The organism is Streptomyces montanus (assembly GCF_005786655.1).
Lineage (GTDB): Bacteria > Actinomycetota > Actinomycetes > Streptomycetales > Streptomycetaceae > Streptomyces > Streptomyces sporangiiformans.
On sequence record NZ_VBZC01000043.1, the window covers coordinates 12,592 to 68,556 of the forward strand.

The window sequence follows — 55,965 nt, forward strand, 5'->3', positions numbered from 1 at the left end:
GCACGAGCCGCCGCAGCCACCGCCGCGGTAACCGCCGGAGCAACCCGCTCATCGAACGGCGACGGAATCACATAGTCCGCCGCCAGATCGTCACCCACGACCGCAGCCAACGCATCCGCCGCCGCGATCTTCATCCCCTCGGTGATCCGAGACGCCCGCACCTGCAGCGCCCCGGCGAAGATCCCGGGGAACGCCAGCACGTTGTTGATCTGGTTCGGGTAGTCGGACCGCCCGGTGGCGACAACAGCCGCGTACTTGTGGGCGACATCGGGATGCACCTCGGGGTTCGGGTTGGCCATGGCGAACACGAACGCCCCTTCGGCCATGGAAGCCACGGCCGGCTCCGGGACCGTACCGCCGGAGACCCCGATGAACACGTCGGCGCCCGCCAGCGCGGCCTCCAACGACCCCGACAGCCCCGCCTTGTTGGTCAGTTCGGCGAGCTCCCGCTTCACCGGCGTCAGATCGTCGCGGTCCTCGGACACGACACCCTTGCGGTCCGCGACCGCGACATCCCCGATACCCGCCTCGAGCAGGAACTTGGCGATGGCGACCCCGGCCGCCCCCGCACCCGAGATCACGGCGCGCAGGTCACCCAGCGTCCGCCCGGTCAGCCGCGCGGCGTTGCGCAGCGCGGCCAGCGTGACGACAGCCGTACCGTGCTGGTCGTCGTGGAAGACGGGAATGTCCAGCCGCTCCTGCAAGCGCCGCTCGATCTCGAAGCACCGGGGCGCCGAGATGTCCTCGAGGTTGACTCCGCCGAAGGAGGGCGCGAGCCGCACCACGGTCTCGACGATCTCGTCGACGTCCGTGCAGCTCAAGGCGATCGGCACGGCGTCGACTCCGCCGAACTGCTTGAACAGGATCGCCTTGCCCTCCATCACCGGGAGGGAGGCCTCGGGACCGATGTCCCCGAGCCCCAGAACGGCCGTTCCGTCCGTCACGACCGCGACGACCGACGACTTCCACGTGTAGTCGTGGACCAGCTCCGGCTGCTCGGCGATGGCGCTGCACACCTTCGCGACGCCGGGCGTGTACGCGAGGGACAGATCGTCCTTGTCACGGACGGGCACGGTGGCCTGCACGGCCATCTTCCCGCCGCGGTGCAGCGCGAACGCGGGATCGAAGGAGAGCGAGTCGACCGACTCGGCCGAACCGCCTGAACTGGCCGGCTCCGCGTCACCTTCAGGGCCCGTACTGCTGTCGCTGCGAGGATTGAAGATCTCCGCTGCCACTTTGATTAACCCCTTAAGTCTTAAATGGTTGAGGGTGTCCACTCCTGGTGAGGGGTGGGCGGGCACCGCATATGTCCCTGATGGCTGTTACGTACGGGTACGCACGGGCGCATATGCGACAGGCGCGCCGCACACGCGCCCTGGGCCCCGGATGAGGGGTGTTAAGGACCTTCTTACCGGACGGACGGCATCGCCGACGAGTCCGTACCACGAAGGTCACATGCCGGTGTCGTGATTCACCACCGAATGTCCGGACGTGTCCCGAAAACCAGCAAGGCGACGCAAGCGCGAAGTTGCAGCTGCTCGCATCCCAAGATGAACCGAAGATCCTCCGGCTGGATGTAAAAAATACCGCACAAGATCCGGCCAAGTTGACCGAGTCGGAACGGTTCGAGGGTCGCCCGTTATCCGATTTTGACACAGTCGACCCCCTGGGGGACTGAGTCCGAATGGCAAGATGCCGTCATCACACAAGGTCGCGACACCCGATGGCGTGTGCTCGTCGACCCATCGGCAACGCCACCCATCCGCCGGAGGAACCCATAATGACCGCACGCTCCACCCGTCGTACGACCGCCGCGCACACCCGGATAGCCGCGGTCGGTGCGATCGCGGTCGCAGGCTCCCTGCTGCTCACCGGCTGTGGTGACCAGACCAAGGACAAGGACTCGGAGAGCGCGAAGACCAGCTCGGCCCCGCTGGCCGACCAGCTCCCCAAGGAGGTCCGCGACAAGGGCGTCATCAAGGTCGGCTCGGACATCGCCTACGCGCCGGTCGAGTTCAAGGACGGCTCGGGCAAGACGGTCGGCATCGACCCGGACCTCGCGGACGCCATGGGCAAGCAGCTGGGCGTGAAGTTCGAGTTCGAGAACGGCACGTTCGAGGCGCTCCTCACCGGTCTGCGCTCCAAGCGCTACGACATCGCGATGTCGGCCATGACGGACACGAAGGACCGTCAGGAGGGTGTCGACTCCGAGACCGGCAAGAAGGTCGGCGAGGGCGTCGACTTCGTCGACTACTTCACCGCGGGTGTCTCGCTCTACACCCCGAAGGGCAAGACCCAGGGCATCAAGACCTGGGACGACCTGTGCGGCAAGAAGATCGTCGTCCAGCGCGCCACCATCTCCGAGGACCTGGCCAAGGCTCAGGCCAAGAAGTGCGGCAGCAAGAAGCTGTCCGTCGAGGCCTTCGACAACGACCAGCAGGCGCAGACCCGCCTGCGCGCGGGCGGCGCTGACGTCGGCTCGTCCGACTTCCCGGTCGCCGCGTACGCGGTGAAGACCTCGGGCGGCGGCAAGGACTTCGAGATCGTGGGCGAGCAGGTCGAGGCCGCTCCGTACGGCATCGCGGTCGCCAAGTCCAACACCGAGCTGCGGGACGCGCTCAAGGCCGCCATGGACGCGATCATCAAGAACGGCGAGTACGACAAGATCATCGCGAAGTGGGGCGTCGACGCCGGCGCCGTCAAGGAAGCCACCGTCAACGGTGGCAAGTGACCGCGGACGCCGGCGGCCACTGAAAGGCAACACCCGTGACTGTTGACATCGACAAGACGGCCGGCCCGGAGGACACTCCCGCGGCCGGACCGGAGGCCATCAGGGCCATCCCGGTCCGGCACTACGGGCGGTACTTCTCCGCGGTCGTCGCGATCGCGATCCTCGTCGCGATCATCTACGCGTTCGCCCAGGGCAAGATCAACTGGGGCGCCATCCCGGACTACTTCTTCGACGACCGCATCGTCAAGGGCGTCGGCCAGACCCTGCTGCTGACCGTTCTGTCCATGCTGATCGGCATCGTCGGCGGCATCCTGCTCGCCGTGATGCGGCTGTCGAAGAACCCGGTGACCTCGTCCATCGCCTGGTTCTACATCTGGTTCTTCCGCGGCACCCCGGTCCTGGTGCAACTCGTGGTCTGGTTCAACCTGGGCCTGGTCTTCGAGTACATCAACCTCGGCCCGATCTACAAGGACTACTGGTCCAGCTTCATGACGCCGCTGCTGACGGCGCTGCTGGGGCTGGGCCTGAACGAGGCCGCGTACATGGCGGAGATCTGCCGCGCCGGTCTGCTCTCGGTCGACGAGGGCCAGACCGAGGCCTCGCACGCGCTGGGCATGAGCCACGGCAAGACGCTGCGCCGCATCGTCATCCCGCAGGCCATGCGCGTGATCGTGCCCCCCACGGGCAACGAGGTCATCAACATGCTGAAGACGACCTCGCTGGTGTCGGTGGTGCAGTTCTACGAACTCTTCCGGTACGCCCAGGACATCGGCCAGACCTCCGGCGCTCCGGTCGAGATGTACTTCCTCGCCGCCGCCTGGTACCTGATCCTCACCTCGATACTGAGCGTCGGGCAGTACTACATCGAGCGGTATTACTCGCGCGGGTCCAGCCGCACGCTCCCGGACACGCCGTTCCAGAAGATCAAGGCGAACATGCTCTCCCTCTCGGGCTGGAGGCGCTGACCCATGAGCACGGCAATGGTGAAGGCCGAAGGCGTCCACAAGTCCTTCGGTCCCGTACAGGTCCTCCAGGGCATCGACCTGGAGGTGAAGTCCGGCGAGGTCTTCTGCCTGATCGGCCCGTCCGGCTCCGGCAAGTCGACGTTCCTGAGGTGCATCAACCACCTCGAGAAGATCAACGCGGGGCGCCTGTACGTCGACGGGGAGCTGGTCGGCTATCGCCAGAAGGGCGACAAGCTGTACGAGCTGAAGGACAGCGAGGTCGCGGTGAAGCGCCGCGACATCGGCATGGTCTTCCAGCGTTTCAACCTGTTCCCGCACATGACGGCCCTCGAGAACGTCATCGAGGCCCCGGTCCAGGTCAAGGGCGTCAGCAAGGCCCAGGCACGGGAGCGCGCCGGGCAGTTGCTCGAGCGCGTGGGCCTGGCCGACAAGGCCAGGAGCTACCCGTCGCAGCTCTCCGGCGGCCAGCAGCAGCGCGTGGCGATCGCCCGCGCGCTGGCCATGGACCCGAAGCTGATGCTCTTCGACGAGCCGACCTCGGCCCTAGACCCCGAGCTGGTCGGCGACGTCCTCGACGTCATGCGCGACCTCGCCGAGTCCGGGATGACGATGATCGTCGTCACCCACGAGATGGGCTTCGCCCGTGAGGTCGGCGACAGCCTCGTCTTCATGGACGGCGGCGTGGTGGTCGAATCGGGCCACCCCCGCGACGTACTGACGAACCCTCAGCACGAGCGGACCAGGTCGTTCCTGTCCAAGGTGCTCTGACGGCACGTACGAGAAGGGGCGGTACGGGATCTCCGTACCGCCCCTTCTGCCGTGACCGGCGGGATGTCGGTGGGCTGTCGGTGGGCTACTTGAGCGCGAGGACCACCGCGTCCGAAGGCGACCGCCACACCGCCCTGGCCTCGGCGAAGCCCTTGTCGCGCAGCACGCGCGCGTGCCACTCGGCGGACGGGGTGTCGCCGTCGGCGTGCTCTCCGTAGATCTCGAAGCGGCGGGCGGTCGGCTCGGCGAGCACCGGGTCCTGGGCGGCGAGCTGCCACCACTCGGTCCAGCCGAGGACACCGGCCGCCTTGTCCCGGTTCATGCGCTCGTGCCGCTGTGCGCGCTCCGCCGCGTTGATCTGCGGAGTGAACTCGTCGATCATGTGGTCCGCGTTCATGAACACACCGCCGTCGCGGACGAGTTCCGCGATCTGACCGTAGAGGACCGCGAGGGGTTCGCTGTGCAGCCAGTGAAGGGCGGTCGCGGTGAGGACGGCGTCGTACGAGTCGTACGGCAGCTTCGCCGGCCAGTCGGGGTCCTTGAGGTCGGCCGTGACGAAGGTGACCCGGTCGTCGTCCGCGAACGTGCCCTCGGCGATGGCCAGGAGCGCCGGGTCGAGGTCGACGCCGGTACTGACGGCTTCCGGGAACCGTTCGAAGAGGCGGGCCGTGATACTTCCCGTACCGCACGCGAGATCGAGTACGCGCGGTGCGGGGCCCACCAGGGCCTCGACCATGTCGAGCATGATCCGGAAGCGCTCCTCACGATCCGGGAGGTACCACTCCTGCTGCCGATCCCAGCTCTCCTGCCAGGCCCGCCAGTCGGCTCCGGTCGCGGTGGTCATGAAAGCCCCTCTCCCCTCCAGGACGTAATACCCTGGAAGCAAAGTCATCCATTACTCGCCCTCCCCACGACCATAGAGCGCGCCCGTAAGGACTACAAGTGGAACTGGCCTATTACTCGGACTACGCCGTACGTCTCGTCAACAGCGAGGAACCGGCCCGGGACAAGGACGCGCTCACCTCGGTCGAGGCCGTACGCGACCTCTTCGGGATCAATGCGACGGTGGCCCGGCGCGCCACGGACGCCGATGTGACGCGCTTCCGCTCCGTACGAGCCCGCCTGCGCGCGGTCTTCGAGGCGGCGGACACGGGCGACGAGAGGCTCGCCGTGGACCTGCTGAACTCACTCCTCCTGGAGTTCCCGGTGAGCCCGCAGATCTCCGGACACGACAAACGGGACGACGACGGCAGCCCGCTGTGGCACATGCACCTGGCGGACCATCCCTCGAACGCGACCGCCGGCTACGCCGCGATCGCCGCGATGGGCCTGGCCTTCCATCTCACCGAGTACGGCGTGGACCGTCTGGGCCTGTGCGAGGCAGCACCGTGCCGCAACGCCTACCTCGACACCTCGACGAACCGTTCCCGGCGCTACTGCTCGGACCGCTGCGCGACCCGTGCCAACGTCGCCGCCTACCGCGCCCGCAAGCGCTTGGAGGCCGACCGGTCGGCGAACACCGGCCGTGCGGCCGAGAGCGCCCAGCGCGCGAGCGCGAACGGCGAACGCTGACCGTCCCGGCGCGGCCGGTACCGGAACCAGGCCTTCCCGAGCACGAGTTCCTCGGGCACGGTCCCGTAGTCCGTACTGTCCCCGCCTGCGTACGCGTTGTCCCCGAGGACCCACCAGCCGCCCTCGCGCAACTCCACGGCGCGCTTGACGACCAGCAGGTCCTGCTGGAACGGATGACGCAGAACGACCACGTCACCGGGCTTGACACGCGCCCCGTACCGCACGACCAGCCAGTCCCCGTGATACAGCGTGGGCACCATGGAAGGCCCGGTCACTTCGGCCACCCCGAACGACAAGACGGCCCTCCCCTGCTCGGTCTCCTGCGACAGCTCCGGCATCACCGGCACCTCCCCGGTCCAATCCTCCACCAGTCCCAGTCTCACCCCGGACTTTTGTCCTAAGCCCATGGGGGCACTCGCGAAAACCCCTCCCTCACGGAGTAATGTCCCACCTGAGAAGACGATCACGAGGAAGGACAGCTCAATGCTCTCCCGCCTGTTTGCCCCCAAGGTCAAGGTCAGCGCCCACTGCGACCTGCCCTGCGGCGTGTACGACCCTGCCCAGGCCCGCATCGAGGCGGAGTCGGTGAAGGCCGTGCAGGAGAAGATGGCCGCCAACGACGACCCGCACTTCCAGGCCCGCGCCACCGTCATCAAGGAGCAGCGCGCCGAGCTCGCCAAGCACCACGTCTCGGTCCTGTGGAGCGACTACTTCAAGCCCCCGCACTTCGAGAAGTACCCGGAGCTGCACCAGCTGGTCAACGACGCCCTCAAGGCCCTCTCCGCCGCGAAGGGTTCCACGGACCCGGCGACCGGCCAGAAGGCGCTCGACTACATCGCCCAGATCGACAAGATCTTCTGGGAGACCAAGAAGGCCTGATTTTGAATCAAGCCTCTGACCTGCAATTTCCTGATTTGCAGCGTCTCCCTGGCCGCACCCGGACCGCAGGCCGCCGAGCATGGCGTCCTTGACGGTCCGGGTGCGGCCTTCTGCGGAGGCGCTGTCCTCAGCCGCGGTCCGTCACGAGGCGGCGTGCGGCAGCACCCGGGTGCGGGCTATTCCGCCGAGCCAGGCGGCGGACGGCTTGGGTGTGCGGGCGAAGGTGCGGGGGTCCACGGAGATGAGGCCGAAGGTGGGCTTGTAGGAGCCCCATTCGTAGTTGTCGAGGGCGCTCCAGTGCAGGTAGCCGCGTACGTCGAGACCGTCCTCCAGGGCGGCGGCGACCTCCTCGAGCGCTCCGGTGGTGTAGTCGATGCGGCGGGCGTCGTCGTCGGTGGCTATGCCGTTCTCGGTGACGATCAGGGGGACGTCGCCGACGAGGCTTGCCGTGTGGCGCAGCGCGTGTCCCAGCGCCTGCGGGTAGTACTCCCAGCCGGTGAGGGTGCGTTCGGCGTCGGCGGGGGCCAGGACGGGGCCGTCGGGGGCGATCCTCGTGCGGGTGTAGGACTGGACGCCGATCCAGTCGTCGTCACGTGCGGCTTCGATGAAGACGTCTTCGCGGGGGTGGCGGTAGGCGTCGGTTGCGGCTTCGGCGCCGGGCAGGGCCTGGTAGACCTGGTTGGCGACGGACCAGCCGACCTGGATGTCGGAGGAGATCGCCCCGACGGCGTCGACCGCACGGTGGTGGGCCTGGATCAGGGCGTCGGTGGTCGCCTTGTCGGGAAGCGGGAGGCCGGCGGCCGGGGGTGCCTCGGTGCCCAGTTCACGGATGGCGCCGGCGACCGCGATCATGTTGGGCTCGTTGATGGTGCACACATGTCGTACGCCGGTGCCGATGACCGGCGCGGTCGCCCGCACGTAGCGCTCGAACAGGTAGGCCGCGCCCTCCGCCGTCCAGCCGCCCCGCTCGGCGAACCAGCGCGGCACGGTGAAGTGGTGCAGGGTGACCATGGGCCGCAGCCCACGTTCGAGGGCGCCCTCGACCATGCGCCGGTAGTGGGCGAGCTCGGCCCGGGAGTAGTGGCCGGGGGCGGGCTCGATGCGGGCCCATTCGATGCTGAAGCGGTAGTCGGTGAAGCCGAGTTCGGCGAGCAGGTCCATGTCCTCGCGCCACCGGTGGTAGCTGTCGGCGGCGTCGAGGCTCGGCTCGGCGACGGAGCCGCCCTCGTGTTCCATCTGCCACCAGTCGCTGTTGACGTTGTTGCCCTCGATCTGGTGGGCGGCGGTGGACGCTCCCCACAGGAAGCCGTCGGGGAGGCGAAGACCGTCGGCGGTGCCGTTCATGGCTGGGCCTTTCCGGAGTGGTGCGTGGGTCGGTGTCGGTCGGCGAGGTGGTGTGAGCTCCCGCTCGTCACCGAGGTGACGGGCCGGGCCAGATGGCTGAGGCATCGTCACGGTCGGGATCGGGCAGCCGGATCGGGCGGACCGGGATGGCGCGTTCGCGTCCGATGGCGCGTTCGTGTCCGATGGCGCGTTCACCGCCTTCCGTGACGGCCGTCCAGGGTGCGGGGTGGCCGGAGTAGCTCAGCGTGGAGAGGACGAAGACGCCGTCGGCGTAGACCTCGACGTACTCCCCGATGGTAAGAATGCGCAGGGTGGCGGCGGGTTCGGTCAGGACCGTCTCGCCGAGCCGGGTTCCGTCAGGACCGGTGGCCCAGAGGTTCTTGCCGTCACAGCCGACGGCGAGGGCGGGGCGGCCACCGCCGGGGGAGTCGGTGCGCAGGGTGATCTCGACACGGCCGGTGATGCCGATGTCGCCGACCGCGTGCGGTGTGGCGTGGTCGGTCTCCTCGCCGAGCCAGGTGTTCAGGCCGGGCCACCACTCCAGGCGGGGCGCCGCATCCGCGGGGGTGACGAGGAGTTTCGGCTGGGCGAGCATGCCGCGGCAGCGGTCGCCGGTGTCGGTGAGTCCGACGCGGCGGGGGGTGGTGTGCAGAACGACGCGCGCGCCGTCGGGGGCGGCGATGACGCGCGGGGCGTAGGCGCCGGTCGGCCCGAGGGGGCCCCGGCGGGTCCAGGGCCCGCGCAGGCGGGGCGCGGTCCATGCCTCGAAGCCGCGGGTCTGGCCGATGGACCCGAGCAGCAACCAGCCGCCGTCGTCGAGGCGTTCCAGGACCGGGCACTCCAACTCGTCCACGTCGCCCGGCGAGATCAGCGGCGGATGGACGGTCCAGTTCTCCAGGTCGTCGGAGGTGGCCAGCGCGACACAGCCGCTGACCTCGACCGGGAGGGAGGCGTCGCTGGCGCAGACGACCATGGCCCAGCCGTCCGACGCGTCGTCGCGCACGACGAACGGGTCGCGCCAGCCCATGCGTTCACCGGTGCGGTACCAGCGCGGGTCCGCCTCGGCCACCGGCCGGGTGCCGTGGCGACGCCAGCCGGTGCCGTCCGTGCGGTCCGAGTACGCCAGTCCGACCGACTGGACCGGCCAGCCGCCCGGCGTGAGACCGGAGACGCCCGTGTAGAACATCGCCATTCCGCGGCGGCCGCGGACGTCGCCGTGCCGGAACGGGTGCATGGTCCACACCGCCTGCTCGTCGAAGCGGCCGGGCAGGCCGTTGCCGAAGGCGGTGCCCTGAGGCTGCCACCGCACCAGGTCGGTGGAGGTCGCCCGGCCGTACGAGGTCTCCATCCGCAGGTGGTCGAACTCGGCCGTCCACGGGCCCTGGAGATGCAACACCACGTACGTGCCGTCCTCCTCACGCAGGAGGGCGAAGTCGTTCAGACACAAGCCGGGCGGGGCGTATCGCATGCACAGTTCCTGTCGGCTCACAGCGCCCAAGCGCGTGCGCTGACGCTTGATAACAAAAGGATCTCCTGAGAATCCGCCCCAGTAAATATGAACGCAAACGCTTGCGCAACAAGGAGGGCGGGTTTACGGTCGCGTCACTCACGGATCACACCGACGTGAAAATCGAGGGGGATTTGAGCTGTGACGGTCAGCATCACCGATGTCGCCCGCGCCGCCGGAGTCTCGGCGTCCACCGTGTCCCGCGCGCTGCGCGGCCGGCCGGGCGTATCCGAGGAGGTGCGGGCTCAGATCACGGCCGTCGCCGCGCAGTTGGGCTACATCGCGTCGCAGTCCGCCTCGAGCCTGGCCAGCGGGCGCACCTTCACCATCGGGGTGGTCGTCCCGTACGTGGGCCGCTGGTTCTTCGGCACCGTGCTGGACGCGGCCGAGCAGGTGTTCAGCGCCGCCGGGTACGACGTGCTGCTGTACAACCTGGGTTCGCCGGAAGCGCGCAAGCGTTTCTTCACCAAGCTGCCGGTCCGCAAGCGGGTGGACGCGGTGCTCTCCTTGCTGATACCGGAAGCGGAGGAGGCCGCCGCGCTGCGTTCCCTCGGCGTGCCGCTGGCCACCACGGTCGGCGGGCCGCTGCCCGGCTTCACGGTCGTCGGCATCGACGACCGGGCCGGAGCGGAGAGCGCCGTACGGCACCTGGTGAACCTCGGCCACCGCCGGATCGGCATGATCTCCGGGACCAGCGGCCCGCTGCACTGGACCACCCCGATCGACCGGAGGCAGGCGTACCTGGACGTCCTGGCCGACGCCGGGATCGAGCACGACCCGGCCCTGGAGGCGGACGGCGACTACACCGTCCAGGGCGGTGAGCGCGCCATGATCGAACTACTGGCCGCTTCCCGCCCGCCGACCGCCGTGTTCGCGCAGTCCGACGAAATGGCGATGGGCGCGCTGCGCGCACTGCGGCGGCACCGGCTGAAGGTGCCGGAGGACGTGTCCGTCGTCGGCTTCGACGACCACGAACTGGCCGATGTGATGGGGCTGACCACCATCGCCCAGCCAGTCGCGGGCGAGGGCGCCGAGGCCGCCCGGCTGCTACTGCGACAGCTCGACGAGCCGGACGCCGAACCGTCGCGGCATGTGCAGATGCCCCTCCGCTTCGTCCTGCGCGAGACGACCGCACCACCGAACCCGCGCGGCCCCCAGTAGACCCACGTCCGGAAACCCAAGTCAGGGCTCTGGAGCCCTCACACCCACATACCTGACGCACCTCACACACTCACACCCTCAAACCCCCCAAACGCCGGAAATTACCCAGCAGTTCAAACCCTCATCCCTGCACCGACGCACGGAGGCACCACCATGTTCGCCCGAAACAGAAGGCACCGTCACGCGGCCTGTACGGGCCTGGCCCTCGTCCTGCCCCTGGCCTCGCTGGCCGCCTGCGGCGGAGGCGGCACCACCGACACCTCCGCCGAGGCCGGCAGCGGCAAGGGCACGATCAGTGTCTGGGCCCATCAGGGGCAGAAGAGCGAGAGCACCGCGCTGCAGAACGCGGTGAAGTCCTTCAACTCCTCGCAGAGCAAGGTCAAGGCCAAGCTGAAGCTGATACCCGAGAACGACTACACCAAGACCATCACGGCCACCGACGCCTCCCAGCTGCCGGACGTCATGGAGTTCGACGGCCCGACGATGGCGAACTTCGTCTGGAACAAGAAGCTCGCGCCGATCGACGAATTCGTCGCTCCCAAGACCGTGGACAACGCCACGGAGGCCAGCAAGGCGCAGGGCGAGATCGACGGCAAGCACTACGGCCTGGGCATGTTCGACTCCGGGCTCGGCATCTACGGCAACAAGAAGCTGCTCGACGCGGCCGGGGTGAAGTACCCGAAGGGCCTGTCCGACGCCTGGACGGACAAGGAGTTCACCGCCGCGCTCAAGGCGCTGAAGGCCAAGGACTCCGACGGCAAGGTCCTCGACCTTCAGGAGAGCGGCGGCTACGCCAACGAGTGGGGCACCTACGGCTTCGCCCCGATCGTCTGGTCGGCCGGCGGCTCGCTGCTGAAGGACGGCAAGTCCGAAGGCGCCCTCGACTCGCCCGCCGTGGTCTCGGCCATGAAGACCTTCCAGTCCTGGAAGACCTCCGTCGATCCCAACACCGACGGCAACGCCTTCGCCAAGGGCCGCGTCGGCCTGAGCTGGGTCGGCCACTGGATGTACCCCGCCTACAGCGAGGCTCTCGGCGACGACCTCGTCGTGCTGCCGCTGCCCGACTTCGGCAACGGCCCCAAGACGGGCCAGGGTTCCTGGGCGTGGGGCATCGGTGCCGACTCCAAGAACGCCAAGGCATCCGGGACGTTCCTCGACTACCTGCTGAACGACACCAACATCACCGCCATGACGAAGGCCAACGGGGCGGTGCCCGCCTCCAAGACGGCGCTCGCCAAGAGCGAGCTCTACCAGCAGGGCGGCCCGCTGCAGCTCTTCGCCGACCAGCTCGCGAAGCCGTGCGGCGACACCGACATCAGCAAGTCCTGCGTCGCCGTCACCCGCCCGGTGACCGCCGGGTACCCCGTGATCACGTCGAAGTTCAGCGAGGCCCTGAACTCCATCTACGGCGGCGCCGACCCGAAGAGCGCCCTCTCGAAGGCCGCCCGCGCCATCGACCAGGACTTCTCCGACAACGCCGGCTACAAGATCCCGTAGGACCCATCGGCCGGGGCGGGCCCGCGGAAGGCGCGCCCGCCCCCGCCGGGAACAGGACCCTCCCGTGAAATCCGTGGAACCCGCGCACTCAGCGCCGCCCGGCCCGGAACAGACCCCGTCCGTGACATCCGTGAAGCCCGCGCCGTCGACGCGACCGGCACGGCCGGGCCGCAGGAACCGCGACTGGGTGCACGGACTGCTGATGTCCGCTCCCGCAGTCGTCGGACTCATCGCCTTCGTCGGAGTGCCGTTCGGCTACGCCGTGGTGCTCTCCTTCTACAACGTGCGGCTCGGCTCTCCGCTGGCGCCGTCGTTCTTCGGCCTGGAGCAGTACCGGCGGCTGTTCACCGACCCCGACCTGTCCGGCCCGTTCCTGCGGGCCCTGCTCAACAACCTGACTTTCGCCGTGGTCGTCGTACCGCTGCAGACCACCCTCGCGCTGGCGCTGGCGATCCTGCTGAACCGCAAGCTCAAGGCCATCGGCCTGTTCCGGTCCTTCTTCTTCATGCCGGTCGTCTTCCCCATCGCGCTGGTCGCCGTGATCTGGCGGCTGATCCTCGCGCGCAGCGACCAGGGCATGCTCAACTCCGCGCTGGACGCCGTGAGTTTCGGCAACTGGGGTGCCTTCGACTGGCTCGGCGACGGCGCCACCGCCATGGCCTCGATCATCGTGCTCTCGGTCTGGCAGGGCGTGGGCTTCCAGATGGTCATCCTGCTCGCCGGACTCCAGCAGATCCCCACCGAGCTCTACGAGGCGGCCCAGCTCGACCGGGCCTCACGCTGGCACCAGTTCCGTCATGTGACCCTGCCCGGCATCCGGGGCACCCTCGTGTTCGTCGCCATGCTGACCTCGGTGCTGTCCTTCCGGGTCTTCGACCAGGTGTACGTGCTGATCCGCGGCGGCGGCCTCGACGAGGACGCGGCCCGCACCGTGATGTACCAGGCCGTCACCACCGCCTTCGACCAGAACAACATCGGCCAGGCGTCCGCGATCACCGTCGTCTTCTTCCTGATCGTCGTCGTCCTGACGCTCATCCAGCGCCGCGTCGTCCGGCCCGAAAACGAGGACTGATCCATGGGCACGACCCGTACGCCCCTGCGCCGCTTCATGGACTACGCCGTACTCAGCGTGCTGGCGTTCGTCTTCGTGCTGCCCGTGATCTACCTGTTCCTGGGCAGCCTCAAGCCGTCCGACGAGGTCCTCGACGGCCTGTCCGGCTTCCTCCCCACCCACCTGTCCTTCCACAACTATTCCGCCGTCCTCGACAGCCTCAACTCCGACAGCACCGGTTACTTCTGGCGCTTCATGGGCATCTCGCTGCTGCTGGCCTTCGTGGTGGTGACGGGCGGCCTGTTCGTCAACTCGATGGCCGCGTACGGGCTCTCCCGGCTGAAGTGGCGCGGGCGGGAAGCCGTCTTCACGCTCGTCCTGCTGCTGATGCTGGTCCCGTTCGAGTCGGTGGCGGTGCCGCTGTTCTACATGTTCAACGACCAGCGCAACACCATCTACATCCAGGCGATCCCCTTCATAGCCAACGCCTTCTCGGTCTACCAGTTCCACACGTTCTTCCGCTCGATCCCGCCGAGCATCGAGGAAGCGGCCCGGATCGACGGCGCGGGCCCCTGGCGGACCTTCTTCGCGATCATCGTCCCGATGTCGAAGCCGGCCTTCGCCTCCGTGGCGATCCTCACCTTCCTCATCCAGTGGGGCTCCTTCCTGTGGCCGGTCCTGATGGTCTCCGACCCGTCGGTCCGCCCCCTCCCCCTGGAAATGAGCGTCTTCCAGGGCCAACAGCCCCCGGACTGGGGCCAGATCCTCGCCTTCGGCGTCCTGCTGGTCCTGCCCGTCCTGGTGGTCTTCGCCTTCTTCCAGCGCTGGTTCGTCCAGGGAGTCGCCAGCTCCGCCGTGAAGGGCTGACCACGGGAAGGGCTGGCCGCCCATTGGATCAAGCCGGGCCGGGGAACGCCCTGCGCGGCCTCGGTCCGGCCGAGGGGACCGTCCTGTCAGTGGGCCATGGGACGCTGATGACGTGACCCCGGAAGACCTGGTCCGGCTGCGCAGGGCGCGAGACCGGATGGACCGTGAGTACGCCGAGCCGCTGGACGTGTCCGCGCTCGCGCGTACGGCGCTGATGTCGCCGGGGCACTTCCAGCGCAGCTTTCGTGCCGCCTTCGGCGAGACGCCGTACGGCTATCTCATGACGCGCCGGATCGAGCGGGCGAAGGCGCTGCTGCGCCGGGGCGATCTCACGGTCACGGAGGTCTGCCTCGCGGTGGGGTGTACGTCACTGGGATCGTTCAGCTCCCGCTTCACCGAACTGGTCGGCGAGACGCCGAGCGCGTACCGGGCGCGGACGCACGAGCAGGGGGCGGCGATCCCGGCGTGCGTGGCGAAGAGGTACACGCGACCGGTGCGCGGCCGGGAGGCCAAGCCCTTAGCCTGAGGCCATGGACCTCAAGCTCTCCCAGTGCTTCATCTCGGTGGACGACCACGACAGGGCGCTCACCTTCTACTGTGACGTCCTGGGCCTGGAAGTACGGGGCGATGTCGGTTTCGAGGGTATGCGCTGGGTCACCGTCGGCTCGCCGCTGCAGCCTGACGTGGAGATCGTCCTGGAGCCGCCCCTGGCCGACCCGAACGCCTCGGAGGCCGACCGGCGCGCCATCACCGAGCTGATGGCCAAGGGCATGCTCCGGGGGGTCATCTTCGCCACCCAGGACTGCGACGCGACGTATGAGCGCCTGCGCGACTCGGGCGCCGAGATCGTCCAGGAGCCGATGGACCAGCCGTACGGAGTCCGCGACTGCGCCGTGCGCGATCCCTCGGGCAACCTGCTGCGCATCACGGAACGCAAGGGCTCCTGACCGGACGAATCGGACTGACCAGGGTGACCAGGGTGACCAGGAGTGATCGGACCGACCGGGCCGACCGGTGCGGGCGGGCACGTGCGGCACGTCATCGCGTGTCGGGCCTGAGGCGGGCCGCGCGGGCCTGGAGGTAGCGCTGTTCGGGCAGGCTGAGGGTCTTGGCGGCCGCCGACTCGTAGGCGGCACGGGCCGCGTGGAGGTCGCCGGCCCGTTCCAGGAGGTGGCCGCGCACCGCGTCAAGCCGGTGCCCCGTGGTCAACTCCGTCTCCAGGGCGGCCAGTTCGTCCAGGCCCGCCCGGGGGCCTTGGACCATCGCGACGGCCACGGCCCGGTTGAGGCGTTCGACGGGGCCGGGGACGAGGCGCACGAGGATGTCGTAGAGGCCGAGGATCTCGTGCCAGTCGGTGGTCTCGGGCGAGTCCGCCTCGTCGTGCACGGCGGCGATGGCGGCACGCAACTGATAGGGGCCCGGGCGGTGGTGGGACAGGGCCCGGGTCACCAGCGCCACGCCCTCCTCGATCGCCGCCTTGTCCCACCGCTCGCGGTCCTGCTCGTCGAGCGGGACCAGTTCGCCGTGCGGCCCCGTGCGTGCGGCGCGGCGGGCGTCGGTGAGGAGCATGAGGGCCAGCAGGCCGGTCACCTCGCAGTCGCCGGGCAGCAGGCGGTGCACCGTACGGGTCAACCGGATGGCCTCGCCCGCCAGTTCCGCCCGTTGCAGGGCCGCTCCTGAGGTGGCCGTGTAGCCCTCGTTGAAGATGAGGTAGAGCGTGTGGAGGACGGCGGGCAGCCGCTCCTCCCAGTTGTCGGGGCGGCCGAAGCGCGTGCCCTTCACGCGCTGCTTGGCCCGGCTGATGCGCTGCGCCATCGTCGCCTCGGGCACCAGATACGCACGGGCGATCTCGGCCGTCGTCAGACCGCCGACGGCCCGGAGCGTGAGCGCGATCTGGGCGGTCGGGGTCAGGTCCGGGTGACAGCAGAGGAAGAGGAGGGTGAGGGTGTCGTCCTCGGACGGGGCGCGGTCGAGGCCGGGCGGCGGTGCCGTGAAGGCGTCGCGCGGCGTGAGCGCCGCCTCCTGCTCCTCGCGCCGCCGCCGCGCCTCCTCACTGCGCAGCACATCTGTGAGCCGCCGGGATGCGACCTTGATCAGCCAGCCGCGCGGGTTGTCCGGAACCCCAGACTCGGGCCACTGCCCGGCCGCGGCCAGCAGCGCCTCCTGTACGGCGTCCTCGGCGGCGTCGAAGTGCCCGTAACGCCGGACGAGCGCGCCGAGGACCTGCGGCGCGTGCTGACGCAGCAGGTCCTCGACCGCGGTCGTCCGTCTCACCCGTCTCCCTCGCTCACACGTCGCCCGCGCCGTCGAGGATCGGCCGGATGACGACCGGGTAGTTCTTCAGCCCCTCGGGGCCGGGGCACTGGGCGACGCGTGCGGCGATCTCCGTGACCCGCTCCAGGCTCTCGCACTCCAGGAGCCAGTAGCCGGCGAGCACTTCCTTGGTCTCGCCGTACGGACCGTCGGTGATCACGGCCTTGCCGTCCGGGCCCAGGGAGACCAGGCGGCTCTGCGCGGGTTCCGCCAGACCGTTGCCGTCGAGCATCTCCCCGGACTCGGAGAGGTCGTTGTTGATCGCGCCCATGTGCTCGTACATGGCCCGCAGCTCCTGCTCGCTCCAGGCCGGGGCGTCCGGGGAAGCCTTGCCCCGCATGCCCTCGTAGTCCGCCTGCGTGCCCTGAATCATCACGAGGTACTTCATGATCCGCTCCTTCAGCTCGGGCCGCCCTCGCTGGGCGGTTCTCACAGGGAACGTCGGATCCGGCCCACGATTCTCTACACGCCCGCACGGGGAACTTCAGGATCGCCCAGAAAAATTTTGGGCTCGCGAAGCATTCGGGCTCATGGAAAACGCTCGGGCGCGCGAAAGCTCAGCTAATCCCGCTCCGCGGCCGCATCGGTGTCGGTGTCGGCCGCGCCGGGCGGCCGGGAGTCGGCGGTGACAACGGGCGCGGGCTCGGTCTCCTCCGCTTTGTACGCCTCGCACTCGGGGTTCTTGCAGGGGCCGGGTCCCCACAGGGGGACGACCACGCCCAGGGTCTTGTGCCGGTGCACGACCGTGTCGACGGGCTGCCCGCAAACGGGGCAGACGTACTCATCACTGGCCATGTCTCCAGGGTATTGCGATACAGGACGCCCCGACAGGGGAGCGACGCACCCGGGTCAGTACCGGCGGCGATACGGTCAGTGCTGGGGCTTGCGCCACATGGGCCACATCGGCGGGCCGTCCGGCAGGTCGACGGCGCGGCCGGTGAAGGCGAAGCCGAGTCGTTCGTAGAGGGCTCGGCTGCGGGCGTTGCTCGCCTCCAGGTACGCGGGCAGACGCTCACGGTCACAGCGCTCGAGTACGTGCTGGATCAGTGCCGTACCAAGGCCCTCGCCCTGCCGGGCGGGGCTCACGGCGATCATCCACAGGTACTCGTGAGCCTCGCCCGCCGGGTGCGCCTCGCCCGTCAGCCGGGCGATCTGCTCGATCCGTTCGTTTCCGGGATCGACGGCTTCGCGCAACCGCGCGGGTCCGTCCTCGTCGTCCTCCTCGTGCGCCTCCGCGGGCACCGGCAGCCAGAGCGCACAGCCGGAACCGTCCTCGGTGACGTCCACGTACCCCTCGGCGAGCACGATGTCGAGGAAGGCTCCCATCAGCAAGGGGTGTCCCCGGCGACGGTGTTCCGGGTCGGGAAAGACCCATCTGCTCGCCGGGTCGTCCTGAAAGGCCTCGTCGAGAAGGCGCGTGACAGCCTCTCGATCCTCGCCACCGGCCCGCCGGATCACCACGCCCATGCCCTACCCCTTCACGTCAACTACCTGTCCACGCTTGGCCGTTGCAGCCTAAGCGATCGCTCTGGCGCACATGGACGAGGGGCTTGAGGCCCGCCGCGTCACCGCCGGCCGATCTCGACGTTCTCCAGGACCCCCAGCGCGTCGGGCACCAGAACCGCGGCCGAGTAGTAGGTCGTCACCAGGTACGAGATGATCGCCTGCTCGCTGATGCCCATGAAGCGCACGGACAGGCTCGGCTCGATCTCGTCCGGGATGCCGACCTGCTGGAGTCCGATGACGCCCTGCTCGGCCTCGCCGGTACGCATGCAGATGATGGAGGTCGTACGGGCCTCGGTGACCGGAATCTTGTTGCACGGGAAGATCGGCACGCCGCGCCAGGTGGGGATGCGGTTACCGCCCATGTCGATGGTCTCCGGGACGAGCCCGCGCTTGTTGAGCTCGCGGCCGAACGCGGAGATCGCACGCGGATGGGCCAGGAACAGCTTGGACCCGCGCCGCCTGCTCAGCAGTTCGTCCAGGTCGTCGGGGCTGGGCACGCCCTCGTACGGCTGAAGCCGCTGCTCGTACTCGCAGTTGTTGAGCAGCCCGAACTCCCGGTTGTTGATGAGCTCGTGCTCCTGGCGCTCCTTCAGCGCCTCCACCGTGAGCCGCAGCTGCTGCTCGGTCTGGTTCATCGGCTGGTTGTAGAGGTCCGCCACGCGCGTGTGGATGCGCAACACGGTCTGGGCGACGCTCAGTTCGTACTCCCGCGGCGCCGCCTCGTAGTCGACGTACGTCCCGGGGATGGCCGGCTCTCCGGTGTGGCCGGCGGCGAGGTCGATCTCCTTCTCGCCGTACTTGTTGGTGCGCTGCTCGGGAATCGAACGCAGCAGCCGGAGATGGTCGCGCAGGGACTCGGAGCGCTCCGCCACCTGTTCGAGGTCCTGGCGGGGCAGTGCGAGCACCGTGCACGCGGTGACCGCGCGGGCCGTGTACTCCCAGATGGCGTCCGGGTCGGTGATCGCCTGCTCGCCGAAGTACGCCCCGTCGGCGAGGACTCCGAGCACGGCGTCGTCCCCGTAGGGGCCCGCGCCGACCTTCTCGACCTTGCCGTGCGCGAGCAGGAAGACCTCGTCGGCCCGGCTCCCGAAGGAGGCGAGCACGGTGCCGGGCGCGAACTCCCGCTGCCGGCAGCGCCGAGCGAGCTCGCCGAGCACCTCCTGATCCTCGAACCCGCGCAGCGCCGGAAGCTCGCCGAGCTCCGCGGGGATGACCTGAACGCGGTCACCGGTTTTCACGAACGTGACGCGGCCGTCGCCCACGGAGAAACTGAGCCTTCGGTTCACGCGGTACGTGCCGCCCTGCACGTTCACCCACGGCAGCATGCGCAGCAGCCACCGTGAGCTGATCTCCTGCATCTGCGGTGCGGACTTCGTGGTGGTCGACAAGTTCCGCGCGGCGGATGTGCCGAGACTCTTCTGCGGCTGCTCCTGGTGCGCGTGGAGCTCTTCGCCTACCGACATGAAACGCCCTCCCCGGTCATGCGCTGATCTGCACGATCAAGCCTCCCATCACGGACCGTGCTGATTCCATTACACGAATGGGCGGGAATGGATCTTCGAGGACGGGGCACAACCTAGAACTCGCCCACGGGGAACTACAAGATCGAGCCACCCGTTGAACCGGGCGACGGACGAGCGACGAGGAGACGGCAATGGCAGGCTTCCTGGACCGCGCCAAGGAACAAGCGCAGCGCGGCCTCACGCAGGGCAAGCAGAAGCTCGACGAAGTCCAGGCGCAGCGGGCGGGCAGCGATCTGCTCAAGAGCCTCGGCGCCGCGTACTACGCCGAACGGCGCGGCACCGGCTCCCCCGACGCCACACAGCGGGCCCTCCAGGCCCTGGAGAGCCACATCGCGACACACGGCGACGGGTTCCTGCGCGCCTGACGAGGCCCACCCGCACCGCCGCACCAGGCCGATCCGCTGACCGAATCGGTTCGCCCCGCTGTGCGAACAGGTGGTCCATACCGCCGGGTTCCGGTACAAGCAGCGGTACGAGGCGGCCGCGACCGGTGGCTGTCGCTCTTCCTGCGTGAGGAGGCGGTCATGGCCTCACCCATGTCCGCGGGCAGTTTCCTGGAGCGGCTCAAGGACGAAGGCCTCACCGTGGTCGAGGTCGGCGACTGGGAGCACCACAACCGCAATCACAAGGGCCCCTGGGGCCCTGTCCACGGCGTGATGATCCACCACACGGTGACGTCGGGCAGCGCACGGACGGTCGAGATCTGCCGCGACGGCTACAGCGGCCTGCCCGGACCGCTGTGCCACGGCGTCATCACGAAGGACGGCCGCGTGCACCTCGTCGGCTACGGCCGCGCCAACCACGCGGGGCTCGGCGACGACGACGTACTGCGCGCGGTCATCGCCGAGAGCGCGCTCCCGCAGGACAACGAGGCGAACACCGACGGCAACCGCCACTTCTACGGCTTCGAGTGCGAGAACCTCGGTGACGGCGAGGACCCCTGGCCCGAGGCCCAGCTGGACGCCATCGAGCGGGCCTCGGCGGCGATCTGCCGCCATCACGGCTGGACGGAGCGCTCGGTCATCGGCCACCTCGAATGGCAGCCGGGGAAGGTCGACCCGCGCGGCTTCACGATGGCCTCCATGCGGGAACGCATCCGCGACCGTCTGAACTGATCACGGCCCGGCGCAGGGCCCGGACACATGTCCGACAATGGTCGTGTGACCAGGTCCGACGTCCCCGAAGATCCCGATTTTTCCGCCGTCCTGCGGCCGCGGCTGCCGTCGCCGCTGCAGGACGTCGTCGACGAGCGCTTCGCGCGTCACGGCGTACGGCTGGCGCTCAAGCGGGACGACCTGATCCACCCGGACCTGGTGGGCAACAAGTGGCGCAAGCTGGCCCCGAACCTTCGTGCCGCGGCCGGTCGTACGGTCCTCACCTTCGGTGGCGCGTACTCGAACCATCTGCGCGCCACCGCCGCCGCGGGCCGCCTCCTGGGCCTGGCCACCATCGGCGTGGTCCGCGGCCAGGAGCTGGCCGGCCGCCCTCTCAACCCGTCGCTCGCCCGGTGCGTGTCCGACGGCATGCGGCTCCATTTCATCGACAGGTCGACTTACCGTCACAAGAGCGAGCCGGAGACACTGAGCGCCGTTCTCCGGGAGGCGGGTGCCGAGGACGCCTACGTCGTTCCCGAGGGCGGCAGCAACTCCGCCGCCGTACGCGGTTGCATGGCCCTCGGCGAGGAGTTGCGCGGCAGCGCCGACGTCGTCGCGCTCGCCTGCGGCACGGGCGGCACGCTGGCGGGCCTGGCCGCCGGCCTCGGCCCCGGACAGCGCGCCCTGGGCATACCGGTCCTCAAGGGCGGCTTCCTCGACGCGGAGATACGCGCGCTCCAGGGCCAGGCCTTCGGCGGCCTCCGTGGCGACTGGTCCCTCGACGACCGGTTCCACTTCGGCGGCTACGCCCGTACCACCTCCGAACTCGACGCCTTCGCCGCCGACTTCGAGCAGCGTCATGGTCTGTCCGTCGAGCGCCTCTATGTCGCCAAGGCGCTGTACGGACTCCTCGCCCTCACGGAAGAGGGCGCCTTCCCCCGTGGGACGAGACTGGCGGCCGTGATCACGGGAGCGCCGCCCGCCCCGTAGATCCGCTCACCTCACAGGCCGGTTCGTCACGCAGGCGGTTCGTCACACAGCCGGTACGCCACGCAGCCGGGTCGCCACCAGGTCACCACCGGGGCAGCTTCCGCACGTACTCCGGATGGAACCGCCGCATGTACCCCGTGTCGTCGCGGCTCTTCTTCCCTGAGTCGACGTACACGCGATGGGCCCGTTCCAGGGCGTCCGGGTCGAGCTCGACGCCGAGGCCCGGGCCCGTCGGGACCTTGACGCAGCCGTCGCGGAGTTCCAGGGCGCCCGGGACGATGATGTCGTCGGGCGAGTTCCAGGGGTAGTGGGTGTCGCAGGAGTGGTCGAGACGGGGGATGGCCGCGGCGACATGGGTCATGGCGGCGAGGCTGATGCCCAGGTGCGAGTTGGAGTGCATGGACAGCCCGAGTCCGAAGGCCTCGCACACGGCGGCGAGTTCGCGGGTACGGCGCAGCCCGCCCCAGTAGTGGTGGTCGGTGAGCAGCACCTGGATCGCGCCGGCTTCGACGCCCGGACGCAGGTGTTCCCAGGCGACGACGCACATGTTGGTCGCCAGGGGCATGGGGGCTGTCCGCGCGACCTCCGCCATTCCGGGGATGGTCGCGGTGGGGTCCTCCAGGTATTCGAGGACGTCCTCCAGTTCCCGCGCCACGTACCGCGAAGTCTCCACGGTCCACGCCGCGTTGGGGTCGAGACGCAGCGGCCGGCCGGGAAAGGCCGCGGCGAGGGCACGGATCGCGGCGATCTCCTCGTCGGGCGGGAAGACACCGCCCTTGAGCTTGAAGGACCGGAAACCGTGGCGCTCCTGCATCAGCCGGGCCTGTTCGACGATGCCGGCCGGATCGAGGGCCTCGCCCCAGGAGTCGGGTACGGCGGGGCGGCCGTCGAGAGCGGGGTGTTCGGCCCACTTGTAGAAGAGGTACGCGGCGAAGGGGACGGAGTCGCGGACGGCGCCCCCGAGCAGGTCGGAGACGGGGCGGCCGGTCAGCTTGCCCTGTGCGTCGAGGCAGGCGACCTCGACGGCGGAGGTGGTCCAGCCGCGTTCATGGGAGCTCGGGACGGTCGGCAGCAGCGCGGCGTCGATGGCGGCGGCGATGGCCGTGGTGTCGAAGACGTCCATTCCGGGGACGACCCGGGCGGCGACCTGGAGGCGTTCGAGGCGTACGGTGCCGCCCGTCGACTCGCCGAGGCCTACGGTCGTGCCGTCCTCCAGCGCGAGCTGCAGGACACAGCGCAGGGCCAGCGGCTCGTGCACTCCGTCGGCGTTGAGGAGCGGTGGGTCGCGGAACGCGATGGGGGTGATGGTCAGTTCACGGATGCGTGTAGCGCCGAGGGCACTCATGCTCGTACCGCCTCCAGGCCATGGCCGTCGTTCACATACGCGAACGTGATTCATGAATCTAAAGATCGCTGAAAAGTAGGATCCTTTCGGCCACGTGTCAAGGCGCTCAGGTGGTCGTCTCCCGGTAGGCCGCCGCCTCCTCCAGGTCCAGCCGCCTGAGCAGCGTCCGCAGCATCTCGTCGTCGATGTAGCGGCCGTCCCGCAGCTTCACGAACACCGCGCGCTCGGCGCCGATCATGGCGCCCGACAGCCGCCGGTACGTGTCGTCCGCGGTCTCCCCGGTCACGGGATTCACCGCGCCGAGCCGCTCCCACACGGCGTTGCGGCGCCGCTCCAGGACCATACGGAGACGGTCGGCGAGCGGGGGCGGCAGCGCGTTGCGCTCGTCGCCGAGGAGCTCGTCCAGGCGCTGCTCGGCGGCCCGGGACGCCTGCGCCTGGGCGTTCGCCTCCGCGAGCGTCTCGGCCTGCGGGTCACGCCCGGGCAACTTCAGCAGGCGGATCAGCGGGGGCAGCGTCAGCCCCTGCACGACCAGGGTCCCGATGACCGTCGTGAAGGTCAGGAAGAGGATGAGGTTGCGGCCGGGAAAGTCCTCACCCCCGTGCACCGTCTCCGGGATCGAGAAGGCGATCGCCAGCGAGACCACACCCCGCATCCCGGCCCAGCCGACGACGAACGGCCCCTTCCAGGTGGGATCCGCCTCCCGCTCCCGGATCCGCGCGGACAGCAGGCGCGGCAGATACGTCCCGGGATACACCCAGACGAAGCGGGTCACGACCACGACCAGGAAGAGGGCCACCGCGTACCAGGCGGCGCTCAGCCCCTCGTACTCCCCAAGCCCCTTCAGGACGACGGGCAGTTGCAGACCGATCAGCGCGAAGACCGCCGACTCCAGGATGAACGCGACCATCTTCCACACCGCCGCCTCCTGGAGCCGGGTCGCGAAATCGACCTGCCAGGAGCGGTGCCCGAGGTAGAGGGCGACGACGACCACGGCGAGCACTCCGGAGGCGTGCACCTGCTCGGCGACCGCGTACGCGAAGAAGGGGATCAGCAACGAGAGGGAGTTCTGCAGCAGCGGCTCCTTCAGGTGGGTCCGCAGCCAGTGGATCGGCACCATCAGGACGAGCCCGATCCCGACGCCGCCGAGCGCCGCCAGCAGGAACTCGCCGATTCCGCCCGCCCAGGTCGCGCCCTCACCGACGGCGGCGGCGAGCGCGACCTTGTAGGCGGTGATCGCGGTCGCGTCGTTCACCAGGGATTCGCCCTGCAGGATCGTGGTGATCCGCGAGGGCAGCCCGACCCGCCGCGCTACCGCGGTCGCCGCCACCGCGTCCGGCGGCGCCACGACCGCGCCGAGCACCAGCGCGGCGGCGAGCGGCAGGTCCGGCACGATCAGATACGCGGCCCAGCCGACGGCGAGCGTCGCGAACAGCACATATCCCACCGACAGCAGCGCGACGGGCCGGATCTGCGCCCGCAGATCGAGGTACGAGCTGTCCGTGGCCGCCGTGTACAGCAACGGAGGCAGCAGCAGCGGCAGCACCACATCGGGGTCGAGGGTGTACCCGGGCACCCCGGGGACGTACGAGACGGCCAGGCCCACCGCGACGAGCAACAGCGGTGCCGGGACAGCGGTACGGCGGGCCGCACCGGCGATGGCGGCGCTGCCCGCGACCAGCAGGAGCAGAGGCATCACATGCATCGGTTTCGGCCCGCCTTCTTTTTCGCGCTGCTTTCCGCGCGCCCGTCGTAACCTGGCCATCATGAAACAGTGCACGCATGCCGACGCGCTGCCGCTTGCCGAGCCCGCACCACTCAGCGACACCTGTCTCGAGTGCCGTGCGGCCGGCACCCATCCGGTGCAGCTGCGGCTGTGCCTGACCTGCGGCCATGTGGGCTGCTGCGACTCATCGCCGATGCGGCACGCGACAGAGCACTACAAGGAGACGGGACACCCGATCATGCGCACCCTTGAGCCCGGAGCGAGCTGGCGCTGGTGCTTCGTCGACCACGTACTCGTGTGACGAACGGCCCGGACGGTTCGACCGTCTGACGTCTGGGTACGTCAACCCGGCGCGCGCTCTTCCCAATTGGGCCCGCAGACCCCCTAGCCACTGTGTGTATTCATAGGTTTACTATGAGTGACAGAAAGGGCCTTGGGGTCCCGAGGACAGGACACTTGAGAGCGCGATAGCGTCACCGCTGAACCACGTAGCGCGTTATCGCGTTACCCGAGGGGCGACCCTCGGCCCCGATAGAGCTTGTACCACCTTGGAGGTGAGGGTGTCCCAGATCGCAGGCGAGCCCGCGACCCAGGACTTCGTGGAAGTCCGGCTGCCCGCTGCGGGTGCCTACCTGTCGGTGCTGCGCACGGCCACGGCCGGCCTCGCGGCGCGTTTGGACTTCACCCTCGACGAGATCGAGGACCTGCGCATCGCTGTCGACGAGGGCTGCGCGATCCTGCTGCAACAGGCCGTGCCCGGTTCGGTTCTCAGCTGTGTCTTCCGGCTGATCGACGACTCGCTGGAGGTGACGGTCTCAGCTCCGACCACTGACGGCCACGCCCCTTCGCGGGACACCTTCGCCTGGACCGTGCTGTCGGCCCTCGCGGGCAAGGTGTCCTCCTCGGTCGCCGACGACAAGACCGTTTCGATCAGCCTCTACAAACAGCGCGGCGCGGGACCCGGGCCGGCGTGAGGAACGGGGACGGGCCGGTGCGGGACGAAGAGCGCGGCACACGGGAACTTCCCGCCGAGGGTGGAGGTCACCCCTGCTCCTGGGAGTCCTCCCGCTCGAGCGAAGTCGAGCGCGGCGGAGGAGCCGATAGCTTGGGGAAGGACCTCCCGAGCGGGCCACGGCACACGGCGGAAGGTGTCGACGGCATTCCCGAGCAGCAGGCCAGGCCGCACCCGGAGGACGACTCCTCGGCAGCCGAAGCGTCTCGGCCCGGGGGTCCCCCCGGTTCGGGCGCGACCGAGAACTCGGGGGGCGAGCCGATCGACGAGGACGAGCGCGAGGCGCTCTCCGGCCGTGACGGGCAACGGGATTCAGAAGGTGCCGCGCAAAGCGCCTCCTTGGAAGGGCGGCGGCGGGTGACGGGCGGGACTATGAGCGAGCAGCACGAGCGACACGCCGACAACGGCGCGGGTGCCGCGTCAGGTGCACAGCACGACCCCCAGGACCGCAGCGGGGCTCGGGCCAAGTTCATCGAGCTGCGCAAGTTGCGGGACGGCAGCCCGGAGTACGCGGAGCTGCGCAATCAGCTGGTCCGGATGCACCTGCCGCTTGTCGAGCACCTCGCGCGCCGCTTCCGCAACCGCGGCGAGCCGCTGGACGACCTCACCCAGGTCGCCACCATCGGCCTGATCAAGTCGGTCGACCGCTTCGACCCGGAGCGCGGCGTCGAGTTCTCCACGTACGCGACCCCGACGGTGGTCGGCGAGATCAAGCGGCACTTCCGTGACAAGGGCTGGGCGGTGCGCGTACCGCGCCGGCTGCAGGAGCTGCGCCTCGCGCTCACCACGGCGACCGCGGAGCTCTCGCAGCAGCACGGCCGCTCCCCCACCGTGCACGAGCTGGCCGAGAAGCTGGCCATCTCGGAGGAGGAGGTCCTGGAGGGTCTGGAGTCGGCCAACGCGTACTCCACGCTTTCCCTGGACGTCCCCGACACGGACGACGAGTCCCCGGCCGTCGCGGACACGCTGGGCGCCGAGGACGAGGCCCTGGAGGGGGTCGAGTACCGGGAATCCCTCAAGCCACTGCTCGAGGATCTGCCGCCCCGCGAGAAGCGCATCCTGCTGCTGCGCTTCTTCGCCAACATGACCCAGTCCCAGATCGCCCAGGAGGTCGGCATCTCCCAGATGCACGTCTCGCGCCTCCTGGCACGGACACTGGCCCAGCTCCGGGAGAAGCTCCTCGTCGAGGAGTGACCGTCGACCGTCGTGTACGGGCAGCGCCCCTTACTTCTGATCCTGCACGTCGCCGGGGCCCCGGATCCCGAGGGCCCGGGTCGTCTCCGGGTTCAGCAGGAGGAACAGCGCGGCGACCGCGACGACGGCCAGGGCGATGCCGCCGGGAATGGCGAGGCTGTCGGCCTGGAGCAGCGTCCAGGCCACCGGCAGCGCCATGATCTGCGTGATGATCGCGGGGCCCCGGCTCCAGCTGCGCCGCTTGAGCAGCCCGCGCGCGGCCAGCAGCGGCAGCAGCGCGAGCACGATCAGCGTGACCCCGCCCGTGACGGCCTGCTGACGGTCGTCCGGGTGACCGGTCAGCCCCCTCACCGCCATGTAGGCGCCCGCGACTACCAGGGCGATGCCCTCCAGGGCGGCCAGCGCCGCCGCGGCGGTCAGCCGCCTGGGGCGGGGGCCTGCTTCGGGGGCGTCCGGGGCGGGGGTCTGCGCAGAACTCACCCCTGAAGGGTAGCCCTCGGCCCGCGCCGCCCGGCGGCCGCCCGGCCACCGCCCGGGGTCTCCGACCGGGGCCCCGAGCCCGCCCGACGCGGCCGAGCCGATGCCGCGCGGTCCTACTGGATCCTCACCTCGGTGTGGGCCGAGTACCACTCGGTAGGTACGCTGCATCGCATGCGTGCACTTCTCGTGGTCAATCCGGCAGCAACTACCACCAGCGCACGCACGCGTGACGTCTTGATCCACGCCCTGGCGAGCGAGATGAAGATCGAAGCGGTCACCACCGAGTACCGCGGACACGCCAGAGACCTCGCCCGGCAGGCGGCGGAGAGCAAGGACATAGACCTGGTCGTGGCCCTCGGCGGCGACGGCACGGTCAACGAGGTCGTGAACGGTCTGCTGCACCAGGGGCCCGACCCCGACCGTCTGCCCGGCCTCGCCGTCGTCCCCGGCGGCTCCACCAACGTCTTCGCCCGCGCCCTGGGCCTGCCCAACGAGCCCGTGGAGGCCACCGGCGCCCTGCTCGACGCGCTGCGCGACGGCGGGCAGCGGACGGTCGGCCTGGGCCTCGCGGCAGGCACCCCGGGTACGGAGGACGAGGCCGTGCCGTCCCGCTGGTTCACTTTCTGCGCGGGATTCGGCTTCGACGCCGGCGTGATCGGGCGGGTCGAGCAGCAGCGCGAGCGCGGCAAACGCTCCACGCACGCCCTTTATATGCGCCAGGCGGTACGCCAGTTCCTGGGCGAGCCCCATCGCAAGGGCGGCACGATAGTGCTGGAGCGGGACGGCGAGGACCCGGTGTCCGATTTGGTGCTGTCGATAGTCTGCAATACGTCTCCCTGGACGTATCTGGGCAATCGCCCGGTGTATGCGTCCCCTAAGGCCTCGTTCGAAACTGGCCTGGACGTACTGGGTCTCAGCCGGATGTCCACGGCCGCGGTCGCCCGATATGCCACGCAGTTGCTCACTTCGTCCCCCGAGCGGGGGCCCCATGGCAAGCACGCCCTGTCCCTGCATGACCTGACGGACTTCACCTTGCATTCGAAGGTGCCACTCCCCCTTCAGATGGACGGCGACCATCTAGGACTGCGTACGAGCGTGACGTTCACAGGCGTACGCCGTGCACTGCGTGTGATTGTGTGAGCAGAACGGGCTAAAGTCCTTTCACTCGAACGTTTAGGCCAGGATCCACCCCATAGAAGTACGGCTGTGACCTAGTCGACACCGAGGAATCAAAAAAAACTTTTCGGAAGGGGTTGTATCCGCCGCTGAGGTTTGCGAGTCTCTACGTGGCGCTCGGGGCGGCCCGCAGAATCGGCCCCACAGAGAGCCAGAACCCCTCCTCACATCAAGGACCACACCAGTCCGCCTGGTAGTCGGCCCTTCACTTGTTGAGGGATTCGTGAAAGCGTTCACATTCACAAGCAACCCGCATGTAAGACCAAGGAGAGGTAGCAGCCATGGACTGGCGTCACAACGCCGTTTGCCGCGAGGAAGACCCCGAGCTGTTCTTCCCCATCGGCAACACCGGTCCTGCGCTGCTGCAGATCGAGGAAGCCAAGGCCGTCTGCCGCCGCTGCCCCGTCATGGAGCAGTGCCTGCAGTGGGCGCTCGAGTCCGGCCAGGACTCCGGCGTCTGGGGTGGTCTCAGCGAGGACGAGCGCCGCGCCATGAAGCGCCGCGCCGCCCGCAACCGGGCCCGTCAGGCCTCCGCCTGACAACCCGCCCCGCAACAGCCTGAGCTTGGCGGCGCGTACAGCGAGTACGCATCTCCCGCCCCCGAGCCGCAGCGCGCAGTACCCCCGATGCGCATAGTGCACGAGCTATCAGCCCCGGACCGTTTCACAGGTCCGGGGCTCATTGCTGTTCCGGGCTCGTTGCCGTTCGGGGGGGGGCGTTGCTGTTCGGGGGCTCGTTGCCACGCCTGACTGTGTGGACAAGTTGTGAGGATTGCTTGTGCGCATCCTTCGCACGGGCGGAGCGACTCGTGCCGGCTACTTGTGGCCCTCCACCGGGATGTCCAGGATCACCCGCGTTCCGCGCTCCGGGGCCGGGACCATGTCGAACGTGCCACCCAACTCGCCCTCCACCAGCGTTCGTACGATCTGCAGGCCCAGGTTGCCCGAGCGGTGCGGGTCGAAATCCTGCGGGAGGCCGACGCCGTCGTCCTGGACGGTGACGAGGAGACGGGACTCCTTGGTGGTGCCGCCGCGGACCGCCGAGACCTCGACCGTGCCGGTGTCGCCCTGCCGGAAGCCGTGCTCCAGCGCGTTCTGCAGAATCTCGGTGAGGACCATGGACAGCGGCGTGGCGACCTCGGCGTCGAGTATGCCGAAGCGGCCGGAGCGCCGGCCCGTGACCTTGCCCGGGGAGATCTCGGCCACCATGGCGAGCACCCGGTCGGCGATCTCGTCGAACTCCACGCGCTCGTCCAGGTTCTGGGACAGCGTCTCGTGCACGATCGCAATCGACCCGACGCGGCGTACGGCCTCTTCGAGGGCTTCGCGGCCCTTCTCGGAGTCGATACGACGGGCCTGGAGCCGCAACAGTGCCGCGACCGTCTGGAGGTTGTTCTTCACCCGGTGGTGGATCTCCCGGATGGTCGCGTCCTTGGTGATCAACTCGCGCTCGCGGCGCCGCAGTTCGGTGACGTCCCGCAGGAGGACGAGCGAACCGACACGGGTGCCCTTGGGCTTGAGCGGAATCGCGCGGAGCTGGATCACACCGTCGTTGCTCTCGATCTCGAACTCGCGGGGTGCCCAGCCGCTGGCGACCTTGGCCAGCGCCTCGTCCACCGGGCCCCGCGAGGGGGCGAGTTCCGCCGTAGTCTTGCCGAGGTGGTGGCCGACCAGGTCGGCGGCCAGGCCCAGACGGTGGTACGCGGAGAGCGCGTTCGGCGACGCGTACTGGACGACACCGTCGGCGTCGAGCCGGATCAGACCGTCGCCCACCCGTGGCGAGGCGTCCATGTCGACCTGCTGGTCGGGGAACGGGAAGGAGCCCGCCGCGATCATCTGGGCGAGGTCGGACGCGCTCTGGAGATAGGTGAGTTCGAGCCGTGAGGGGGTGCGCACGGTGAGCAGGTTCGTGTTGCGGGCGATGACGCCCAGGACGCGCCCTTCTCTGCTGACGGGGATGGACTCGACCCGTACGGGGACCTCCTCGCGCCACTCCGGGTCGCCCTCCCGCACGATCCGGCCCTCGTCCAGGGCGGCGTCCAGCATGGGGCGGCGGCCGCGGGGGACGAGGTGGCCGACCATGTCGTCCTGGTACGAGGTGGGGCCGGTGTTCGGCCGCATCTGGGCCACCGAGACATAGCGGGTGCCGTCGCGCGTGGGAACCCACAGGACGAGGTCGGCGAAGGAGAGGTCGGAGAGGAGCTGCCACTCCGAGACCAGCAGATGGAGCCACTCGAGGTCGGAGTCTCCGAGGGCGGTGTGCTGGCGGACGAGTTCGTTCATGGAGGGCACGTCAGCGAGCGTACCTGGGAGTTCGGACATGACCCGAAATCGGCGATCCCGGCCCCCTTCGTCGGACGCTCCTCGCGAGCCCCTGAAACACCCACGGGCCCCGGAAACACCCGCGGGCCGCGGCGCCTGAGAGGGACCCTCAACCCTCCCGGCACCGCAGCCCGGAGCAGCATCGGCCGCGGGGTGTGCGGTCCCGGTCGGCCGAAGGATGAGGAGCCGGTGCCGTCAGGGCAGAGAGCGCCGGTTCCTCGATCCGTCTTCCTGTGCGGGGAAGACGGAGGCTTGATCATTCAATTGCGTTCTCAAGCTTCGCCTACGATTGTGGACTAGACCACTCTCGCCTGTCCATGCGTTGGCGGATGTTTGTTGTTGTGTCTTTATCCAACAAGCTCGCGCTCACTGTCCACCACGCAGCCTAGCGCCGGTCGGTTCACGAGCGGGGCCAGATTGCCATCGCGAGTTCGGCGAGTGCCTCCAGCTCCCCCTTGGTGGCTCCGTCGCGGGACTGCTGGGACATGCCCTGGATCATGGCTCCGGTGTGCCGGGCGAGGGCCGCGGCGTCGACGTCCGCGGACAGCTCGCCCGCGGCGATGTCGGCTTTTATGCGGCTCTCGATGGCGGCGATGTCCGCGTTGCGCCGCTCCCGCAGGGACTCCTCCACCTCGGGGGTGGTGCAGTTGGTGGCCGCGTGGATGACCAGGCACCCGTGCGGATGCCCCGGCTCGGTGTACTCGGCCGCCGCCTCGCGCAGCATCCGCTCCACGGCGGCACGGGCCGTCGGCTCCTCGGCGAGCGCACGGTCGCCGAACGAGCCGTATCGCGCGCCGTACGCGCGGACGACCTCCTCGAAGAGCGAGCGCTTGTCGCCGAAGGCCGCGTACAGGCTGGGCGCGCCGATCCCCATGACCCGGGTGAGGTCGGAGACCGAGGTCGCCTCATAGCCGTGCTCCCAGAACGCGTGGATCGCCCGCTCCAGCGCGGTCTCGCGGTCGAAGGAGCGGGGGCGGCCGCGCGGCTTGCCCTGACGGCGGCCCGCGTGCTGCGCGTCCTGCGGTTTCGTCTCGTCGCCGGTCTCCGGTCTCATCGCCATGCCGCGCATTTTATAGCGGGCACTAGAGAAACGTCGGTGGTCTGCTGTGGCGGGACGTTCACCACCTGGACACTGTCACGCGGGGCCGATTCTGCTAGATTGGTCTATACCACATACACAGTCGAGTCCCCCTTTCAGAACGGCAGGCCCCAGCGTGGAAGTTGTCATCGTTCCCGACGCCGAGGCGGGTGGCGAGCTCATAGCCGAGGCCATGGCGCAGTTGCTCCGGCACAAGCCCGACGCCCTGCTCGGTGTGGCGACCGGCTCGACCCCGTTGCCCATTTACGAGGCCTTGGCGGCGAAGGTGAGCGCCGGGGCCGTGGACGTCTCGCGGGCGCGGATCGCGCAGCTCGACGAGTACGTGGGACTGCCGACCGACCATCCCGAGTCGTACCGCTCCGTGCTGCGGCGTGAGGTGCTGGAGCCGCTGGGGCTGGACATGGCCGCGTTCATGGGGCCCGACGGGGCCGCGGCGGACGTGCAGGCGGCGTGCGCGGCGTACGACAAGGCGCTCGCCGAGGCCGGCGGGGTCGACCTCCAGCTGCTCGGCATAGGGACCGACGGGCATATCGGGTTCAACGAGCCGTGCTCGTCGCTTGCCTCGCGTACGCGGATCAAGACGCTGACCGAGCAGACCCGGGTCGACAACGCGCGGTTCTTCGAGGGCGACATCGAGCAGGTGCCGCATCACGTCATCACTCAGGGGATCGGGACGATTCTGGAGGCACGGCATCTGGTGCTGCTCGCCACCGGTGAGGGCAAGGCGGACGCGGTGGCGGCGACCGTCGAGGGGCCCGTCGCCGCGGTGTGCCCCGCCTCAGCGCTCCAACTGCACCCGCACGCCACGGTCGTCGTGGACGAGGCGGCCGCCTCCAAGCTGAAGCTCGCGGACTACTTCCGGCACACCTACGCCAACAAGCCCGACTGGCAGGGCATTTAGGACGCCGTACGGACGAGGCCATGGGAAGGGCCGGGTGCCCAGAAGCACCCGGCCCTTCCCATGAGTGGGCCTATGCCACCACCTCACGTGCCGGCGATGACCTCCGCCGCCGCCAGACCGCATACGCGGGCCGCCCCGTGCGTGGCGATGTGCAGCACTCCTCTGGGCGGGGCCTGGGGAACGCCCATCTCGACCACGACGGTGTCGGGGCGGGCGGCGAGGAGGATGTCGAGGGCTTCGTTCATCCAGGCGTGGCGGTGGGCGTCGCGGACCACGGCGACGATACGGCGGGATCCCGCGGCCGCGAGCGCCGCGCCGGCGAGTGCCTCGGCCTCCGCCCGCTCCCCCGTGAAACTCCCCGTCTCCGTCCCCGGGAGCAGACGCCGGAGCTCCGCGGCGACGCCCCACGGGGTCTCGTCGCCGACGGCGAAGTTGGCGACAGGGGTGAACGCGGCGACATACGGAGCGCCGGTGACCGGAGTGAAGTGCTCCGCACGCGTGACCGTCAGCGCCCGGCGGGCCGCGACCAGGCCCACAGCCGAAGCCCCGCTCCGCCGCGAACCGCCCTCGCTCCGCGCCGAAGTCCAGGAGGCCAGGGCCCGGACCCGGGAGGCGGCATCCGCCAGCCGCTCCTCGGACAACTCCCCCGCACGCACCGCCGAGACCAGTGCGTCGCGCAGTCGCAGCACCGTCGCCTCGTCGGCGAGTCCTCCGCCCACACAGATGGCGTCGGCGCCGGCGGCGATCGCCAGGACGGTGCCCCGTTCGATGCCGTACGTGCCGGAGATGGCCTGCATTTCCATGCCGTCGGTGACGATCAGACCGTCGTAGCCCAGCTCCTCGCGCAGCAGCCCGGTCAGGATGCGGGGCGAGAGGGTCGCGGGGAGGTCCGGGTCCAGGGCCGGGACCAGGATGTGCGCGGTCATCACCGCGCGTGTCCCCGCCTCGATGGCCGCGCGGAACGGGGCCAGCTCCCGGGACTGCAGGACCGGCAGCGCCGCGTCGATGCGCGGCAGCGCGTGGTGCGAGTCGACCGCCGTGTCGCCGTGGCCCGGGAAGTGCTTGGTGCAGGCGGCGACTCCGGCGGACTGGAGGCCGGCGACGTATGCGGCCGTGTGCCGGGCGACCAGTGCGGCATCGGCGCCGAAGGAGCGTACGCCGATGACGGGGTTGCCGGGGTTGGAGTTGATGTCGGCGGAGGGTGCCCAGTTGAGGTTCACGCCGCACTCGGCGAGGCGGCTGCCCAGTTCGAAGGCGACCTCCTCGGTCAGTGAGGCGTCGTCCACCGCGCCCAGCGCGTGGTTTCCGGGGAACGACGACCCCGTACGCACCTCCAGGCGCGTGACATCACCTCCCTCCTCGTCGATGGCGACCAGGACGTCGTCACGCTCGGCGCGCAACTGGGCGGTCAGTGAGGCGAGCTGGCCGGGCGAGGCGATGTTCCGGCCGAAGAGGCCGACGGAGGCCAGCCCCTCGCCCAGCCGCCGCAGCAGCCAGGAGGGTGCCGAGGTCCCGGTGAAGCCGGGCTGCAGGACAGCCAGGGCGTCACGCGTCAGGGTGGATGTCCCACCGGTGAGTGTCGTCATCGGTGGCCTTATCCCTTCACGGCACCGGAGGTGAGACCCGAGGCCATTTTCTTCTGGACGAGCATGAAGAACACGACCACCGGGAGGGCGATGAGTGTGGAGGCGGCCATCAGCGCGCCGTAGTCGACGCCACGGGACGTGGTGAAGTTCATCAGCCACACGTTCAGGGTGTACTTGTCGTTGTCCTGGAGCACCACATAGGCGAGCAGGTACTCGTTCCACGCGTTGATGAGCGAGAAGATCGAGGCCGCGGCGAGGCCCGGAGCGAGCAGGGGGAAGATGACGCGCCAGAAGGCGCCCATCCGGCTGCAGCCGTCGACCATCGCCGACTCTTCCAGCTCCTTGGGGATGTTGATCACGAAGCCGCGGATCATCCAGGTGGCGAAGGGCAGCGCGGAGACCAGGTAGATGATGATGACGCCCCAGTACTCATTGAGCGCGCCCAGGCTGTTGAGCTGGATGTAGATGGGGATGAGCATCGCGGTCGGCGGCAGCAGCTGGATCGCCAGAAGCGTGATCATGAACGCCTTGCGGCCGGCGAAGTGGAACCGTCCGATCGCGAAGGCGGCGATCGTCGACAGCAGCATCGCCCCGATCACGGCGGTGACGCAGATGATCAGGCTGGACTGGATCGCCGAGCCGAAGTTCGGAGCGTCGATCGCCCGCTTGAAGTTGTCGAAGGTGACCGAGGACGGCCACAGCGTCTGGTCGTAGCTGCGGATCTCCTGGTTGGGCCGTAGCGCGCTGACGACCAGCCAGTAGACCGGGAAGGCCATCACGACGCAGGCGACGACGCCGACGAGGTTGTAGACGTGCCGGCTCTTCTTCTTGCGGTCCGGACGCGGTGCCGGACGGGGCTCCGGGCGGGCGGACGGTGCCGGGCGGGTGGACGTCGTGGCGCTCACTCGACCTCTCCGATCTTGAGCAGCTGGCGCAGGTAGTACACGGCGACGCCGGAGAGCAGCAGCACCGTGATGAGCGAGATGGCCGCACCCTGGCTGAAGGAGTTGGATTCGAAGGCCTTCTCGAACGAGTAGATGCCCAAGAGGCTGTACTCCGGCTCCGGCTTGTTGCCGCGCATCAGGAAGACCTGGCCGAAGACGTTGAAGTCCCAGATCACCGAGAGCGTGGCGACCATCTGGAAGACCGGTTTGATGACGGGCCAGGTGACGTAGCGGAACACGCCGAGCGCGCCCGCTCCGTCCAGCGCCGCCGCCTCCTCCAGTTCCCTGGGCACCTGGGTGAGGGCGGCGTAGAGGGTGATGGCCACGAACGGGATGGCGCCCCAGATGACGACGGCGGCGATGATCAGGAAGCCCTGCTTGGGATCGAGCCACCAGTTGTGGCCGCGGAAGTCGAGCCCCAGGTATTTCGTCAGCATCATGTTCAGGACGCCGTAGTCGGAGTCGGCGAACCAGCGGAAGATCGAGGTCGCCACGAGCAGCGGCATGGCCCAGGCGGCGACCAGCGCCGCGGTCAGGGCGAGCCGTATCCACAGGCTCATGCGCTGCATGGCCTGGGCAAGGAAAAGTCCGATGCCCATGGTGGCGACGACGCAGGCGACCATGAACAGCACCGTGCGCCACACGACGTCCCAGAACCGGCCGTCGCCGAGGATGTTGGTGAACTGCTCGAAGCCGACCCATTCGGCCGCCTGACCCGTCCAGAGCTCCCGGCGCCCCACATCCTGGAAGGACATGATCACCGTCTTGACGAGCGGCCAGACGAACACCGCGGCGATCGCCACGACCGTGGGGGCTATCAGGGCATAGGGCAGATAGGCGCCCGCTCGTCTCCTCGGTGCTCTTCCGGCCGCGGCCCGCGGGGCATCATGCTGCTCCGGCTGCTCGGGCTGCGGGACGGACACCGGGGGGTCGGCTGCTTTCATTTCGGCGGCACTCACTGTGCTGGCCTTCCGTTCGAACCGGTAACCGGAGTGCGGAGACGGCGGGCCTGGGGGTGGGCCCGCCGTCCCCGATGGGTGATCAAGAGGTCAGGAGGCCTCGTTGATCAGCTGGTCGATCTCCGCGTCGGCGGCCTTGGTGGCGTCCGCGACCGACTTGCCCTTGAGGATGTCGAGCAGCATCAGCTCGAGCGTTTCCTTCTTCTCGACCGCGGCCCAGCCCGGCGCGATGGGCGTGAACCAGGCGTCCGGCACGGCGTTGGCGATCGGGGCCGTCTCCGGCTTGGTCTTCAGCGGCTCCAACTGCTTGGTGTTGTTGGGCAGGATGTTCTTCTCGGCGAGCGCGGCCTCGGACTTCTCGCTGGTGAAGATCGAGATCCAGTCCTGCGCCAGGTCCTGGTTCTTGGACTTGGAGATGGTGGCCAGGTCGGAACCGCCGATGAAGGAGGGCAGCGCCTTGCCGTTCGGGCCGGGCATGCCGGCGGTGCCGATCTTGTCCTTCAGCTTGGGGTTGCCGTTGGCCGCCGGGTCGATGACGCTGCCGGACTCCCAGCCGTTGCCGTAGATCATGGCCGTCTTCTTGTTGGCCATGACGTTGGCGTGGTCCTGCTCGTCCTTGGTCTGGTCGCCGTTGTTGTACTTCTTGACCAGGTCGACGTAGTGCTGGATACCCTCCTGCGCCTCCGGCGAGGAGAGCGTGGCCTTCCACTTCTTGCTGCCCTCGTCGTACTCGGCGATCTTGCCGCCGTAGGCGGCGACGTACGACATGGCGGCGTACCAGTAGCGGCCCGGGAGGTAGAGCGGCGAGAACGCCTTGTCCTTCTTGCCGTACTTGGCCTCGATCTTGTCGAGCGCCTTGGTCAGGCCGTCCTCGGTCTCGGGGATGGTGTCCTTGCCGGTGGCGGCCTTGAACATCTCCTTGTTGTAGATGGCCACACGCGCACCGGCGTAGTAGGGCACGCAGTACAGCTTGCCCTCGTAGGAACAGGTGTCCTTCAGGCCGGAGATCCAGGTGTCCGAGTTGTCATACTTCTTCGCGTCGATCTCGCCGAGGGCCCCATTGAGGATGTACGTCATGGTCTCGGTGTTGCCGAGCTCGACCACGTCGGGGAACTTGCTGCCGGAGAGGGCCGCGTCGAGCTTCTTGGTCTTGTCCCCCCACTGCTGGTACTGAACGTTGACCTTGACGCCCGGGTACTTCCCGTTGAACTCGGCATTGGCCTGCTTGACCAGCTCCGGCCAGGTGCTCTGGGCGTCCGTCATCAGCCAGACGGTCAGCTCACCCTTGCGGTCCTTGGGATCCTTGGCCGCCTCTTTGTCGCCGCCGCCGCACGCCGCAATGGAGACCATCATGCCCGCGATACCGATCGCGGCTATCAGCTTGCGCTTCACGCCCACCCTCCTCAGGGATGCCACAAACCCCCCTGCCCACCGCGGTGACATATGACGAGATACCCGTGGGGCCAGGCCCTGGTCCTCAATGGTTTAGACCAGTACCGGGGAGCTTGGACCAGACCATTGGGCCTGTCAAGAGGTTCAAAGTGGGCTCCTGGAGTCCGTTATGGGACCTACATATGCAGGAACCTTTAAGCAAGAAACCAGCGAAAAGAGCAGGTCGGCCGACGGGCCCCGCACTGGACCACTTCGATAGGGTGGACTAGACCAGCGGGAGTCCCCGACGGTATACAGAAGAGATCACGGACGGTACGAGAACGCTCGCACGACGGCGTGCGGGCAACACCCGCACCCGAAACACGCGGGCCCTCGCACACGAAGCCGTGCCACGATGTGAGCCGTGGCCGACGCGTAGGTCGGCCGCATCGGCACCCGGAGCCGGGAAGGCAGAGGATGAGCACCGACGTGACCAGTGCGGAGAACGAGGGTGGGTCCCCCATCCGTACCGCGCGTGTGCCCAAGTACTACCGCCTCAAGAAGCATCTGCTCGACATGACGGAGACGCTGCCGCCCGGAACGTCGGTACCCCCCGAGCGCACCCTGGCCGCCGAGTTCGACACCTCGCGTACCACCGTCCGCCAGGCCCTCCAGGAACTCGTCGTGGAGGGCCGGCTGGAACGGATCCAGGGCAAGGGCACCTTCGTCGCCAAGCCGAAGGTCTCACAGACGCTCCAACTCACCTCGTACACCGAGGACATGAGGGCCCAGGGCCTCGAACCCACCTCGCAGCTCCTGGACATCGGCTACATCACGGCCGACGACACCCTCGCCGGGCTCCTCGACATCTCGGCGGGCGGCCGCGTCCTGCGCATCGAGCGGCTGCGCATGGCCAACGGCGAGCCGATGGCCATCGAGACGACGCATCTGTCCGCCAAGCGCTTCCCTGCCCTCAGGCGGAGTCTGGTGAAGTACACGTCCCTCTACACGGCGTTGGCCGAGGTGTACGACGTCCATCTCGCCGAGGCCGAGGAGACCATCGAGACCTCGCTGGCCACCCCACGCGAGGCCGGCCTGCTCGGCACCGACGTGGGCCTGCCCATGCTGATGCTGTCGCGGCACTCGCTGGACGGCGCGGGGCAGCCGGTGGAGTGGGTGCGTTCCGTCTACCGCGGCGACCGCTACAAGTTCGTCGCCCGGCTCAAGCGGCCTGTGGAGTAGCGCGATGCGGGCCCTCTGGTGGGGCCCGTACTGGCCGCGCACATGGGGTACTTGCCGTACAGCTCATCCGGACAGCGCTCGTACCGTCCCGGCGCGAGCCCGGATTCCGGACGGGGGTTCCCTAACGCCGAGCCGTCGCTTAGATTTCCTGCGCGTTGCAATGGTGATCAGTGAGGGGACGGAGCCGTCTTATGTCAGATGCGCCAGACGCGTCGGATGCGCCTGAAGTCAGAGCGCCGGTGGTGACCCCGGTGCGTGTGGTGATCGCTTTCTGCCTGATCGCGCCATTCGTGGCGATGCTCTGGGTGGGCTCGTACGCGAAGGTCGACCCGGCCCTCGCCGGCATCCCGTTCTTCTACTGGTACCAGATGCTGTGGGTGCTCCTCTCCACCGCGCTCACGATGATCGCGTACAAGCTGTGGCAGCGTGATCAGCGTGCCCAGCGCGCCCGCACGTCGCGGGACGGGGGTGCGTCGGCATGAAGGACGGCGTGAACGGCGTCGCACTCGCCGTCTTCATCTTCTTCTTCCTGGCCGTCACCGTCATCGGCTTCCTGGCCACGCGCTGGCGCAAGGCCGAGAACGAGCACAGCCTCGACGAATGGGGCCTGGGCGGACGGTCGTTCGGAACCTGGATCACCTGGTTCCTGCTGGGCGGCGACCTCTACACGGCTTATACGTTCGTGGCGGTCCCGGCGGCGATCTACGCGGCGGGCGCGGCCGGCTTCTTCGCCGTCCCCTACACGATCCTCGTCTACCCCCTGATCTTCACCTTCCTGCCGCGGCTGTGGTCGGTGTCGCACAAACACGGGTACGTGACGACGTCGGACTTCGTGCGCGGACGCTTCGGCTCCAAGGGCCTGTCGCTGGCGGTGGCCGTGACGGGCATCCTCGCCACCATGCCCTACATCGCGCTCCAACTGGTCGGCATCCAGGCCGTGCTGGACGTGATGGGCGTCGGCGGCGGCGAGGACACGAACTGGTTCGTCAAGGACCTGCCGCTGCTCATCGCCTTCGGCGTGCTGGCCGCGTACACGTACTCGTCGGGTCTTCGCGCCCCGGCCCTCATCGCGTTCGTGAAGGACACCCTGATCTACATCGTGATCGCGGTGGCCATCATCTACATCCCGATCAAGCTGGGCGGCTTCGACGACATCTTCGCGAAGGCGGGCGACGCGTTCAGCCAGACCAACCCCGCGACGGGCGCACCCCGCGGCGCTCTGGCACCGGCTGACGCCGGCCAGTGGACGTACGCGACGCTCGCGCTCGGCTCGGCTCTAGCGCTGTTCATGTACCCGCACTCGATCACGGCGACGCTGTCCTCGCGCAGCCGTGAGGTGATCCGCCGCAACACCACCATCCTGCCGCTGTACTCCCTGATGCTGGGGCTGCTCGCGCTGCTGGGCTTCATGGCGATCGCGGCCGGGGTCAAGGTGCAGAACGGGCAGTTGGCGATCCCGCAGCTCTTCGAGACGATGTTCCCCGACTGGTTCGCGGGCGTGGCGTTCGCGGCGATCGGTATCGGCGCGCTCGTCCCGGCGGCCATCATGTCCATCGCGGCGGCGAACCTCTTCACCCGCAACATCTACAAGGACTTCATCAAGCCCGACGCGACCCCGGCACAGGAGACGAAGGTCTCCAAGCTGGTGTCGCTGCTGGTGAAGGTCGGTGCGCTGGCCTTCGTCCTGACGATGGACAAGACGGTCGCGATCAACTTCCAGCTCCTCGGCGGCATCTGGATCCTCCAGACCTTCCCGGCTCTGGTCGGCGGTCTGTTCACCCGGTGGTTCCACCGCTGGGCGCTGCTGGCGGGCTGGGCGGTCGGCATGGTCTATGGGACGGTGGCCGCGTACGGTGTCGCGTCCCCGACGCAGAAGCACTTCGGTGGCTCGGCGAAGGAGATCCCGGGGATCGGGGAGATCGGCTACATCGGTCTGACGGCGTTCGTGCTGAACGTGGTGGTGACCGTGGTCCTCACCTTCGTCCTGACGGCGGTCAAGGCCCCGGCGGGCATCGACGAGACGTCCCCGGAGGACTACACGGCGGACGCGGGCGACAAGGGTGTCCAGGTGGAACTGCCTCCGGCGACGGCGGGCTCCGCGCACTAGCCGCGGCCGCCCCTACCCATTCCCATCCCCTGGGGCTCCGCCCCAGACCTCGCTCCTCAAACGCCGGACGGGCTGATCTTCAGCCCGTCCGGCGTTTGAGGACGAGGCCGTTCAGGCCGATACGGGGGGTCTGGGGGCGCAGCCCCCAGGGATGGGACGGGTAGGGGCGGCGGGGGCGAGAAAACCCGGCGGTCCGGCGTCGTACCCGTCGTGCACACTGCATCGCATGGACATCGTGATCCGAGCAGCGGACCCCGAGGAGTACGACACCCTCGGCGAGATCACCGCGCAGGCATACCTCCAGGACGGGCTGCTGGACTTCGGGGAGAGCGACAGGTACCTCGGTGAGCTGCGGAACGTGGCCAAGCGGGCCGCCGCCGCCGACGTGCTCGTCGCCACCGAGCACGATCGCGTGCTCGGAGGAGTGACCTTCGTGCCGGCCGGCGGCCCGATGGCGGACATCGCGCGCACGGGCGAGGCCGAGATACGGATGCTGGCGGTCACCAAGGAGGCCCGCGGCCGAGGCGTAGGAGAGGCGCTCGTACGCGCCTGCGTCGAGCGCGCACGGGCCACGGACGGCTGCGTAGGCATGGTGCTGTCCACTCAGCGCGCCATGCACAGCGCCCACCGGATCTACGAGCGCCTCGGTTTCCGGCGCACCCCCGAGCGCGACTGGAACCCGATTCCGCACCTCGACGACATCACTCTCCTCGCCTACGAATTGACGCTCTGACACTCTTACAGCCGACATGCGACACAACATGTAGGGGTGCTTTCCCGGCCCGGCACAAGATGTATGCTCATGCTCGCTGTCGCCGCAGGGGAATCCGGTGCGAATCCGGAACTGTCCCGCAACGGTGTACTTGTGCGTGTTCGTCCAGTCGTTCGCGTACCAGCGTCAGTCCGAGGACCTGCCGACAGCGTGCCCAGGCCGTCCGGCCCGGGTTCCGATGACGTCCGGGCCTCGCGGAGTGGGCCGGTGGACGCGGCGTACCACCGCGCAGAGTGCGTACGTCCGTGTGCCCCGAACCCTCTTCCCGCGGGCCCCCTGCCGAGCGAGGGAGATCCCCCACGTGACCATCGCGCCAGCCGATCCGGCTTCAGCGACCGAGGCGACCGTGACACAGGCCGAGGCCGAAGCCGACGGGCCGGGGACCGTGTTGCTACGGACCTTGACCGACCTCACCGCCGACCTCCCCGACGCCGACCCCGGCAGGGTCGCCGCCGCCGCGCTGCGCGGCCGGTCCGCCACCGCGGACGAGACGGAGCTGCGCGTGCTGGCCACCGAGGTGGCCGCGGGCCTCATCTCCGACGACCCGGTGTACTCGAAGCTGGCCGCGCGCCTGCTGACGGTCAGTATCGCCGCCGAGGCCGCCTCGCAGGGCGTACGGTCCTTCTCCGAGTCCGTCGCGGTCGGGCATCGGGAAGGTCTCATCGCCGATCGCACCGCCGAGTTCGTACGGGTCCACGAGGACCGGCTCGACGCGCTCATCGACCCCGCCGGCGACGACCGCTTCGGCTACTTCGGCCTGCGCACCCTCCACAGCCGCTACCTTCTGCGACACCCGATCACCCGGTACGTCATCGAGACCCCGCAGCACTTCCTGCTGCGCGTCGCCGCGGGTCTCGCCGACGACACGGCGTCCGGTCCCGCCACAGACACCAGGTCCGTCGACGAAGTGGCCGCGCTCTACGGCCTGATGAGCCGGCTCGACTACCTCCCCTCCTCCCCCACGCTCTTCAACTCCGGCACGCGGCACCCGCAGATGTCGTCCTGCTATCTCCTCGACTCCCCGAAGGACGAGCTCGACTCCCTCTACGACCGCTACCACCAGGTGGCCCGGCTCTCGAAGCACGCGGGCGGCATCGGGATCGCGTACTCCCGTGTCCGTTCCCGTGGTTCGCTGATCCGCGGTACGAACGGGCACTCCAACGGCATCGTCCCGTTCCTGAAGACCCTCGACTCCTCGGTCGCCGCGGTGAACCAGGGCGGCCGGCGCAAGGGCGCGGCCGCGGTCTACCTGGAGACCTGGCACTCCGACATCGAGGAGTTCCTGGAGCTGCGCGACAACACCGGTGAGGACGCCCGGCGTACGCACAACCTGAACCTGGCGCACTGGGTCCCGGACGAGTTCATGCGCCGGGTCGCCGAGGACCGCGTGTGGTCGCTGTTCTCGCCGTCCGACGTGCCCGAGCTGGTCGACCTGTGGGGCGAGGAGTTCGACGCCGCGTACCGCAAGGCCGAGGACGCGGGACTCGCGAAGAAGACCATCCCGGCCCGCGAACTGTACGGCCGCATGATGCGCACCCTCGCGCAGACCGGCAACGGCTGGATGACCTTCAAGGACGCGGCCAACCGCACCGCCAACCAGACGGCCCTGCCCGGCCACACGGTCCACTCCTCGAACCTCTGCACGGAGATCCTGGAGGTGACGGACGACGGGGAGACGGCCGTGTGCAACCTGGGGTCCGTCAACCTGGGGGCGTTCGTGGACACCGATTCCCAGGACATCGACTGGGAGCGGCTGGACCAGACCGTCCGCACCGCCGTCACCTTCCTCGACCGCGTCGTCGACATCAACTTCTACCCGACCGAGCAGGCGGGCCGCTCCAACGCCAAGTGGCGTCCGGTGGGCCTGGGCGCGATGGGCCTGCAGGACGTGTTCTTCAAGCTGCGGCTGCCCTTCGACTCGCCGCGGGCGCGCGCCCTGTCGACCCGCATCGCCGAGCGCATCATGCTCGCCGCGTACGAGGCGTCCACCGACCTCGCCGAACGCAACGGCCCGCTGCCGGCATGGGAGAAGACACGTACGGCCCAGGGTGTCCTCCACCCCGACCACTTCGACGTGGAGCTCGTCTGGCCCGAGCGCTGGGCCGCGCTGCGCGAGCGCATCGCCTCGGTCGGCATGCGCAACTCGCTGCTGCTGGCGATCGCCCCGACCGCGACCATCGCGTCCATCGCGGGCGTCTACGAGTGCATCGAGCCGCAGGTCTCCAACCTGTTCAAGCGCGAGACGCTGTCCGGCGAGTTCCTCCAGGTCAACTCGTACCTGGTGGACGAGCTGAAGAAGCTCGGCCTGTGGGACGCACAGACCCGCGAGGCGCTGCGCGAGTCGGGCGGCTCGGTGCAGGGCTTCAGCTGGGTGCCCCAGGACGTGCGCGAGCTGTACCGCACGGCGTGGGAGATCCCGCAGCGCGGTCTCGTCGACATGGCCGCCGCCCGCACCCCGTTCCTGGACCAGTCGCAGTCCCTGAACCTCTTCATGGAGACGCCGACCATCGGCAAGCTCTCCTCGATGTACGCGTACGCCTGGAAGCAGGGCCTGAAGACGACGTACTACCTGCGCTCGCGCCCGGCGACCCGGATCGCCCGCGCGGCCGGTTCGAACTCCGCCGCCCAGGCGCGGCCCCAGAAGAACATCCCCGTCCAGCAGGCCGCCGACCCCGACTCGGTCGCCTGCTCCCTGGAAAACCCCGAGTCCTGCGAGGCCTGCCAGTAATGACGAAGCGTCACCAGAATCTCCTCGACCCCGGCTTCGAGCTGACTCTCCGTCCCATGCGCTACCCGGACTTCTACGAGCGCTACCGGGACGCGATCAAGAACACCTGGACCGTGGAGGAGGTGGACCTCCACTCGGACGTGGCCGATCTCGCGAAGCTGTCGCCGGGCGAGCAGCACCTCATCGGGCGTCTGGTCGCGTTCTTCGCGACGGGCGACTCGATCGTCGCGAACAACCTGGTGCTCACCCTCTACAAGCACATCAACTCCCCCGAGGCGCGCCTGTATCTGTCCAGGCAGCTCTTCGAGGAGGCCGTGCACGTCCAGTTCTACTTGACGCTGCTCGACACCTATCTCCCCGACCCGGAGGACCGCGCCGCCGCGTTCGACGCGGTCGAGAACATCCCGTCCATCCGCGAGAAGGCCGCGTTCTGCTTCAAGTGGATGGACTCGGTGGAGAAGATGGACCGGCTGGAGAGCCAGGCCGACCGCCGCCGGTTCCTGCTCAACCTCATCTGCTTCGCGGCGTGCATAGAGGGTCTTTTCTTCTACGGTGCCTTCGCGTACGTCTACTGGTTCCGCAGCCGTGGTCTGCTGCACGGCCTGGCGACCGGCACCAACTGGGTGTTCCGCGACGAGACGATGCACATGTCCTTCGCCTTCGACGTGGTCGACACGGTCCGCAAGGAGGAGCCGGAGCTCTTCGACGACGAGCTCCGGCAGCAGGTCACCGACATGCTCCGGGAGGCCGTCGAGGCCGAGCTGCAGTTCGCGCGCGACCTGTGCGGTGACGGTCTCCCGGGCATGAACACCGACTCGATGCGGCAGTATCTGGAGTGCGTCGCCGACCAGCGCCTGACGCGGCTCGGCTTCGCTCCGGTGTACGGCTCCGAGAACCCCTTCTCCTTCATGGAGTTGCAGGGGGTTCAGGAGCTGACCAACTTCTTCGAGCGGCGTCCGTCGGCGTACCAGGTGGCGGTGGAGGGCACCGTCGACCTGGACGAGGACTTCTGACTCTTCTGACTCCTCCGGCTCCGGTCCTCGGCCGAAGCGTCCTCGGCCTCCCTGAGCTGACGGTCGATGCGCCTGTCGTGCGCGATGCCGATCAGTGCGGGGAGGACGAGGACCGCGAGGATCCCGAGGACGGTCAGCATTCCGGTGAGGGCTTCCATGTGTGTATCCATGGACACCACTGTCGCGCCGGTTGCTCCTTACCGTCAGTGGCAGGACTGCCGTACGCCCTCGAATTCCTGCCAGGCCTCGGGCACACTGGCAGCATGCTGAACAACGTGGCCGTCATCCTGCTCGACGGCGTACATCCCTTCGAACTGGGTGTCGTGTGCGAGGTGTTCGGCCTCGACCGCAGTGACGAGGGCCTTCCGGTGTACGACTTCGCGGTCGCCTCGGCGGAAGGCCCGACGCTCAGCACCCACGCCGGGTTCTCGGTCTCCGTGCCGTACGGTCTCGAACGGCTCGAAGAGGCCGACCTGATCGCCGTCCCGGCCGGGAGCAACTACATCGGGCGCACCTACCCGCCCGAGCTGCTCGACGCCCTGCGCCGGGCCGCCGACCGCGGCACGCGGGTGCTCAGTGTCTGCTCCGGCGTCTTCGTGCTGGGCGCCGCCGGGCTCCTCGACGGGCGGCGCTGCACCGTTCACTGGCGGCATGCGGACGAGCTCGCCCGGCGCCATCCACGGGCGATCGTCGAACCCGACGTGCTGTACGTGGACGAGGACCCGGTCGTCACCTCGGCCGGCACGGCCGCCGGGATCGACGCCTGTCTGCACATCGTCCGCAAGGAGCAGGGCCCCGAGGTCGCCAACGCCATCGCGCGCCGCATGGTCGTGCCACCGCACCGCGCCGGCGGCCAGGCCCAGTACGTGGAGCGGCCGCTGCCGCGCTCGCGGTGCGACACGGTCGGCGAGGTGCTCGTCTGGATGGAGCGTCATCTCGACGAGGAGGTGACCGTCGAACAGCTCGCCGCCCGTGCGCACATGTCCCCGCGTACGTTCGCGCGCCGCTTCCAGCAGGAGACGGGCACCACCCCGTACCGCTGGATCCTGCGCCAACGGGTGCTGCTGGCCCAGCGGTTGCTGGAGGCCACCGACGAGACGATGGACGCGATCGCGGACCGCACCGGGTTCGGGACGGCGGCCGCGCTGCGCCACCAGTTCGTACGGTCGCTGGGGACGACCCCGCAGGCGTACCGGCGCACGTTCAGGGGCCCTGAGGCAGCCGCCTGAACGTGCGCCGGCCGCTCGGGCTCAGAGCGGTATGGGCTTCAGCAGCAGCCGGTTCGGCCGCAGCGTGATGCCGACCCGTGGCGCGCCGTTGGACTCGGGCACGTGCTCGAAGCGCCACTTGGACGCCACCGTCGCCGTGATGAGCGTCAGCTGGGCCATCGAGAAGTGGTCACCGGGGCACTTCCGGTTGCCCACACCGAACGGCCTCATCGCGTACTTCGGCACGTCCTTGGAGCGTTCCGGAAGCCAGCGGTCCGGGTCGAACTCCAGGTGCCGCTCGTACGAACGCGGATCGCGCTGGATCGCATACGGGCTGTACACGATGTCGGCCCCGGCTGGAATGCGATAGCCGCCGAGTTCGGTTTCGGTCACCGCCCGCCGCGTCAGAATCCATACGGCGGGACGCAGTCGCATCGTCTCGACGATGACATTGTTCGTGTGGGACAGCTTCCTGATGTCGCCGAATGCGACAGGCCGACCGCCCCCCGTGACGGATTCAGCCTCTTCGCGGATCCTGGCGGCGTGATCCGGGTGTTCGGTGAGCACGTGCAGGAGCGACACGACCATTGAGGCGATGGTTTCGCCGCCGGGAGTGAGTATCGCGACGACCTGGTCGTGGATCTCCTGTTCGCTGATGGGGTCGCCATTCCCGTCCTTCGCCTCCAGCAACGCCGTCAGCAAATCGTCCGGCTTTTGACCGGATGAGCGACGCTCGGCGATGATCTCGTCGACGACCAGATGCAGATCGGCCAATGCTCGGTTGAATCTGCGATTGGCGGGAATTGGCAGCCCATAGAGCGGTCCGGCCGGGATCACCATGCGCCGGTACATGCCGCGGAACACCGTGGCGAGCGCGACGCACAGTCGCTCGGCCCGCTCGTCCATGAACTCGATGCGCAGCAAGCAGCGTGCCGCGACGCGGACGGCGACCCGGAACGCCTCCGACGTACAGTCGATCGTCTCCCCGGGCTGCCACCGTGCGGCGAACGCGTACGCCTCCTCCTCCATCACCGAGGCGTACTCGGGGATGGCCTCGAGCCGGAACGCGGGCTGGATCGTCCGCCGCTGGCGCCGGTGCATCGGCCCGTTGGCGGTCGCCACGCCGTTCTTGCCCAGCAGGCCTTCCAGGGACTCCCACAGGGGTCCGCCGATCTCGTAGGCGGGGCTCAGCGCCAGCGCCCCGGTGAGGGCCGGCGTGGTGACGGCGTACACCGTCTTCGGGCCCAGCCTGAGCCGGACGACGTCACCGTGGTCACGCAGCCGGGCCAGGAAGCCCAGCGGGTCGCGCATCAGTTTCCAGCCGTGCCCGAGGCCCGGGACACCGCCTCCCGCGAGGGGCGGAGTACATGGCTCCGGTATCTGAACGGCTTCCGGCCCGACTGACTCGACGGTCATTTCTCACCTGCCGTTTCGTTGTTGACGTACGGGGGTGTCGACCGGTCGTCCCAGCTGTCGACTCTGTACCGGCCGGACTCGTGGTGGAACCAGTACACGGAACTGAACCAGTTCCGCATATTGAAAAGACAGACCCGCACGGCATCCGCCAATTCCGCACCCTGCGCGGACCCATCGTCGAGTCGGTCGGCGTACCGCAATACCTCCTGTTCGACGACGACGAATTCAGCGATGCCTCCCTCGATACGGCGCCGGACTTCCTTCACGGCCTCTTCCAGCGACATTCCCTCATGATGAATGAGGCTGATTCCGAGATTGTGAACCTCGTCGCCCGCGATTTCCTTGGGGAGCGAACAGAGATCGTTGTACCAGGCGGCGAAATCCTGGCACAGAAGGGCCGCCCGCCGGTATGCGGGATTTCGCAGTACGGCATTGGGGAGTTCGTACTCCGCACTCGGCTCCAGGAGGTCCAGCCAGATCCAGTGCGCGAACGTCAGCCGCCGCAGGACCAGATAGTCCTGGACGGTCGGGACGATACCCACCGTGCGATTGCGGAATTCCCGGTCGTACGCCTCGATGACCGCGTGGAAGTGCCGGGCGAAGCGGGCGTTCCACTTCCTGCTCAGATACGAGTACAGCCGCACCACGCTGTCCGCGAACCCCGCGACCAGGGGATCCTGGTGATGCAGATGGTCCCGGGGGGAGTCGAGGGCCGCGTGCAGCCGCTGCTTGAGCAGCCGCCAGGCCGCGGGCCTTCTGTGGATCACATCGCGGTCGTGGCGGTCGTCCCAGACGAAGAACCACGCGCTGTAGTCCGCTATCGCCTGGAGGACGTCGTCGGGCGCGCCAATGTAGTAGCCCGCCATCAAGTCCGTATAGCACAGCTCATCGGCATATGCCGCGACCTTGTCCGCCGGCATGAGGCGCTTTTCCAGGAGCCAGGCCCGGGTCTTCTCCTGAAGCCTCGGCCAATACGGGTGGAGTTGACGGGGAAACTCGGTCTCGATCACCGGGAGAGAGAGCGCCGGTGGAACCGCGACCGTCGTGTGCGTCGATGTGGTGCTCTGTGGGAAAGCAGGCACGAACAACCCCTCTCAGCCGCCTGTGACGACACGCCCCTCCCGCGCCGGGCGTGCGCCGTTGCATATCCCCGCGCTTCTCATTCAGCACCACAACTGACTGCTGTGGGAACAGATTTGCACCACTCACTACCCCATGGCGCCGAGAACGTCCTCTTGCGTGACTGAATTTAGATCTCCTGCGAGCACATCGGATCGACGCGGGATCCCCTGTACGACGGACAGACGAACGACGCCTGGCCGGGGGAGAGATCCCCGACCAGGCGTCGTCATCCGAAGCTCGGTGGTGGCGTCAGGTGTGGCGTCAGTCGTTGGCCACGACCGGGTAGCGCGGTTCGTTCTCGGCCATCTGCCGCAGCGCGTCCTTGCGTTCGCGCTTGGAGAGCCGGTCGATGTAGAGGTAGCCGTACAGGTGGTCCGTCTCGTGCTGCAGGCAGCGCGCGAAGTAGCCCGTGCCACGCACCTTTATCGGGTTGCCCTTCTCGTCCTGCCCGGTGACCTCGGCGTAGTCGGGTCGGGCGAGCGACGCGTACGCGGTGGGCACCGAGAGGCAGCCCTCGTTGCTGTCGTCCAGGCGGCGCCTGTCCGCGGGCAACTCGACGAGAACGGGGTTGCAGACCACTCCGACATGGCGCCGGCCCTCGTCGTCCCCGCAGTCGTAGACGAAGACCTTCAGGTCGACGCCGATCTGGTTGGCGGCCAGGCCGACGCCCTCGGCGGTGCGCTGGCTGGCGAACATGTCGTCGACGAGCTTGGCCAGGTCGTCGCCGAACTCCGTGACGTCCCTGCACTCCTTGTGCAGCACGGGGTTCCCGACGACCGTGATGGGCCGCGAGGTGCCGCGCTCACGGTAGGCCGTCTCACGCTCCTCACAGTCCTCGGTGTCGATGACGAAGCCGTCGTCGTCCACGGGGAGCACCCCGCTCTGCTCTGTCTCCTGCTGCGCCATGACCGACGTACGCCTTCCTGAATCCTGAGAAAATCTGCGGGCAACAGCCTACGGGCTGCGCTCAGCAGACCTCCTCCAGATCCCGCCAGTCACGGGATTCCGGGCTGTCCGCGACCCAGCCGTCGAGCAGGCCGCGCACCAGTGAGGCGGGCGCCGCGAGGCCGCACTCGCGCTCGGGCACCCACAGCTGCCCGTCGGTGCGGTGGCCGAGCGGGCCGGGGTGGCCGGGTTCGCTGTGGTCGTGCGGGTCCAGGTGCTCGCCGTCGCCCTCGTCGGAGGGCATCCGGGACTCCGAGCACATACGGCACAGCAGCCGCACGGAGGACGACCAGTCCTCGGCGGCGAACCCCGCGTCGGCCGCGAGCCGCTCCAGGGCGTCCCGGTCGTCCTCGGTCGCCGCCTCCAGGAGTACGACCCAGGTGGGGACCGGCGAGGGCGCCCACAGCTCGATCTCGTCGAAGACGGGATAGGCGTGCCCGGCGGCCGTGGTCCGCTCACCGTGCGGGACGCCGTCGTGCAGCACGACCTCGCCCCAGCGCCGCCCGGAGGACGGCAGCGGAATGGACAGCACCTCGATCCGGGCCGGGTCCAGCCTGCGCCCCCACACGACCTCGGCCTCGCCCTCGGGCGACAGCCGTACGGCCGCACTGCCGAGCTCCATCCCGACGGGCTCGCCGGACGCGGTGGCGCCGCCGGGCACTCGCAGCCCGTACGCCTGCCAGGCGCGGCGTGCGAGGGGCCAGTCCTGCAGGGCGGTGGCCGCGATGCCCACGTTCCACCAATCAGGGGCCCCGGTCTCCCGGTCGAGCAGCGCCACGGCCCTGAGTCCGGCCGCTCGCGCCTGCTCCCAGTCGTGCCGGAACTTGTGCAGCAGGGCGAGGTTGAACCAGGACTCGGACAGCCAGGGCTCCAGGTCCGCCGCACGTGTGAGCAGCGCGCCCGCGTCCTCGTACCGACCGTCACCGATCAGCGTGAACGCGCGGTCGGTGGCCTGCCGCCATGAGGCCGAGGGCCGGTGCCGTCCCTTGCCGAAGATCCTCACGATTCCCGCCTGCCAGTTCGTCGAAGAGCGTGCAGCCTCGGGCTGGACTGTGCCCCCTGATGTCCTCTTCCTCGCATCCAACCACGTACGGTCGGACAGGCGCTCATTACCCATGGGTTACCCACCCAAGGGCAAGGTCAGACGACCTCTGGACACCACTGTGGCCGACAACCTGTCCGAAGGATCAGGGTCGGAATACCCATAACTCCGCGGGCGACACTCACCGGCTCTCTCGGCCTGGCGGGGGCCCGGACGCACATCCGGACGGCGACGCCCACGGACACCCCTGCCCGGCGAACCCACGGGCCCTCCCGTCAGGCGCTGTTCATGGGTGTCCGCGGCCTGACGGTGCCTGCCGGCCCTTCCGGCCGGCGCTGTTCACGACTCCGAGTCAGGACTCCTGCGGCGAGGCCGTGACGTCGTGCTCGGGCACGGCCTGGCCGGAACGGATCAGCTCGATACGGCCCATGACCTTCGAGCGCAGGTCGGTCGGCACGTCGTCCTGACCGCAGCACCGCTTGACCAGCTTCTTCACGGCCTGCTCGAGACCGTACTTCTCCAGGCACGGCGAGCATTCCTCGAAGTGCTGCTCGAACTTGGTGCAATCACTGTCGGGCATCTCGTGGTCGAGGAACTCGTAGAGATGATCGAGTACTTCACTGCAGTCCGTCTCGTGCGGCTCTCCGCAGCTCATGACCCCGAGCCTTTCGTTCCGTCCGACTCCCCGGCGCCCGCCGGGACCAGGCCGCGGTCCTTGGCGTAGTCCTCGAGCATGCCGCGCAGTTGGCGGCGACCCCGGTGCAGCCGGGACATCACCGTACCGATGGGTGTCCCCATGATGTCCGCGATCTCCTTGTACGCAAAGCCCTCTACGTCGGCGAGATAGACGGCGATGCGGAACTCCTCGGGGATCGCCTGGAGAGCTTCCTTGACGTCCGAGTCGGGCAGGTGATCGAGCGCCTGCGACTCGGCGGAACGCAGACCCGTCGACATGTGCGACTCGGCGCGCGCGAGCTGCCAGTCCTCGATCTCCTCGGCGGCGGAGCGCTGGGGCTCGCGCTGCTTCTTCCGATACGAGTTGATGAACGTGTTGGTGAGGATCCGGTACAGCCAGGCCTTCAGGTTGGTGCCCTCACGGAACTGGTGGAAGGACGCGTACGCCTTCGCATACGTCTCCTGCACCAGGTCCTCGGCGTCGGCGGGGTTGCGCGTCATACGCAGCGCGGCCGAGTACATCTGGTCGAGGAATTCCAGCGCGTCCCGCTCGAAGCGCGCGCTGCGCTCGGCTGCCGACTCGCCGCTGCCCTGGCCCTCGGGCTGCTCCGACTGGCCGTGTTCGGTCCCTGCGTCGGTCCCAGCGACCGGACCCACCTCCTCCAGAGTCTGGGCAGAACCGAGACCGGCCCTACCAGAATCGGAGGATAGACGACGATCCGGTCCCTCCGCCGCTCGAATAGGGGTGCTCTTCGCCGCGTGCAGCACCGTCCAGTCCAGCTCAGCGCTGCTGCTACGGCTCGGGCAAATGGTCGAACCCATGCGGCGGACTTCCTCTCGTACGAACGGCAAGCACTCGGTGACGAGTACGTCAATCCGCCACAACAGACATCGCCAGCGCAACATTCCCGCACCGTGACCGCAGCTCACTCAAGTGACGCGAGCCACTTCACGACCCCGTCGGTGAGGATCTTCAGCGCCTCGTCCTGCCCGATCTCCGCGCGCTTGGGCACGGCGAAACCGTGATCTCCGTACGGCACCTCGACGAGGTCGTACGCGCCGTACGGGAACTCCGCCGGCTTCCCGAACGGGTCGTTGCCGCCCTGGACGACCAGGGTGGGCACGCCGGCGCCGAGCAGTTCCTCGGCGCGCGACTTCTCCGGCTTGCCCGGCGGGTGCAGGGGGAAGCCGAGCGCCAGAACGGCGCGGGCGCCGAGTTCGGCGGCCGTCCGGCAGGCGACGCGCGCTCCGGCGCTGCGACCGCCCGCGACGACCGGCAGGCCGGGCCGGGCGAGCGCGGGCCAGATCCCGCGCCAGCCGACGTCGAGCGTCTTCGGGGCGGGCGCCAGCTTCTTCCCGGCGACTCTCCAGGGCTGTTCCACCAGGGCGACGGTCACGCCGTGCGCGGGAAGCTCTGCGGCGAGGGCCCTCAGGTCCCGCGCCTCGATCCCGCCTCCCGCCCCGTGGCTCAGCGCCAGCACGAGCCGTGCCTTCTTCGCCTTGTGCCAGGTGACGCGGGCCGTGCCCGCGTCCGTCTCCACGGTCTCGCCCGCGATCTTGTCCACGCGTTTGTTCTGCGTCACATCAGAAGAGTGTGCCCTCTTCGGGGCCCTCCAGCTCCTTCAGCAGCTCCGGCCCGTTGTTGCGCACGTTGCTCACCGCCGAGGAGACGGGGTACGCCCGCATCAGCCCCGGCAGGGGCGGTGCCAGCAGGGAGCGCAGGTCCTCGACGTCCGTACGGGAGGGGTCGAGCCAGGAGTCCCAGCGGTCGGGGGTGAGCATCAGGGGCATACGGGGGTGGATGTCGGCCAGGGCGCGCGGGCCGTCGGCGGGGGCCACCGCGAGGGGCGTCGTCTCCGCCTCGGTCGTGATGACGGAGCATGTGACCCACCAGGCCCGCGGATGGTCGTCCGGCAGCGTCTTGTCCCGCCAGAACTCGTAGAGCCCGGCCATCGCGAAGACGGAACCGTCGGCGGGCAGCACGAAGTACGGCTGCTTGCGCGGCCGCTTCTTCTTGCCCTCGACCTCCAGATCGCGCTCGGCGGTCCCGGTCACCCACTCGTAATAGCCGTCCGCGGGGATGACGCAGCGCCTGCTCGAGAAGGCCCGCCGGTACGAGGGCTTCTCGTGCACGGTCTCCGCACGGGCGTTGATCATCCGCGCGCCGCCCTCGGGGGTTTTCGACCAGGACGGCACGAGGCCCCACTTGAGCCTGCGCAACTGGCGAACCGGCTTCGGGTCCGCCGCGTCCCTCAGAGGACGGTCGAGCACCGCATAGACGTCCTTGGTCGGAGCCACGTTGTAGTCGGGCGCGAGGGTCTCCTCGGGCTCCCACTTCTCGATCTCAAAGATTCCTGCGAGATCCTCTGGCCTACGACTCGATGCATACCGTCCGCACATACGTGCAACACTGCCAGATTCCGCGTCACCCAGAGGAGCCCCCACAGACAATGGAAGCCACCGCAACCACCTCACTGGCCACCCTCTGGGACGAGGTGTTCGGCAGTCAGCCCGACCCCGACACCTGGGTCGTCCTCGCCACCATGGGCGCCGCCCTCGCGTTGATCGTCCCCCAGGGCATCTGGAGGCTCTCGCGCAACGCCATCACGATCGCCCACGAGGGCGGCCACGGTCTGGTCGCGCTGCTCACCGGCCGCAGCCTCAGCGGCATACGGCTGCACTCCGACACCAGCGGCCTCACCGTCAGCCGTGGCAAGCCGACCGGCATCGGCATGATCCTGACCGCGGCCTCGGGCTACACCGCTCCCCCGCTGCTGGGCCTCGGCGGGGCCGCGCTCCTCGCCGAGGGGCACATCACGGCGCTGCTGTGGCTGGCCACACTGCTGCTCGTGGCGATGCTGGTGATGATCCGCAACGCGTACGGCGCGCTCACGATGATCATCACCGGCGGCACGTTCCTGCTCGTCTCGTGGCTGGCCGGGCCCCAGGTGCAGGCGGCCTTCGCGTACGCCGTCGTCTGGTTCCTGCTGCTCGGCGGCGTACGACCGGCCTTCGAGCTCCAGGCCAAGCGCAGCCGCGGCGGCGCGGGCGACTCGGACGCGGACCAGCTGTCACGCCTCACCCACGTCCCGGCCGGAATGTGGCTGTTCCTCTTCCACACGGTGTCCCTGTGCTCACTGATAGGCGGCGGCCGCTGGCTGCTACAGCTCTGACGCGCTCCGTAAGGGGCGCGGGGCTGTTTTCGGACGTATACGGCTCCGCCGCGCGGGCGCGACCAGCCACAACGCTCCCGCACCCGAACGATGGCCTCCTTATACAGTGGGGCCATGGCCCCGAACCCCGCACACACCGCCCTCTGGCCCGCCCCGCACGCGAGCGGAGCCGTCGACGCGACGGTCCACGTGCCCGGGTCCAAGTCGGTCACCAACCGCGCGCTCGTCCTGGCCGCCCTCGCGGCCGAGCCCGGCTGGCTGCGCCGCCCGCTGCGCTCCCGCGACACCCTGCTGATGGCCGGTGCCCTGCGCGCTCTGGGCGTCGGCATCGAGGAGGGCGTCGGTCCGGACGGCTCGGGCGAGGCCTGGCGCGTCATCCCCTCGGGCCTGCGCGGCCCGGCCACGGTCGACGTCGGGAACGCCGGGACCGTGATGCGCTTCCTGCCCCCGGTCGCCGCGCTCGCGGACGGCCCCATCCGCTTCGACGGCGATCCGCGTTCGCACGAGCGCCCCCTGCACGGCGTGATCGACGCCCTGCGCGTCCTCGGTGCCCGTATCGACGACGACGGGCGCGGCTCGCTGCCGCTGACCGTGCACGGCGGCGGGGCCGTGGAGGGCGGCCCGGTGGAGATCGACGCGT

The 55,965-nt window shown here is 68.9% G+C and carries 57 protein-coding genes and 1 riboswitch (1 of these 58 only partly in view); of the genes, 29 read left to right on the forward strand and 28 right to left on the reverse strand.

From position 1 onward, the window contains the following. Positions 1–1,235 (reverse strand): NAD(P)-dependent malic enzyme (locus FE633_RS31675; RefSeq protein WP_138048677.1); only part of this gene is annotated, 1,235 nt, incomplete at its 3' end. Between the two features lie 545 nt (positions 1,236–1,780). On the opposite strand from FE633_RS31675, the gene FE633_RS31685 reads away from it, so the two are divergent. From FE633_RS31685 to FE633_RS31695, 3 genes are read left to right on the forward strand one after another with little or no spacing between them, the layout of a single operon-like run. Beyond that, entirely contained in the window at positions 1,781–2,731 is a 951-nt protein-coding gene (locus FE633_RS31685) for an ABC transporter substrate-binding protein (RefSeq protein ID WP_138048618.1), read from the forward strand. Positions 2,732–2,766: 35 nt separating this feature from the next. Continuing rightward, positions 2,767–3,696 carry an amino acid ABC transporter permease gene (locus FE633_RS31690; RefSeq protein WP_138048619.1) on the forward strand — a complete coding sequence of 310 codons (930 nt, stop codon included), beginning with the start codon at positions 2,767–2,769 and terminating at the stop codon, positions 3,694–3,696. A gap of 3 nt (positions 3,697–3,699) precedes the next feature. Further along, the gene (locus FE633_RS31695) at positions 3,700–4,464 is read left to right on the forward strand and encodes an amino acid ABC transporter ATP-binding protein (RefSeq protein ID WP_138048620.1); all 765 of its coding nucleotides are present in this window, start codon (positions 3,700–3,702) and stop codon (positions 4,462–4,464) included. Between the two features lie 85 nt (positions 4,465–4,549). Here the strand turns inward: FE633_RS31695 and FE633_RS31700 are convergent, their stop codons facing one another. Beyond that, entirely contained in the window at positions 4,550–5,308 is a 759-nt protein-coding gene (locus tag FE633_RS31700; protein ID WP_138048621.1) for a class I SAM-dependent methyltransferase, read from the reverse strand. Between the two features lie 98 nt (positions 5,309–5,406). On the opposite strand from FE633_RS31700, the gene FE633_RS31705 reads away from it, so the two are divergent. Next, a complete protein-coding gene (locus tag FE633_RS31705; protein WP_138048622.1) occupies positions 5,407–6,036 on the forward strand; it encodes a CGNR zinc finger domain-containing protein in 630 nt (209 codons plus the stop codon). Here FE633_RS31705 and sodX read toward each other — a convergent pair. Beyond that, positions 5,940–6,374, reverse strand: coding sequence for a nickel-type superoxide dismutase maturation protease (gene sodX, locus FE633_RS31710; protein WP_138048678.1), 435 nt, complete (start codon positions 6,372–6,374; stop codon positions 5,940–5,942). The two genes, FE633_RS31705 and sodX, sit on opposite strands and share 97 nt — an antisense overlap. A gap of 145 nt (positions 6,375–6,519) precedes the next feature. On the opposite strand from sodX, the gene sodN reads away from it, so the two are divergent. Beyond that, positions 6,520–6,915: a superoxide dismutase, Ni gene (sodN, locus tag FE633_RS31715; protein ID WP_007491258.1), complete on the forward strand. Its 396-nt coding sequence runs from the start codon at positions 6,520–6,522 to the stop codon at positions 6,913–6,915. Between the two features lie 141 nt (positions 6,916–7,056). Here sodN and FE633_RS31720 read toward each other — a convergent pair whose 3' ends face one another. Further along, a complete protein-coding gene (locus FE633_RS31720; RefSeq protein WP_138048623.1) occupies positions 7,057–8,259 on the reverse strand; it encodes a glycoside hydrolase family 1 protein in 1,203 nt (400 codons plus the stop codon). A gap of 67 nt (positions 8,260–8,326) precedes the next feature. Beyond that, positions 8,327–9,727 carry a glycoside hydrolase family protein gene (locus tag FE633_RS31725; RefSeq protein WP_138048624.1) on the reverse strand — a complete coding sequence of 467 codons (1,401 nt, stop codon included), beginning with the start codon at positions 9,725–9,727 and terminating at the stop codon, positions 8,327–8,329. A gap of 180 nt (positions 9,728–9,907) precedes the next feature. Between FE633_RS31725 and FE633_RS31730 the strand changes: the two genes are divergently transcribed. From FE633_RS31730 to FE633_RS31755, 6 genes are all read left to right on the forward strand, one after another. Then, positions 9,908–10,927 (forward strand): LacI family DNA-binding transcriptional regulator, encoded by a 1,020-nt coding sequence (locus FE633_RS31730; protein ID WP_138048625.1) that lies wholly within the window; start codon positions 9,908–9,910, stop codon positions 10,925–10,927. A gap of 153 nt (positions 10,928–11,080) precedes the next feature. Next, positions 11,081–12,424, forward strand: a complete 1,344-nt coding sequence (locus tag FE633_RS31735) for an ABC transporter substrate-binding protein (RefSeq protein WP_138048626.1) — start codon at positions 11,081–11,083, stop codon at positions 12,422–12,424. 64 nt (positions 12,425–12,488) lie between these two features. Then, positions 12,489–13,496, forward strand: coding sequence for a carbohydrate ABC transporter permease (locus FE633_RS31740; RefSeq protein ID WP_138048627.1), 1,008 nt, complete (start codon positions 12,489–12,491; stop codon positions 13,494–13,496). Between the two features lie 3 nt (positions 13,497–13,499). Next, a complete protein-coding gene (locus tag FE633_RS31745; RefSeq protein ID WP_138048628.1) occupies positions 13,500–14,342 on the forward strand; it encodes a carbohydrate ABC transporter permease in 843 nt (280 codons plus the stop codon). A gap of 112 nt (positions 14,343–14,454) precedes the next feature. After that, entirely contained in the window at positions 14,455–14,868 is a 414-nt protein-coding gene (locus FE633_RS31750; protein ID WP_119106272.1) for a helix-turn-helix transcriptional regulator, read from the forward strand. Between the two features lie 4 nt (positions 14,869–14,872). After that, positions 14,873–15,289 carry a VOC family protein gene (locus tag FE633_RS31755; RefSeq protein WP_138048629.1) on the forward strand — a complete coding sequence of 139 codons (417 nt, stop codon included), beginning with the start codon at positions 14,873–14,875 and terminating at the stop codon, positions 15,287–15,289. A 91-nt stretch (positions 15,290–15,380) separates the two neighbouring features. Here FE633_RS31755 and FE633_RS31760 read toward each other — a convergent pair whose 3' ends face one another. The 5 genes from FE633_RS31760 to FE633_RS31780 form a co-directional block, all read right to left on the reverse strand. Continuing rightward, the gene (locus FE633_RS31760) at positions 15,381–16,616 is read right to left on the reverse strand and encodes an RNA polymerase sigma factor (RefSeq protein WP_138048630.1); all 1,236 of its coding nucleotides are present in this window, start codon (positions 16,614–16,616) and stop codon (positions 15,381–15,383) included. A gap of 13 nt (positions 16,617–16,629) precedes the next feature. Beyond that, the gene (locus FE633_RS31765) at positions 16,630–17,043 is read right to left on the reverse strand and encodes a YciI family protein (protein WP_138048631.1); all 414 of its coding nucleotides are present in this window, start codon (positions 17,041–17,043) and stop codon (positions 16,630–16,632) included. Positions 17,044–17,216: 173 nt separating this feature from the next. Continuing rightward, positions 17,217–17,450, reverse strand: a complete 234-nt coding sequence (locus tag FE633_RS31770) for a hypothetical protein (protein WP_138048632.1) — start codon at positions 17,448–17,450, stop codon at positions 17,217–17,219. 75 nt (positions 17,451–17,525) lie between these two features. Next, on the reverse strand, positions 17,526–18,122 hold the full coding sequence (locus tag FE633_RS31775; RefSeq protein ID WP_138048633.1) for a GNAT family N-acetyltransferase: 597 nt from the start codon (positions 18,120–18,122) through the stop codon (positions 17,526–17,528). Positions 18,123–18,220: 98 nt separating this feature from the next. Next, complete coding sequence (locus FE633_RS31780) at positions 18,221–19,624, reverse strand: family 2B encapsulin nanocompartment shell protein (RefSeq protein WP_138048634.1); 1,404 nt, start codon at positions 19,622–19,624, stop codon at positions 18,221–18,223. A 191-nt stretch (positions 19,625–19,815) separates the two neighbouring features. Between FE633_RS31780 and FE633_RS31785 the strand changes: the two genes are divergently transcribed. From FE633_RS31785 to FE633_RS31795, 3 genes are all read left to right on the forward strand, one after another. Beyond that, positions 19,816–20,049: a hypothetical protein gene (locus tag FE633_RS31785; RefSeq protein ID WP_138048635.1), complete on the forward strand. Its 234-nt coding sequence runs from the start codon at positions 19,816–19,818 to the stop codon at positions 20,047–20,049. Positions 20,050–20,208: 159 nt separating this feature from the next. Continuing rightward, positions 20,209–20,799: an N-acetylmuramoyl-L-alanine amidase gene (locus FE633_RS31790; RefSeq protein WP_138048636.1), complete on the forward strand. Its 591-nt coding sequence runs from the start codon at positions 20,209–20,211 to the stop codon at positions 20,797–20,799. A gap of 27 nt (positions 20,800–20,826) precedes the next feature. Then, positions 20,827–21,768, forward strand: a complete 942-nt coding sequence (locus FE633_RS31795) for a 1-aminocyclopropane-1-carboxylate deaminase/D-cysteine desulfhydrase (protein ID WP_138048637.1) — start codon at positions 20,827–20,829, stop codon at positions 21,766–21,768. An 82-nt stretch (positions 21,769–21,850) separates the two neighbouring features. Here the strand turns inward: FE633_RS31795 and FE633_RS31800 are convergent, their stop codons facing one another. Both FE633_RS31800 and FE633_RS31805 read right to left on the reverse strand, forming a co-directional pair. After that, on the reverse strand, positions 21,851–23,113 hold the full coding sequence (locus FE633_RS31800; RefSeq protein ID WP_138048638.1) for an enolase C-terminal domain-like protein: 1,263 nt from the start codon (positions 23,111–23,113) through the stop codon (positions 21,851–21,853). 106 nt (positions 23,114–23,219) lie between these two features. Then, positions 23,220–24,818 carry a Na+/H+ antiporter gene (locus tag FE633_RS31805; protein WP_138048639.1) on the reverse strand — a complete coding sequence of 533 codons (1,599 nt, stop codon included), beginning with the start codon at positions 24,816–24,818 and terminating at the stop codon, positions 23,220–23,222. A 61-nt stretch (positions 24,819–24,879) separates the two neighbouring features. Here FE633_RS31805 and FE633_RS31810 point away from each other — a divergent pair, with 61 nt between their 5' ends. The 3 genes from FE633_RS31810 (at position 24,880) to FE633_RS31820 (ending at position 27,045) form a co-directional block, all read left to right on the forward strand. Next, on the forward strand, positions 24,880–25,140 hold the full coding sequence (locus FE633_RS31810) for a UBP-type zinc finger domain-containing protein (RefSeq protein WP_138048640.1): 261 nt from the start codon (positions 24,880–24,882) through the stop codon (positions 25,138–25,140). Positions 25,141–25,399: 259 nt separating this feature from the next. Continuing rightward, positions 25,400–25,813, forward strand: a complete 414-nt coding sequence (locus FE633_RS31815) for an ATP-binding protein (RefSeq protein ID WP_119106284.1) — start codon at positions 25,400–25,402, stop codon at positions 25,811–25,813. Then, on the forward strand, positions 25,810–27,045 hold the full coding sequence (locus FE633_RS31820) for an RNA polymerase sigma factor SigF (RefSeq protein WP_138048641.1): 1,236 nt from the start codon (positions 25,810–25,812) through the stop codon (positions 27,043–27,045). Before FE633_RS31815 ends, FE633_RS31820 begins: the two co-directional genes overlap by 4 nt. A 30-nt stretch (positions 27,046–27,075) precedes the next feature. On the opposite strand, the gene FE633_RS31825 is transcribed toward FE633_RS31820, so the two are convergent. Further along, complete coding sequence (locus FE633_RS31825; protein WP_138048642.1) at positions 27,076–27,525, reverse strand: hypothetical protein; 450 nt, start codon at positions 27,523–27,525, stop codon at positions 27,076–27,078. Between the two features lie 171 nt (positions 27,526–27,696). On the opposite strand from FE633_RS31825, the gene FE633_RS31830 reads away from it, so the two are divergent. Continuing rightward, positions 27,697–28,665 carry a diacylglycerol/lipid kinase family protein gene (locus FE633_RS31830; protein WP_138048643.1) on the forward strand — a complete coding sequence of 323 codons (969 nt, stop codon included), beginning with the start codon at positions 27,697–27,699 and terminating at the stop codon, positions 28,663–28,665. A 317-nt stretch (positions 28,666–28,982) separates the two neighbouring features. Next, positions 28,983–29,240: a WhiB family transcriptional regulator gene (locus FE633_RS31835; protein WP_016639615.1), complete on the forward strand. Its 258-nt coding sequence runs from the start codon at positions 28,983–28,985 to the stop codon at positions 29,238–29,240. A 276-nt stretch (positions 29,241–29,516) separates the two neighbouring features. Here the strand turns inward: FE633_RS31835 and FE633_RS31840 are convergent, their stop codons facing one another. Together FE633_RS31840 and FE633_RS31845 are read right to left on the reverse strand one after the other, a co-directional pair. Beyond that, on the reverse strand, positions 29,517–30,983 hold the full coding sequence (locus FE633_RS31840; RefSeq protein ID WP_171060194.1) for a sensor histidine kinase: 1,467 nt from the start codon (positions 30,981–30,983) through the stop codon (positions 29,517–29,519). Positions 30,984–31,422: 439 nt separating this feature from the next. Next, positions 31,423–32,076 carry a TetR/AcrR family transcriptional regulator gene (locus tag FE633_RS31845; RefSeq protein ID WP_138048679.1) on the reverse strand — a complete coding sequence of 218 codons (654 nt, stop codon included), beginning with the start codon at positions 32,074–32,076 and terminating at the stop codon, positions 31,423–31,425. Positions 32,077–32,236: 160 nt separating this feature from the next. Here FE633_RS31845 and nagB point away from each other — a divergent pair, with 160 nt between their 5' ends. Next, positions 32,237–33,022 (forward strand): glucosamine-6-phosphate deaminase, encoded by a 786-nt coding sequence (nagB, locus tag FE633_RS31850; RefSeq protein ID WP_138048645.1) that lies wholly within the window; start codon positions 32,237–32,239, stop codon positions 33,020–33,022. A gap of 83 nt (positions 33,023–33,105) precedes the next feature. Here the strand turns inward: nagB and FE633_RS31855 are convergent, their stop codons facing one another. From FE633_RS31855 to FE633_RS31870, 4 genes are all read right to left on the reverse strand, one after another. After that, on the reverse strand, positions 33,106–34,608 hold the full coding sequence (locus tag FE633_RS31855) for a glycoside hydrolase family 3 protein (RefSeq protein ID WP_138048646.1): 1,503 nt from the start codon (positions 34,606–34,608) through the stop codon (positions 33,106–33,108). Positions 34,609–34,616: 8 nt separating this feature from the next. After that, the gene (locus FE633_RS31860; protein ID WP_138048647.1) at positions 34,617–35,513 is read right to left on the reverse strand and encodes a carbohydrate ABC transporter permease; all 897 of its coding nucleotides are present in this window, start codon (positions 35,511–35,513) and stop codon (positions 34,617–34,619) included. After that, entirely contained in the window at positions 35,510–36,511 is a 1,002-nt protein-coding gene (locus tag FE633_RS31865; RefSeq protein ID WP_171060189.1) for a carbohydrate ABC transporter permease, read from the reverse strand. Before FE633_RS31865 ends, FE633_RS31860 begins: the two co-directional genes overlap by 4 nt. 90 nt (positions 36,512–36,601) lie before the next feature. Next, on the reverse strand, positions 36,602–37,903 hold the full coding sequence (locus FE633_RS31870) for a sugar ABC transporter substrate-binding protein (protein ID WP_138048649.1): 1,302 nt from the start codon (positions 37,901–37,903) through the stop codon (positions 36,602–36,604). A 456-nt stretch (positions 37,904–38,359) separates the two neighbouring features. Here FE633_RS31870 and FE633_RS31875 point away from each other — a divergent pair, with 456 nt between their 5' ends. From FE633_RS31875 to FE633_RS31900, 6 genes are all read left to right on the forward strand, one after another. Then, on the forward strand, positions 38,360–39,124 hold the full coding sequence (locus FE633_RS31875; protein ID WP_138048650.1) for a GntR family transcriptional regulator: 765 nt from the start codon (positions 38,360–38,362) through the stop codon (positions 39,122–39,124). 191 nt (positions 39,125–39,315) lie between these two features. Beyond that, the gene (locus FE633_RS31880) at positions 39,316–39,606 is read left to right on the forward strand and encodes a DUF3311 domain-containing protein (protein WP_138048651.1); all 291 of its coding nucleotides are present in this window, start codon (positions 39,316–39,318) and stop codon (positions 39,604–39,606) included. Next, positions 39,603–41,231, forward strand: a complete 1,629-nt coding sequence (mctP, locus tag FE633_RS31885; RefSeq protein WP_138048652.1) for a monocarboxylate uptake permease MctP — start codon at positions 39,603–39,605, stop codon at positions 41,229–41,231. Before FE633_RS31880 ends, mctP begins: the two co-directional genes overlap by 4 nt. A gap of 226 nt (positions 41,232–41,457) precedes the next feature. Next, positions 41,458–41,964 carry a GNAT family N-acetyltransferase gene (locus tag FE633_RS31890; protein ID WP_138048653.1) on the forward strand — a complete coding sequence of 169 codons (507 nt, stop codon included), beginning with the start codon at positions 41,458–41,460 and terminating at the stop codon, positions 41,962–41,964. Between the two features lie 63 nt (positions 41,965–42,027). Further along, positions 42,028–42,164, forward strand: a riboswitch (cobalamin riboswitch). A 140-nt stretch (positions 42,165–42,304) separates the two neighbouring features. Continuing rightward, positions 42,305–44,731, forward strand: coding sequence for a ribonucleoside-diphosphate reductase subunit alpha (locus FE633_RS31895; RefSeq protein ID WP_138048654.1), 2,427 nt, complete (start codon positions 42,305–42,307; stop codon positions 44,729–44,731). Next, on the forward strand, positions 44,731–45,744 hold the full coding sequence (locus FE633_RS31900; protein ID WP_138048655.1) for a ribonucleotide-diphosphate reductase subunit beta: 1,014 nt from the start codon (positions 44,731–44,733) through the stop codon (positions 45,742–45,744). Before FE633_RS31895 ends, FE633_RS31900 begins: the two co-directional genes overlap by 1 nt. Here FE633_RS31900 and FE633_RS31905 read toward each other — a convergent pair. Then, positions 45,657–45,914, reverse strand: a complete 258-nt coding sequence (locus FE633_RS31905) for a hypothetical protein (protein ID WP_171060190.1) — start codon at positions 45,912–45,914, stop codon at positions 45,657–45,659. The genes FE633_RS31900 and FE633_RS31905 overlap by 88 nt on opposite strands. Positions 45,915–46,007: 93 nt before the next feature. On the opposite strand from FE633_RS31905, the gene FE633_RS31910 reads away from it, so the two are divergent. Then, complete coding sequence (locus FE633_RS31910; RefSeq protein WP_138048656.1) at positions 46,008–46,973, forward strand: GlxA family transcriptional regulator; 966 nt, start codon at positions 46,008–46,010, stop codon at positions 46,971–46,973. Positions 46,974–46,994: 21 nt separating this feature from the next. On the opposite strand, the gene FE633_RS31915 is transcribed toward FE633_RS31910, so the two are convergent. The 8 genes from FE633_RS31915 to FE633_RS31950 form a co-directional block, all read right to left on the reverse strand. Next, positions 46,995–48,368, reverse strand: coding sequence for a bifunctional albaflavenone monooxygenase/terpene synthase (locus FE633_RS31915; RefSeq protein ID WP_138048657.1), 1,374 nt, complete (start codon positions 48,366–48,368; stop codon positions 46,995–46,997). Next, complete coding sequence (gene cyc1, locus FE633_RS31920) at positions 48,365–49,450, reverse strand: epi-isozizaene synthase (RefSeq protein ID WP_138048658.1); 1,086 nt, start codon at positions 49,448–49,450, stop codon at positions 48,365–48,367. The genes FE633_RS31915 and cyc1 overlap by 4 nt, the downstream gene beginning before the upstream one ends. A gap of 301 nt (positions 49,451–49,751) precedes the next feature. Next, positions 49,752–50,396: a peptide deformylase gene (gene def, locus FE633_RS31925; RefSeq protein WP_138048659.1), complete on the reverse strand. Its 645-nt coding sequence runs from the start codon at positions 50,394–50,396 to the stop codon at positions 49,752–49,754. A gap of 61 nt (positions 50,397–50,457) precedes the next feature. Beyond that, the gene (locus FE633_RS31930) at positions 50,458–51,438 is read right to left on the reverse strand and encodes a tetratricopeptide repeat protein (protein ID WP_138048660.1); all 981 of its coding nucleotides are present in this window, start codon (positions 51,436–51,438) and stop codon (positions 50,458–50,460) included. Positions 51,439–51,829: 391 nt separating this feature from the next. Beyond that, entirely contained in the window at positions 51,830–52,132 is a 303-nt protein-coding gene (rsrA, locus tag FE633_RS31935; RefSeq protein WP_119102063.1) for a mycothiol system anti-sigma-R factor, read from the reverse strand. Continuing rightward, a complete protein-coding gene (gene sigR, locus FE633_RS31940; RefSeq protein WP_212747306.1) occupies positions 52,129–52,809 on the reverse strand; it encodes an RNA polymerase sigma factor SigR in 681 nt (226 codons plus the stop codon). Before sigR ends, rsrA begins: the two co-directional genes overlap by 4 nt. A 269-nt stretch (positions 52,810–53,078) precedes the next feature. Further along, entirely contained in the window at positions 53,079–53,735 is a 657-nt protein-coding gene (locus tag FE633_RS31945; protein ID WP_246113927.1) for an alpha/beta hydrolase family protein, read from the reverse strand. 1 nt (position 53,736) lies between these two features. Further along, on the reverse strand, positions 53,737–54,552 hold the full coding sequence (locus FE633_RS31950) for an SOS response-associated peptidase (protein WP_138048662.1): 816 nt from the start codon (positions 54,550–54,552) through the stop codon (positions 53,737–53,739). Positions 54,553–54,602: 50 nt separating this feature from the next. On the opposite strand from FE633_RS31950, the gene FE633_RS31955 reads away from it, so the two are divergent. Beyond that, positions 54,603–55,325, forward strand: a complete 723-nt coding sequence (locus FE633_RS31955) for a M50 family metallopeptidase (RefSeq protein WP_138048663.1) — start codon at positions 54,603–54,605, stop codon at positions 55,323–55,325. 114 nt (positions 55,326–55,439) lie between these two features. Next, positions 55,440–55,965 carry the beginning of a 3-phosphoshikimate 1-carboxyvinyltransferase gene (gene aroA / locus FE633_RS31960; RefSeq protein ID WP_138048664.1) on the forward strand. It continues 791 nt past the right edge of the window, so the window shows 526 of its 1,317 coding nt (coding positions 1–526); the start codon lies at positions 55,440–55,442; the stop codon falls past the right edge of the window.

Excerpts from the sequence above, each read along its gene's own strand:
- FE633_RS31720 (WP_138048623.1), bottom strand. The coding sequence starts at position 8,259 with ATGAACGGCACCGCCGACGGTCTTCGCCTCCCCGACGGCTTCCTGTGG.
- FE633_RS31845 (WP_138048679.1), bottom strand. The coding sequence starts at position 32,076 with ATGAGACCGGAGACCGGCGACGAGACGAAACCGCAGGACGCGCAGCAC.
- FE633_RS31830 (WP_138048643.1), top strand. The coding sequence starts at position 27,697 with ATGCGTGCACTTCTCGTGGTCAATCCGGCAGCAACTACCACCAGCGCA.
- FE633_RS31785 (WP_138048635.1), top strand. The coding sequence starts at position 19,816 with ATGGCAGGCTTCCTGGACCGCGCCAAGGAACAAGCGCAGCGCGGCCTC.
- FE633_RS31695 (WP_138048620.1), top strand. The coding sequence starts at position 3,700 with ATGAGCACGGCAATGGTGAAGGCCGAAGGCGTCCACAAGTCCTTCGGT.
- FE633_RS31805 (WP_138048639.1), bottom strand. The coding sequence starts at position 24,818 with ATGCATGTGATGCCTCTGCTCCTGCTGGTCGCGGGCAGCGCCGCCATC.
- FE633_RS31780 (WP_138048634.1), bottom strand. The coding sequence starts at position 19,624 with ATGTCGGTAGGCGAAGAGCTCCACGCGCACCAGGAGCAGCCGCAGAAG.
- FE633_RS31775 (WP_138048633.1), bottom strand. The coding sequence starts at position 18,122 with ATGGGCGTGGTGATCCGGCGGGCCGGTGGCGAGGATCGAGAGGCTGTC.
- FE633_RS31755 (WP_138048629.1), top strand. The coding sequence starts at position 14,873 with ATGGACCTCAAGCTCTCCCAGTGCTTCATCTCGGTGGACGACCACGAC.
- FE633_RS31915 (WP_138048657.1), bottom strand. The coding sequence starts at position 48,368 with ATGACCGTCGAGTCAGTCGGGCCGGAAGCCGTTCAGATACCGGAGCCA.
- FE633_RS31795 (WP_138048637.1), top strand. The coding sequence starts at position 20,827 with ATGTCCGACAATGGTCGTGTGACCAGGTCCGACGTCCCCGAAGATCCC.
- FE633_RS31955 (WP_138048663.1), top strand. The coding sequence starts at position 54,603 with ATGGAAGCCACCGCAACCACCTCACTGGCCACCCTCTGGGACGAGGTG.
- FE633_RS31700 (WP_138048621.1), bottom strand. The coding sequence starts at position 5,308 with ATGACCACCGCGACCGGAGCCGACTGGCGGGCCTGGCAGGAGAGCTGG.
- FE633_RS31835 (WP_016639615.1), top strand. The coding sequence starts at position 28,983 with ATGGACTGGCGTCACAACGCCGTTTGCCGCGAGGAAGACCCCGAGCTG.
- FE633_RS31745 (WP_138048628.1), top strand. The coding sequence starts at position 13,500 with ATGGGCACGACCCGTACGCCCCTGCGCCGCTTCATGGACTACGCCGTA.
- sodN (WP_007491258.1), top strand. The coding sequence starts at position 6,520 with ATGCTCTCCCGCCTGTTTGCCCCCAAGGTCAAGGTCAGCGCCCACTGC.
- FE633_RS31770 (WP_138048632.1), bottom strand. The coding sequence starts at position 17,450 with ATGGCCAGTGATGAGTACGTCTGCCCCGTTTGCGGGCAGCCCGTCGAC.
- FE633_RS31765 (WP_138048631.1), bottom strand. The coding sequence starts at position 17,043 with ATGAAGTACCTCGTGATGATTCAGGGCACGCAGGCGGACTACGAGGGC.
- FE633_RS31950 (WP_138048662.1), bottom strand. The coding sequence starts at position 54,552 with ATGTGCGGACGGTATGCATCGAGTCGTAGGCCAGAGGATCTCGCAGGA.
- FE633_RS31685 (WP_138048618.1), top strand. The coding sequence starts at position 1,781 with ATGACCGCACGCTCCACCCGTCGTACGACCGCCGCGCACACCCGGATA.
- FE633_RS31800 (WP_138048638.1), bottom strand. The coding sequence starts at position 23,113 with ATGAGTGCCCTCGGCGCTACACGCATCCGTGAACTGACCATCACCCCC.
- FE633_RS31735 (WP_138048626.1), top strand. The coding sequence starts at position 11,081 with ATGTTCGCCCGAAACAGAAGGCACCGTCACGCGGCCTGTACGGGCCTG.
- FE633_RS31905 (WP_171060190.1), bottom strand. The coding sequence starts at position 45,914 with ATGGATACACACATGGAAGCCCTCACCGGAATGCTGACCGTCCTCGGG.
- mctP (WP_138048652.1), top strand. The coding sequence starts at position 39,603 with ATGAAGGACGGCGTGAACGGCGTCGCACTCGCCGTCTTCATCTTCTTC.
- def (WP_138048659.1), bottom strand. The coding sequence starts at position 50,396 with ATGGCGCAGCAGGAGACAGAGCAGAGCGGGGTGCTCCCCGTGGACGAC.
- FE633_RS31855 (WP_138048646.1), bottom strand. The coding sequence starts at position 34,608 with ATGACGACACTCACCGGTGGGACATCCACCCTGACGCGTGACGCCCTG.
- FE633_RS31910 (WP_138048656.1), top strand. The coding sequence starts at position 46,008 with ATGCTGAACAACGTGGCCGTCATCCTGCTCGACGGCGTACATCCCTTC.
- FE633_RS31810 (WP_138048640.1), top strand. The coding sequence starts at position 24,880 with ATGAAACAGTGCACGCATGCCGACGCGCTGCCGCTTGCCGAGCCCGCA.
- FE633_RS31840 (WP_171060194.1), bottom strand. The coding sequence starts at position 30,983 with ATGAACGAACTCGTCCGCCAGCACACCGCCCTCGGAGACTCCGACCTC.
- FE633_RS31725 (WP_138048624.1), bottom strand. The coding sequence starts at position 9,727 with ATGCGATACGCCCCGCCCGGCTTGTGTCTGAACGACTTCGCCCTCCTG.
- rsrA (WP_119102063.1), bottom strand. The coding sequence starts at position 52,132 with ATGAGCTGCGGAGAGCCGCACGAGACGGACTGCAGTGAAGTACTCGAT.
- FE633_RS31880 (WP_138048651.1), top strand. The coding sequence starts at position 39,316 with ATGTCAGATGCGCCAGACGCGTCGGATGCGCCTGAAGTCAGAGCGCCG.
- sodX (WP_138048678.1), bottom strand. The coding sequence starts at position 6,374 with ATGCCGGAGCTGTCGCAGGAGACCGAGCAGGGGAGGGCCGTCTTGTCG.
- FE633_RS31790 (WP_138048636.1), top strand. The coding sequence starts at position 20,209 with ATGGCCTCACCCATGTCCGCGGGCAGTTTCCTGGAGCGGCTCAAGGAC.
- FE633_RS31890 (WP_138048653.1), top strand. The coding sequence starts at position 41,458 with ATGGACATCGTGATCCGAGCAGCGGACCCCGAGGAGTACGACACCCTC.
- FE633_RS31900 (WP_138048655.1), top strand. The coding sequence starts at position 44,731 with ATGACGAAGCGTCACCAGAATCTCCTCGACCCCGGCTTCGAGCTGACT.
- FE633_RS31875 (WP_138048650.1), top strand. The coding sequence starts at position 38,360 with ATGAGCACCGACGTGACCAGTGCGGAGAACGAGGGTGGGTCCCCCATC.